Raw genomic sequence first — 57,671 nt, forward strand, 5'->3', positions numbered from 1 at the left:
AGTCGCTTATGTGTCAATCGGCGCCAACTTCTTCATCAGCCTGGCCATTAGCGCCATCGTCTTTTTCGCGGCTGTCCCTCTGCTTCATATGATGGGATTATCAGACGCACTGATGCCTGATGCGAAAGTCTTTTTACAAGTTGTCGGAGGTCTGTCCTTTATTCAGGCTTTAATCATGACATTCAGCGCGATCTTAAAAAGCTATGGCTATACAAAAGATACAATGTTTGTCACTATCGGCATGAACATTTTAAACATTGCCGGAAACTTTGTTGTGATTTTTGGTTTGTTCGGCTTTCCTGTTCTCGGCGTTGCCGGTGTGGCCATGTCCACATCTATCGCCCGCGTCATCGGATTAATCGCGATGATTGTGATTGTCAACAAACGCATTCAGCTGAAGATGTCGCTGAAAAAAGTCTTTCATATGCATAAAGAACATTTGCGCAAGCTGCTGAAAATCGGCATTCCTTCTGCGGGAGAGCAGCTTTCATACAACCTTTCGCAAATGATTGTCACGTATTTTATCGCGATCATGGGCGCGCAGGCGTTGACAACAAAAGTGTATACGCAAAATATTACGATGTTTATTTTGCTGTTCGGCACTGCGATCAGCCAGGGTACACAAATCTTAATCGGCCGTTATATCGGCGGCAAACAATTTGATGCCGCTTATGAGCGCTGCATGAAGAGCTTATATTGGGCACTCGGAATTGCTGCGGCTACCTCTGTTTTGATGACGATCTTTTCAAAAGACCTGATCGGACTCTTCACACAAAGCCCTGACATTATAGCAACTGCAAGCCTATTGATTGCCATGACCATTATCCTTGAACCAGGCCGCTCGTTTAATGTCATTATCATTAACTCTCTGCGGGCCGCGGGGGATGCGAAATTCCCGGTTTACATGGCGATGATTTCAATGTGGGGCATTGGCCTCCCGCTTGCTTATCTTTTTGGCATCCACCTCGGTTTCGGTCTTGCCGGTATTTGGATTTCTTTTATCGCGGATGAATGGGTCCGGGGAATCTTAATGTACAGAAGATGGCGCTCACGTATCTGGATTCAAAAAGGTATGGCGTAACACCCGGCTCAATCAAGGCCGGGTTTTTTAGATATCAGAGAGAATCTGCTTCACTTCGGTCTCTGTGAGAGCGAAGTGAAGTTGAAATACATCGTGCTGCTTCGCCCGGATTTTTTCTAAAACAGCCCGGTACAAATGAAGAGCAGCTTTCACCGTTTTTTGAGAATACTGCGGAAATAGCGGCAAGGCATCCTGACACTCTTCAAGGTAGGCTTCCGCTTCAAAAGCGATATACTCCCACGTCATTGTGAACGCCTTATTTACGGTGCCTTTTTGGAGATCAGCCTCTGTATAGCCGAATTGCTGCATTACTTCCCGAGGGATACGGCTTTTTTGCTGTTGGCCAGTGCCGATATCTCTCAGAATCCGAATCAGCTGAATCGCTAAACCGAGAGAACCGGCTGCATGTGTCAGCTGTTCCTGATGCCGGCGCGCCATAATCGGGAGCAGCATCAATCCGGCTGCGCCGCCTGTCTGGTATGCGTGCATGAGCAATTCATCAAGGTTTCCAAACGGTTTATCTTCCGCTTTCTGTGCGGCAATGAACTCACGGAATGGCTTGCTGTCCAGTGTAAAGGTTTGGTACGCATGGCCGAAAGCCTTCCACAAAAAATGATTCCCGTTATACGTACCGGAAAAAACATCTTCCGCCTCCGCTTCAATGGCAGATAACGCCTTCTCATCCGCATTGGCTGCCGTATGGCAAAACGCCATAACCGCCCAAGCTGCCTGCCTTTGCTTCAGCGGAAGAAACGAAAATGCTTTGTAACAGGCTGGTTCGCGGGCGCTGACGATCTGGCCGCATTGCTGATAGGCTTCTTTTATCTCTTTCATTTCTGTTCACTCCTATGTATCACTGCTTCTTCAAGTCTATTATGTTTTCTCGCAATTGTATATGAAGAAAAAGCCGATTCCTTTGAGCAGAATCGGCTTTTTCTTTATCCTTCATCAATATCAATGCGATACGCTTCAAACCATGTATGAATTTGAGCAAGATGGGCGATCAGCTGAGGTCCCTTCATGAGCTGTCCGAACCACGGCACCTTGAAGGAGGAGCCTTCCGTTTCTAAAAGCTGATCTAATTGTTTTCTGTCCAGCAAGGTATGGAGCACGGAGTCCTTTTGGCTTCTGATCGTTTTCAGCCATTCGCTGACGCCTTTTGTATATTCCGGATGATGTGTTTTCGGATACGGGCTTTTTTTGCGATACAGAATGTCATCAGGCAAAATACCTTCAAGCGCTTTGCGTAAAATGCCTTTTTCCCGATTATCATGCATTTTCATTTCCCACGGAATATTCCAAACATATTCCACAAGCCGGTGATCGGCGAACGGCACCCGCACTTCCAGGCTCGCCCCCATGCTCATGCGATCCTTCCGATCCAAAAGGTTCGTCATAAACCAAAGCATATTTAAATAGAACAGCTGTCTTCTTGCTTTATCCACACCCGTTTCACCATCTAATAATGGCGTTTCTGCCAAGGTTTCTTCATATTTGGCATTTACGTATTCTTTCAGATTCAATTTTTTCTGCCATGAGTCAGAAAGCAGCTTGATCCGCTCCTCCGTTGATCTCATCCATGGAAAGCCAGACTCAACATCTGCCGTATGGAACCACGGGTACCCGCCGAAAATCTCATCCGCGCACTCTCCCGATAGGCTGACGACAAAGTCCTTTTTGATTTCCCGGCAAAACCACAGCAGGGATGAGTCGACATCCGCCATTCCCGGCAAGTCTTTGACCAGTACAGCTTCCTCCAAATGATCAATGAGATCTTTTTGGCTGATGACGCATTTGTGGTGCGTTGTGCCGAAAGCCTCTGTCATTTTTTCAATCCATGGTCCGTCATCATTCGGCTGAAAAGCGCTTGCTTGAAAAAATTTATCGTTCTCTTCGTAATCAATCGAATAAGTATGAAGCGGTGCTTTTCCTTCCTTTTCAAAATGGCCCGCCGCAATCGCTGTAATTGCGCTTGAGTCCAGACCGCCTGATAGGAATGTGCAAACAGGCACATCCGACACAAGCTGCCGCGTCACCGCGTCCTGAAATAACGATCTGACATTGGCAACCGTGTCATCAAAACTGTCCGTATGTTTTTCGCTTTCAACATTCCAATAACGCCAAATATTAAGTCCGTCTTTGGAAAATGTCAGCGCATGAGCCGGGCGGATTTCTTTTATACCTTTAAATATGCCAGTGCCCGGGGTTCTGGACGGTCCAAGACCGAAAATTTCAGAAAGTCCCGTTCTGTCCACTCGCGCTTTTATATCAGGGTGCGCGAGGATTGCTTTGATTTCCGACCCGAAGAGAAATGAAGAGCCTTCCTTCGTGTAAAAAAACGGCTTTACACCGAGACGGTCTCTCGCGGCAAACAGCAGATTACGCTTTTCATCCCACACAGCGAAAGCGAATATGCCATTGAGATGGTCGACACAGTCTTCCTGCCACTCGATGTAGCTGTGCAGAAGCACCTCGGTATCTGACGTACGCTCGAATTGATGGCCCCGCGCCCGCAATTCTTTGCGCAAATCTTCCGTGTTATACAGCTCGCCATTGTAAATAATGGTGTACGTATCCCCTTTATAGGTACACGCCATCGGCTGGCGTCCTCCTTCAATATCAACAACTGCAAGTCTTTTATGTCCGAATAAAACATGGTGCTCCCCCCAAACGTTTGAATCATCAGGCCCTCGTTTGGAAAGAGTGTCTGTCATTCTGTCCATCGTTTGTTTTTCCTGGACGAGCTGCTTTTTAAAATCGACCCAACCCGTAATTCCACACATGTGACATCAGCTCCAATCCCGTTTCTTTCGTAACAATTTCGTTTCTTTCAGCACCTTAGTAAGTTTATGCATCTATAGGCAGATAGTTGATTTGTCCATAAAAGAGTTGTATGGGACAGGCTTGAATTGGAAAGAAAAGAGAGGAATGAAGAAAAAGGAGACAGCATGGATGAAACGGAAACAATTGTTATATACAGAGGAACGAAAATGGGAATACGGCACCATCCTCATCGAAGACGGCGTCTGTTTAATCGAAAACGGAGAAGGTGATATACTTTTGGCGGACACTCTCCAACACAGCCCAATCTGGGTCCATCATAAAGGAAAGTGGGAGCAAGCCGGCTTCCAGGATCAATTGGTTCTGGCATGCGGTGAAGAAAACATCTCCCTTTCCGGGGGAGAACGCATCCGCTATGAGAAATCAGTCAAGCGGCCGCTCATGGCGCTTTTGGATTCGCTTGACGACGAAACCTTTCTCGCATTTCTGCAGCACTTGCACAGCTTCGGCTTATCGGTATTCGATTGCGTCTTTTCTTATAATAAAGGAGTCTTTTCGAATACTTCGGCGGGGCAGGGTGTGTCCTTTTATCACTTTTCAAATGACACCGCACAATGCGCGATGCAGCATCACTACAGCAACGAAGGGACAGGAGACCGTTTTGAATGGACGGCTTCAAACGGAAAGCGATCCATTATGTATTCAGCAGTCCAACGGGGGCGCAAATAAAAAAGCGGTGCATCGAGCACCGCTTTTTGGTTACTTTTCAACAACAACTTTTGCTTCCTTGCTTTCTTTTTTATCTGTATCCGCAGCCGTGACGTACAGCACCGTTCCGGCTTTTTGTTTTTTGATTTTCACCGAAAACGTTCCTTTTGCGTCAGCTTTGGCAGAAGCAATGACTTTCTTTGATTTGTTTTTCACTCTGATCATCGCTTTGCTGTTTGCCTTCCCTTTTACTGCCGTATCCTTCGTTTTCACCGCGTTTACTTTCGGTGTGCCGGAAGGTTTTCCTTTGACGACGACAACTTTATACGATGTTTTCGCATCGCCTTTTGTTGCTTTCACATACAGTACTTGATCCTGTTTTTGAGGCGCGATATTAACCTTGAACGCATTGTCTTTTCCGGCTTTGGCGCTGCCGAGTTTCTTTTTGCCGTTCATCACCTCGATAAGTGTGCCTTCCTTCGCGTTTCCTCTGACAGCTGTTTGAGTGCTTTCCAGCTTGTTGACCTTAAGCTGTAAATCAGCTGCGCTGACAGCCTTCATGACGTTCAGCCGCCCGTAGCCTGAATGCCAGTCTACACCAGGTGTCTTCGGAATTTCAATCGGATCGCCATAATCGTCATACAACTCTTCTTCTCCGCCATCGACACTTTCAAAGGAAATATCATCTGCCGTCTTTTTCAACATATCCTCAACTTCTGTTCTTTTCAGCTTAGGATTTTGAGCAAACAGCAATCCTGCAGCAGCGGCAGCATACGGCGTCGCCATAGACGTTCCGCTCATGTACGTGACATTTCCGTTCGGCACTAAGCTCGGGATATCAGACCCTGGAGCAGAGATGTCCAGACCTTTTCCATAGTTAGAGAAATCAGCGGTCATATCCATGCGGTTCGTTGCGCCGACTGACATCACATATTTAGAAGATGCAGGATAAGATAAGGCATTTTCTCCATCATTCCCGCTGGCTGCGGCAATCAAGACATTTTTGTCAGCTGCGTACTTCAAAGCAAATTCAAGCACGCGGCTGTAGCCTCCGCCTAAACTTAAATTAATCACCTTTGCTCCTTTGTCAGCAGCATATTTGATGCCGAGAGCAATTTGTTCAGTATCTCCGGAACCTGCGGAATCAAGCACTTTTACAGGGATGATTTTTGCTTTGGCATTCAATCCAGTCATTGAATAGCCGTTATCGCTTTGGGCCGCAATAATGCCTGCGACATGCGTCCCATGCCCCTGATCATCCATTGCATTGTTATTCCGTCCGACAAAATTGTGTCCGAGATCTGTTCTTACTTTTCCTTTTAAATCGGCAAGCGTGCTGTCAACGCCTGTGTCTACTACTGCAATGAGTGTATCGTTAAGCTTGCGTTTGGACAGCAATGTGTTGGCAGGCTCATATTTCACATCCGCATTTTTGACACCGCCGTTTTCACCGTTGTTTTTAAGCGGCCATTGATAAGGGTACTGAATGTCGTTTGCCAGGCTTTTGTATTCCTGCACGGGTTCCGCAAACTCTACATTGGACATCTTGGATAGTGTCGCAGCAGCGCTTTTGACCCTTTTGGCGCTTGCCGTATATGCGCCGTTCTGTTTCTCGTCTTTCGGAAGTTCAAATGAATACAGATTGTCAAACAGTTTCTTTGCCTTTTTCACATTGGATATGTCTTTTTTCGATTGCGCGCTTGCAGAAAAGCCCTTCATTTCATTATGTACGGATGAGAGGCTTTTATTGTCCTTTACCTTGAAAATAACCTTTGTTGTCTGAACTTCACTTTTTGCTGCAATATTGTTTTCTGTTAAAATGGCTCCGGCTGTTTTGCCTTGCAGCTGCTTCATATTTAGTCGGTCCGCTTGTTTCTTTATCTCCTCTTTAAGGAATGACGGGACTGATTGTAAAGCTTTATCATATAGCCGGTTGATTGCTTTTTGATCCTTTTCAGTGACCTTATACGAAGATGATGCTCCGTTTTCTGACACATCGTCAAATAACGGCTTTAATGTCACAAGATCCTGATAGATTTCATTTCTTGCTGTTTTATTGAGTGCGAGTTTTGCAACGATAAACGGTGCTGCTTTGTAATAAAGACTTGTCAGTTCTTTGCCTTCTGCTGTTTGGCTCAGCTGCTCATCACGAATCGCTCTCAACTTATCCAGGATGCCTTTTCCTGATTTCTTCTGATCGACACTCATTTCAACCGGACAAGCTTCTTCCTCTTCTAAATCTGACGGCTGTTTTTTGGTGCCTTTATACCCAATCGTATACTTGGCTTCTGCAGCTGCTTCTGCCGTTCCGTCGTCCTCTGGCTCTTCTTCTCCGAGGTATTCAACTTTTACATAGTAAGGGCCGCTCCACGCGTATGGAAAAATGACTTCGCTTTTTCCATCGTCCGCTGTGAAAGAACGGTACATCTCAAACGTTTCATCTTTAAGCGCTTTTTCCTTACTTGGATATACAGATACATTCAATACTGAATCACTCTTTACGGTCAGTGCCATATGTGAGTGTTTCTGAATTTCCGTTGCTCCCGGGGTCACTTTGTACCATTTCACCTGTTCCGGCTCCTTCATGGCGCCTGTCTGCTCTTTGCCGTTTTCCAGAGCAGCCGCCTGATCGATCGCGCCGGCCGCTGCGGCTTTGGTTCCCGGAGAAAAAAGGCTGAAAATCAGTGCAAAAATAAGCACTGCCGCCACAACCGAGCTTAATTTTCTGCGTTTCATGTTATCCCTCCTGCAAAATAATGAATCTCCTTGAAGGTATCATAATTTCATAGGACGAGATACCGCTTACAGGGAATTTTAAGGTTATTTTAAATGATTTGGAATATGAGGGGATAAATATAAAAAAACCCAGCTCTATCAAAGAGCCGGGTTCATAGGTTTTTCTATTAAAACAATTGAAAACCAATTGGCAAATGCAGACCGAGCAGCACTGTCAGCAAAAGGACAATGACGAAGCCGATCCACAGGCCTCCTGTTGATTTTTCTTTTTTCTTGCGGATGAGGAGCATTTCCATCAGGCCGATGGTGATAATGCCCAGAATCATTTTGCCGGCGTATTCTCCGTTCCAGTTGGCGAAACGGACAAACAGCTCAGCTCCTGTCAAAATAATAAGGATATAGAATAACCGCAGAATCATATGAGTGATTTTTGCGCCCTTTGCACTTCCTGACGAATACAGCGAGTAGCTGACGAAAAGCAGAATCAGCGCTACCACCCATGTCGTAATATGTAGGTGTGTCATATATGTTCCCCCTATCAGATAAATTACCCCACTTATAGTACCATGAACTTGTCCTCTGTCACAAAGATGATTATCAGAAAAAACGGGCGGGTCCGGGTCCGCCCTCCAGTTTTATTCAGCCAATTTGGTTTGACAGCGTTCCGATCGGATCAATTGTAATATCAATTTTGTCACCTGACCGCAAGAATTTTGGAGGCGTAAACCCCTTGCCGACACCAGACGGCGTACCGGTGGCAATAATGTCGCCCGCTTCAAGCGTCATCCCCTTTGAGAGGGTTTCAATTAATTCCGGAATGGAAAAGATCATATCGCTTGCCGAACCGGATTGGCGCAGCTCGCCGTTGACTCTTGTTTCAACCTTGAGGCGCTCTGGCTCCTGAATAGATGATTTATGTACAAGCACGGGCCCCATCGGACATGTCGTATCCAAGCTTTTTCCGATAAAAAACTGCTTATGCCTTTTTTGCAGATCACGCGCCGTGATATCATTCACAATCGTATATCCGAAAACATGGTCATATGCATCTTCTTTTGAAATGCGAGTCCCGCTTTTTCCGATCACGACAGCAAGTTCTCCCTCATAATCAAGCTGAGAGGTAACCTCTTCATGGCTCTTTACGATATCACCATGCCCCGTAACCGTTACCGGCGATTTTGTAAATACCATCGGATGCTCCGGAATATCAGCCTCGCTCCCCATTTCAATCGCGTGATCCCGGTAGTTTTTGCCGATGCAGATGATATTTTTTGATGGCTTCGGAATGGGTGCATGAAGCTTCACCTCAGATAATGAATACATAAATGATCCCAGCTCATCATTCGGTTTCTTTGCCCACTCGGCCAGCTGCCTTGCATGCGCAACGAATTTATCCCCTTCTGCGATACATTCAATCAGCGATCCCGGAATCGTCTCAAGTTCAAACAGTTTTTTTTCAGCCTTCTGCAAATCCATAATTTTCTCATCGTCAATGATCAGGCCGACAAACATTCGGTTGTAAAGTTCCCCTGTCGCAAATTTCATGTTATTCCTCCATCATCTTTTAAATCAGAATGCTCCTTCATGTATTCTCTGTCGAATGCTGAAATCCCTTTTTCTCAATTCCGTTTTCATTTCGTTTCAGGACGGGCTTGCTCTACATATCATACAAATGTCGTTTTGAGAAGGAGGAAAGAATATGGAGCGCGTGCATTTATTTTTTCATCGGGAGCAGCTGAAAAGGAAAGGTACAGCCAAGGGGCTTTTCGTAACAGATCGATCTGTTTCTCCCATTCTTCTCACACAGCGTGACAGAGCGGAAAAGGCATCCTATGAAATCAGCTGGGAAAAGTCTCTGCTTGGTGAAAGGACACTTTTTTTGAATGCAGAACAGGATGATCCGTCCCTGATGCGGCGCAGACTCGCCTATTGTTTTTTTGACCAGATCGGCGTACCTGCTCCCGCTGCCTCGTACAGCTTTCTGACCATCAATGGCCAGCCTGAAGGCATTTATTTGAACATCAAGAACCATCAGCCAGCCGGTAAAAGGAGTTACGGAGTGAAGACGGCCGATCCAAGGGTTCCATTGTCCCTTTTTAACAATGATTTCTCGGCATTCTTACATGAATTTTTCATACTGATCCGCACAGCCGGAGATGACGAATTGGCTGAAAGGATTAAATTGTATCTGGATGTCAAGCTGTTTTTTTTGTGGCTGATCGGCAACGCCTGCACCAATCAAGGCTTTTACTACACATTTTGTTTAAACGAATCCGGTCGGCTTTACGTTTCCCCGATGGAGACAAGATCGCTTGCCGTACAAGAATGGTATGAAGAAGACCCGCTTCTGACAAAAGGAAAGACGCTTTCGTCAAGGCTTCTATCCATTCCCGCCTTCAGGTCGCAATATCACACCTTAATGAAAAACGTGCTGAAGCGGTCGTTTACTATTGAACGATTATCTCCTCTCATCAACGAATGGCACCTTGACATTTGTCAAAGTGCTGCTGATGATCCTTTTATCAAAAAAAGCCCCTTTCAAATCGAAAAGGAGCAGACCAACATACTTAGAGAAATTGAGGAACGGCAGGACTTTTTGCAAGCACACTTAGCAAGACTTTAGTCCTTTCTCCATTAAAAAAGGCCGCAGCAAAAATTGTCGCTTTTTTAGTCAAATTGACGAAAGGCAACCTTTTGAGCCAAAATAGGTTATACTAACGATATCCTGTATTTATATCAAAATAAAATCTAGAATTGGAGATAGCGTAATGAACAGTAAAATTGAAGAAATGAGGATCACACTAATTGAAACCGCACAAAAATACGGCATGAATTCAAAAGAAACGATTCAATGCAGCCAAGAGCTGGATATCCTGCTGAATACCCGGATTAAAGAAGAAATGATTTTTGGGAGATATCTTGAAAACTCCCGTATGTAAATCATTTTCTATAACAATTAGAATACACCACATGTAACTCCGATTTTTGCTCAGCACTTCTGGGATATACCTCAGGGCGAGAATGTGCCCGCCCAAAAATCGAATACCGCAGCACGACATACTCCAAAAAGCATTCTACACGCAAAAACACCAAAGAAATAAACAAAAATCACCATAGGCGGATAGCGGCATCCTTCGCCGCATTTCCGCTCAATTTATACCCAACATCCTCTTTTGCCATGTTTAAACATAACGGCCCGAAAAAATAAAACGCTTTCATCAAGAGCCGATATGTCCCCTTTAAATTTCTCTCACACATATGTGCGTTTGTCATAAGCTATCGTGAATAGCCCAATTGAAATCAGAATTGTCATTTCACTTTACCTGTCTTTTTTCAATTTTTCAACAAAGGATGTGCTCGTATGCCGGCCATTGTCGGAGCGTTTAAAATTAATGCGATTGGTACGAGCGGAGTCGTTCACATCGGGGACTGCATTACGATTTCTCCTCAGGCTCAGGTCAGAACGTTTGCCGGTGCTGGCAGCTTTAATACCGGCGACAGCCTCAAGGTGATGAATTATCAAAACACGACGAATGTGTATGACAATGATGCGGTTGATCAGCCGATCGTGGCCAATGCGTAAAAGGAGTGAGGCTCATGAACTTCTATATTAATCAAACCATTCAAATCAACTATCTCCGGCTGGAATCAATCAGCAACTCCTCCATTCTGCAAATCGGGAGCGCCGGATCAATCAAGTCTTTGTCAAATTTGTATAATACAGGAAGCTATGTAGAACCGGCACCAGAAGTTTCTGGCTCAGGGCAACCGCTCCAGCTGCAGGAGCCCGACACAGGTTCATTGGTCCCGCTCCAGCCTCCTGGCCGTTAATCATATGAAAGAGGTGAAAGAACATGTATGATCAATCTGTTTCCTCTTACCTGCAAAACTTGAATTCCTTCGTTCAGCAGCAGGCGATTCACATTCAGCAGCTCGAACGTCAGCTGAAAGAGATTCAAACTGAAATGAATACGATGAAACAGCGGCCGGCCACTACCATTGAGCGTGTGGAGTATAAATTTGATCAGCTGAAAATCGAAAGGCTCGACGGGACTTTGAATATCGGCTTAAATCCTACTGACCCGAACAGCGTCCAAAACTTTGAAGTCAGCCAGTCGACACCGCAAATCGGGATGATGCAGCAGGAAGAGAGCGCTCAGCTCATGCAGCAGATCCGCCAGAATGTCGACATGTACTTAACCGAGGAAATCCCAGATATTTTGGAACAGCTTGAAAACCAATATGACAGCAGACTTGACGATACAAACAGACATCATGTTATTGAAGACATCAGAAAACAAATGGACAGCCGAATCCATTATTATATGTCCCATATCAAAAAAGAAGAACATACACCGCCTGCACAATATGCAGAACATATCGCTGAGCATGTGAAGCGTGATGTCATCCGCGCTGTAGAACACTTTCTGGAGCATATTCCATCAGAAATGAAAGGAGATGAGCAAGCATGATCTTTACAGTCATCAACCGCAGCTTGGAAGTCGGGGACATCCGGATGAACGGTGTGTCCAGTTCCTCCGTTTTCCACATCGGAGACACTGAATCCATCTACCTGTCTTCTATTTTTGATACACCGCCTGAATCTCTTATTATCGGGCCGTTTGTTCCGATTGCGCCAGAATAATGCTTAAACGCATATCACGCATCAGACTAGTTAAGTTTAATTCCCTCGGGATCGCAAGTGTGTTTCAAGTTGGCGACACAAATGAAATCGATATGAGTGTAAAAGTATTTGCTGTTCAGCGTTCTCTGTCCACGTTTTACAATAATGAAGGCTCATTTAACAAAAAGGAGTACCAGATCTTTCAGCAGCAGGCAGTGAAGCCGATTCCCGAAACAGGTGTACAAAGCGCATTTTGCCACGAGGTGCCGGCTATTTATGTTCGCAGCATCAAAATTCAAGGGGTGTCCGCCTCTTCTGTTTTACATGCTGGTTCAGCTTCGCTTATCCGCGGTGATGCGAGAATCAAACATATCAGACAGATTCAGTCTCCGCGCTCACAATCGCCCGCCAAGAACATATAATAAACAGAGACTTCGATAAAGGGTGTCGTTTATGCCAGCAATTGTCGGGCCTATAGCTATCAATTCCATATCGGGCGGAGTCGTAAACTTTGGTGATTCCTTTTACCTTTCTCCGAAAAGCTCTTCAAAATCTGCGCTCGGTTCGGGAGCAGGAAACACGGGAGATTTCCTTCTATTAAATAATGCAGTCAACGCGACAAATTATATAGACCCCGATGTCAACGATCAGGATATGGTTGGAAACGGATAAAAGCAGCCGCTCTGCAAAGAGAGGGCTGCTTTTTAGTCATTTTTTCTTTTTTCGTTCATTTGATTTCTTTGTTTTGATCAGCTTCTCAGGCGGCTGTTTTCTGATCCATTTGACAAACCGGGCAAGCTCTGGATCGCTTCTGAGTTCAGCCATTCCATTTAAACGTACAGCGAGCTCTTGATTGGTATATAAGGCATGAATCTGTTTATGACAAGGAATACAGAGCATCGCTGTCGGCAAAAACGTTCCGCCTTCCTCTTTCGGTGTGAGATGATGCTCTGTCAGCTGGACATCGCTCCGGCCGCACAGCTCACATATTCCGGCAGTCTGCTTTGCCATATCCGCTCCTCCCTTACATCAACTCAAGTGATACCCGCGTACCGCGGCCGCTCGGTTCAGCCGGATGGACGATCAGCTTTTTCGGAAGCCGTGCACGCAGTTCCTGCACATGGCTGATGACACCGACAGCCAGATTGTCTGACTGAAGTTTTTCCAAGGCCGTTACAACCGTATCAAGCAGATCTTGATCCAGTGTGCCGAAGCCTTCATCTAAGAAAAAGAACTGCAGCGGGTATTCCCCCCGAAGCTGAATCTGCGCAGACAGCGCAAGAGCAAGTGAAAGCGAGGTGAGGAAGGTCTCTCCTCCAGACAAACTGGAAACCGGGCGTCGTACGCCTCCATTCGCGTCATCCCGCATCACGAAGCCGCCTTCTGAGTCTACTTCGATGGCATAGCGCTGTCTTGTCAGCATACTGAGTCTTGCTGAAGCGTCCCTCGCAACGCTTTCAAGCTGCTCCTCAGCTAAAAATTCGACGAAGGTATTGCCTTTAAACACAGCTTGCAGCTTGTCCAGCCTGTCGATATGCGTCTGCCATTTTTTCAGTTCAGCTTCAATTTCATTAAACCGTTTATGATGGTCGCGAATGACAGCCAGTGCTTTTGCTGCCGCGCCTTTTTCCTCAATAGCAGCGCCAAATGCGTCCTCAGCTTCTTGTAATGCTGCAACGGTTTCGTTCCATTCGCTCTCTGATAATGCTCTGCCGGCAAGTATCTCTGCTACTCGTTTTAAGTTTGCAGCATTTTGCTTCAGTTTATCCATAAACTGGTCTATGCCGGTTTTCATCTTTTCAAGTTCATCGGCTGGGATGAGACTTTGTTCAACCTCCTCAGTCCGGGTAATGGAGGTGTTTTTTGTATGCTCAAGCCAAGCAGCTTTTGCTTTTTCCAATCTGCCCTTCGCCTCTTGAAGAGTGAGCTCGCTTGCCGAAGCGCGGCTTTTCGCCTGGTTGAGCTTCATTTGGGCGCTTTGCAGTTCTTCATATAAAGATTGTTCTTTTTCCTTTAACAGCTTTAGATCCTGCTGGACAGAGCGGAGTTTGATTTGAATCGAATCTCCTTTTGCATAATCTCCGAGTTCGTGCTCATAATCAGCTATCACGCTCTTGATGCGTTCAGCCGCATAATGAAGCTCCAGCTTTTCCCGTTCAAGCCGGTGTCCCGATTCCCGCAGTTTTTCCTTTTGTGCTTCATGCTCAGCAAGAAACGCGATACTCTTCTCAATTCGTTTTTCACATTCTTCTGCAGCCCGGTCCTTTTCTTCAATGGCTTGCTGCCATTTTTCTGCTTCGTCCACAGATTGATTCTGAAATGCTTCTTTAAACATGTTCAGACTGCTGTCCATTGAGGATTGAAGCTCGCTGATGATGCTTTCAATACGGTCAGCTTCTCTTTTTTCAAAACCGATTTTTTCATTAAGCTGCTCGGCCTTTTTTAAAGATTCCTGATAGGCGCCGATCATTTGTGCCATTCGTGTCTTAACAGAAAGAATGTCCTGCTTGATTCGTTTCCATTCGAATTTGACAGTTTCAAATGCTTCATACACCGGCTGATTTTCGAAGGAAGCTGCCGCTTCAAGGTTCTGCGCTTGAATTGTCTGCAAAAACGGACACTGTTCAATAAAGCGCGCGGACTGTTCTTCAAGCGTAATTTTGGCTGAAAGAATCTCCTGGCTGAGAGCTGCAGCTTCCGTCAATAACACATCTGTCCGTTTAATGTCCTCTTCAAGATGGCTGTCGGCTTCATATGTTTCATGTACTGAGGCAGATGGATCATGATCGGTTGAACCGCATACCGGGCAAGGCTTACCGGCAGTCAGCTTTTGGGCTAACTCTTTTGTCAGCAGTGCCACCCTTGCTTTTTCACGCTGTAAGTGAAGCGTGTGTTGGCTCTTTCTAGTCTCTTCCGTCATACGTGTTAATGAGCGTTCCGTTTCGCACACCAAATGGTACACAGTTTGTACAGCCTCATATGCCTGAATGATGTTGTTTTCTTCCGCTTCCGTCTTTTGAACGAGTGTATTCTTCTCTTCATTCATCTTCTGCAGCACGAGGTTCAATTCTTCACTTCGTTTTTTCTCTTTTTTGATTTGCTCCTCGGTTTGTCTGATGCGCAATGCCATTTCTGCAGCCTGATGGCAGCTTTTTCGCTCATTGGATGTCACCTGCAGGGATTTGAGCTGCTGTTTCAATTCTGTCTGTCTGTTTTGCCCTCGTGTCAGGCGGTCTGTTACCGTCTCCAATTCATTCATGACAGATTGAAGAGCCTCTTCTTTCTGCCGAAGGTCAGCCTTTTTGCGCTCTTCCTCTTGCTTGGCCTCACTCAGTTTGATTTCGATTTCCTGCAAGCGTGAAAGCTGTTCCTGCTCTGTTAAAAGCTCAGGCTCTTTCTCGCTTTTATGCTGGCGCCACGCTTCATACTCTTCATGTTTTTGCTGAAAGAAAGCTGTCCGGTCTGCTAAATCCTTTTGGGCTAGCGTTTGTTCCTTTTCAGCTTGCTCCTCATGCTGGATCGCTTCTGCGTACCGGTCCGCATAGGGCTTAAGGGCTGCTGCTGTTTCTGCTTCCAGCAGGCGTTTTTGCATGCTGTCTATATGCGACTGTTCTTCTGCGAGACGTTTTTCCTCTTCTTCATAAGCGGATTTTTCCTTTTGGACATTCCATATCTCCTGATGCTCTGTAAACCGCTCCTTCGCCTGATCACGGTTCTTCCTCATCGCTTCCAGCCGGGCTTCAGCTTGTTCGAGAGCCTTTTCAGCCTGCTCCACTGCCTCTGAGCTCGCCTCACCGAGACCGGACTGTTCAGCAAGCATTTCATTTTTTCTCGCATTGGCTTCCTGCGCCTGCCGTCTCAGCTTTTTCACAAGCCTGTCTCCATATTGCTCCAAATTAAATAAACGCTGAAGCATATGCCTGCGCTCTGCCCCTTTTAAAGACAGAAATTCAGCAAATTTCCCTTGGGGCAGCACCACCGCTCTCGTAAAATCGTCGATCGTCAGCCCTAAGAGCTCCTCAACTCTTTTATTCACTTCGCTGGCTTTATCAGCCAGCACCGTATGCTCGTCCTTGATTTCGATGAAGCGGCAAAGTGCCGTTTTTACCTTCATTTCATCCGTTCTCTTAAACACACGCTCGACTTTGTATGAGATTTGGTGATTCGTCTGAAGCGCAAAGGTAAAGGAAACAGACAGCGTATCTTCCGCCTGGTTTAAGATACCGTGCGTATTATTCGCCGCCCGTTCCACCTTTCCGTATAAAGCAAGCGTCATTGCGTCGAGAATAGAGGATTTACCGCTTCCTGTCGGGCCGAAAATGCCGAAAACACCAGCACCGGAAAGGCCTTCAAAATCTATCGTCTGCTCCTCTCTAAAGCTGTGGAGCCCCTTAATGCTTAAGGCGATCGGCTTCATTTCGCATCCTCCTCTTCAACGCCTGATGCAAGCTCTAAAAACAGCTTCACCATTTCTTCATCCGGCACCGCACCGCCAGTTTGTTTTTCATAAAATTTCTTAAAGCGGTCCTCGATTGAGACATGTTTAACCTCGATCCGTTCCCGGTCTTTGTTCCGTTCTTCAAAAACCGGCCTGATATGGATAAAGCCCGGGTGCGCCTTCCGCAGCCTGTGAATCTCTTCAAGTGACAGCTGGTCCGCGACACGGATTTCCAGGTCAATCCAAGCATTCTGATCTCTGTCTTCATCCAGCCAGCTGTACACCTCACTCAATCCATTTGCCGCTTTCCACTTCACAAGTGGCTTGCCGCTTGATAATAACACCTCTTGCCAAGTGGCCTCTTCCCCAGGCTTTGCGTCCACAATCGTCACTGATTTAGCGTAGCCCGCTTCAGAAAAGCTGTAGGCGAGCGGAGATCCTGAATAACGCGCAAGCGTCCGCGCCCGCTTGATCGTTTGCGGGCGATGCAAATGGCCGAGCGCAACGTAAGCGGCATCTGCCGGCAGGCTTTCAGCAGCCACCGTGTATGCACCGCCGACTTCAATCGGCCGCTCTGAATCGGTTTGGTTTCCGCCTGCCACATAAATATGGCTGGCGGCAATCTTCACTGCATCGTTCCGGAACCGGCTTGTCATATGCTCAAACGCCTGCCTGATTTTCACATCATAGTGATCACGGAGCAGCTTTTCATCAAACGTATCGGATAGCACTTCATTTAACCGCGCTTCAGATGGGTACGCCAGCGCTCCAACCGCCAAAAGCTCTCCTGCTGAAGGCACTTCAATATGAATCGGCTCTGTTGTCGGATAACCGATTAAATGAATGCCGTTTTCATGTGTCAGCGGTGAAGCGGCGGACAAACGGTCAGGATTATCGTGGTTTCCGGCAATGACGACGATCGGGCGCTTTCCTCTGTCGCTAAGCGCAGACAGGCTTTCATAAAACAGCTGCTCGGCTAAAGCTGGCGGGTTTACGGTGTCAAATGCATCCCCCGCCATTACAATGGCATCGATCTGCTCATCCTTTACAATCGTATTTATTTCATCCAGCACATCGGCCTGTTCACTCAGCCTGCTTCTTCCTTCAAGCGTTTTTCCAAGATGCCAGTCAGCCGTATGTAAAATCCGCAAATGCTTTCACCTCTCTTTTATATAGAAAACGAGACCCGCTCCGCCTGAAATTCCGGAGCTTTTGGATCTCGCTATAATGTCAGAATGTGCCCTCCGTCAAAGAAATAAAGCGCACATCCCTTTACCTTTGTTTTTGCAATTTGCTCCACTGCCTTCGTGTACAGCTGAATTTGCGTTTCATATCGTTTCTTCAAGATCGGGGCCGCTCCTTCAAATCCATGCTGGAATTTGCCCTCAATCCGGTCCGACTTATAATCCAATAGATATAATCCGTCCTCAGTTTCATAGAGACAGTCAATGATACCCTGCACTAAAAGCGGCTCATCTGCCTCCTGTGCATCAGGATAGATCTCCTTGGCCGGAAGCGCTAAGCTGAATGGTATTTCCCGGTCCTTCCACTTAGCACCGATCAGCTGTCCGCCGATTTCCGTATGGAAAAATTGCACGATTTCTTCTATATCAATAGCGTCTTTTTGTTCTTCAGTGAGAAGCTCTTTTTCATAAAGCCTGTGAACCGTCTGCTCAGCTTCTTCTATCGACGGCACATGTGACAGCGGGATATGCTGCATCACCGTATGCATGGCAGTCCCTTTCTCTGCCGCTGTCAGGCCTTTTTTCATCATAAAAGCGGGACGTCTGTACAGAATGCTTCCATCAGCCGGTTTTACAGGGGCCCTGCCGCTGTATTCATCCTCGTACTCTCTTTTTCTTTTGATCTCAGAAACTGATTGCTTTGTCCGAATTTGCGTCACTTCTTGATGCGGGTAGGTCCAGCTCAGCTGCTCGCGGGCTTTTTCATCAAACGCAAACGAGCCGGGAACTGGTTCACCTCGGCGGATCGCTTCTAGGCGCTCGCTTTTTTCTTCCATTCTTTCTTCCAGATCATCATCAAGCAAATCATAGGAATGGATCATTTGAACGGCAAAACGAGCCGGGTGGCCTGAGATGTCAGCGTGTGCTGGCACACCAGCCAAATCCCCCAAGTCTCTGTGCCTGGCAAGAGCCGGGCCGATGAAATCTAGATACGTTTTCGCCTGATAGCGGTCAAATTCCGGCAGAAGCCAATCAGTTTGGGACGCTGATGCCTGCCATTTTGCAAGCTGTTTCTGATGATCCTTACATGAGCCAATCAGAAACAGCTTTTCCTTCGCTCTCGTTAATGCAACATAGAGAACACGCAATTCCTCTGACAGCAGCTCCCTGCGCATTTTTTTCTTCATCGCAATGAGCGGAAGTGTCGGATAGCTGATGCGTAATTGCGGATGAATATACTTCGTGCCAAATCCGAGCTCCTTATCCAGCAGGTACGATTTATTTAAATCCATCATGTTGAAATTCCGGCCGAGACCTGCTGCAAACACGACTGGAAATTCGAGCCCTTTGCTGCTGTGGATCGTCATTAAGCGGACAACATCCTCCTGCTCGCTGAGCGCTCTCGCCGTACCAAGATCATCGCCCCGCTCCTGCATGCGTTCGATAAACCGCAGGAAACGGAACAAGCCGCGAAATGCCGTTGATTCATATTGACGCGCCCTGTCATAAAGAACACGCAAATTGGCCTGGCGCTGTTTTCCGCCCGGCATGCCGCCGACATAATCCATATATTTGGTGTCGCGGTACACTTCCCAAATCAGCTCAGATACTGAGTGGTTTTTCGAAAACGCGCGCCATTTTTGCAGATGTCCGTAAAACGTATTTAGCTTTTGATAAAGCTCATCGTTCCGGTCACCAGCAGCCAGGTAGTCTTTCATCGCCTCATAGTACGGCGCTTTTTTATTTTCAAGCCGGATCAAAGACAGCTCGTTTTCATCTGCTCCGACAATCGGTGAGCGCAGCACAGAGGCAAGCGGTATATCCTGATACGGATTATCAATCACCTTCAGCACAGAAAGCGCCACGGCGACTTCGACCGCTTCAAAATAGCCTGACGTTAAATTGGCGTAAACCGGTATGCCATGTGCTCTCAGCTCCTCCATGATTTGCGGAGCCCACGGCATCGAACGGAGCAAAATCACGATATCTCGGTACTGAATATTGCGATGTGTTTTCTTTTTTCCGTCATACACCTTAAATGGCGATGAAATCAGCTTGCGAATTTCCTTAGCGATGGCTTTTGCCTCAAACTGCACCGTTTCAAGCTCTTCTGCTTCCTCGCTTGCATCCGTATCTTCTGCGTTGTCGATCAGCAGCAGCTCTGTTTCCGTCTCGTCATTGTCCGGATACGCTGCACCAAGCTTCAGCTCAGCCTGCTCGTCATAATCGACCTCACCGATTTTGCCGCCCATCAGCTGTTTAAATAAAAAGTTTGTGCTGTCTAAAATATCAGCCCGGCTTCGGAAATTTTTATTTAAATCGATTTTCCGCCCCGTGCCTTCTCCGCTCTCTGTAAACCGTTTGTATTTAGAGAGGAAAAGAAGCGGCTCGGCAAGCCTGAATCGATAAATCGACTGTTTGACATCTCCTACCATAAACAGGTTACCAGTCTCCTCCGGCCCGCTTGTGACGAGCTGCAGAATCGATTCCTGCACGAGGTTGGTATCCTGATATTCGTCAACGAGCACCTCATGAAACTGTTCCTGATAAAACCTCGCAGCCTCGCTCGGCTCACGTTCACCTTTGTCATTCTCAGCTGTCAAAATCGCTAAACAGTAATGCTCCAAATCAGAAAAATCAATGATTGATTTTTCCTGCTTCGCGGCTTCGAACCGTTTTCCATAGCTGATGACAAGCTGTACGAGCGTTTCAATGACAGGCTTCATCTCGGCTAGGCTTTTCAAGTGCTGTTCAGGACTTCGCGTGAAGTAGTCGGTTTTGAGCTTTTCAAGCAGTTTTTTTGCGCCGTTTCTCAAATCTGTCGCCTCATCAAGGAGCGCTGGATCGAACTCATCCCCTTTTACTGCTTTGGCACGCTTAAAAGAGACGGCGGGCACCCGCTTATATAGTTCACTGAAATCGTCCTGATGCTGAATCAGTTCATCAATCTGCGCAAGATCATCAAGAAAATTGTCAGCACGCGGCGCCGGGCCGCCCGGCGCTTTCGTCAGCTCAAGCGCGCGCAAGAGCTTTTCCTTCGCCCCGTTAAGCACCATTGCAATATCTTCTTTGACATATTGATAAAACGGCAGCTCCTCGATGGCGCTCTTTTCTGATACATCATACAAATGAACAAAGCTTTCCAGCCACGCCTCGGGGTTGGGATGGGATCGGGAATACTCGTACACCTGTTTAACGAGAAATTGCAGATCCAGATCGTGCCGGTCTGTCGTATAGCGGTCAACAAGCTCAAAAAATGCCTTTTCACCCTTTGCATATTCGTCTTCAAACAGCTCGTCAAGCACTTCATCACCGAGCAGCTCGCCTTCCGTCTGATCAGCTATCCTAAAGCCCGGATCAAGATCGATCAAGTAGTAATATTTCTTCAGCACTTGCAGGCAAAAGGAATGAAGCGTCGAAATGCTGGCCCGGTTTAAAAGAGACAGCTGGCGTCTGATATGCAGCGAGCCGGGGCGCTGTACAAGCTCTTTTTCCAAGGCTTCTGCGATTCGGTGCTTCATCTCTGCCGCTGAGGCGTTTGTAAATGTCACAACGAGAAGACGGTCTACATCTATTGGGTTTTCCTCCGCGGTGATTTTCCGAATCATTCGTTCAACGAGCACAGCGGTTTTACCAGAGCCCGCAGCCGCTGCCACAAGAATATCCTGGCCGGTTGAAACAATGGCATTCCATTGGTCATCTGTCCATGTGCTGTCTGCCGGTTTAGGAATGTTCATTGCCATCCGCCTCCTTTTTTATCCACTCAAGTATTGTCTTGTCCTTTTCAGCCTTTAATGGGCGATACTCGTTTTCTTCCAGTGATTCATCAAATTGGCATACTGATTTAAACGCACAGTATGTGCACGGCGTCTTGTTCTTCATTTTGTACGGCTCAATGGATACGCGCCCGTCGGTGATTTGTTCGCCCGCTTCCTGGAAGGTGCGGCGCACATGCTTTGTCAAAAGATCAAATTCCTTTTCACCGACTGCTGCCGAGTCTGATCTAAGAGATCCGTCTTTTTTCAAGCCGGCGTTTATGATATTTGAACGTCCCTCTTGAAGGGTTGTATCCATGAGGCGAACCACTTCCTGATCACCGAGGAGCAAGCCCTTCATTTTAAATTTCTTAAAGATCTCCTGTTCAATCTCGTCAAGCCCAAGCGGGAGATTAGATTGAATCATCGGGTCATGAATATGGAAATACAGCACTCCGGCAGGCGTCGCCCTCATCCCGAGCCAGTCAGCTGAATGTGTAATCGATAAATCAAGGTACGTCAGCATTTGCAGTGCCAATCCGTAATATACTTCCGCTAAGTCAAGGCCTTTGTCGCTTGATTTATAATCGACAATCCTGAGGAGCAGGCCTTTTGAGCTTTCAGCCTTATCAACACGGTCAATTCGCCCGACGAGTTCCATCGTACAGCCGTTTTTCAGTTGAAAGGTCAGCGGCGGAAGCGGCCCTTTTCCTCCAAAGCCCAGTTCAAGCCCGATCGGTACGAATCCGCTCGCTTTCGCATGCTCGCTTAAAATGCCGGACACACGTGTCACAATTTTTTGCAGTTTTTCCTTCACATAATAATGCCGGTTTGAGCTGAGCAGAATTTCCTTTTGCAGTTTCGGTGCCAGCCGTTCTACCGCATCATAGGAAAACAGCTCGCATTGCTCTTTCGTTAAATCGCGCCAATCCAGCTTTTGCTCACGCAGCCTGTCTGAAATCAGCTTTAAGCTGGAATGAAACAGCTGGCCGATATCCGGTGCTTCAAGCTTGAAGAATTGCCGTTCCTTCAAATGCAGCCCGTGTGACGCAAAATGGGAAAACGGACACGCGTTAAAGGTTTCCATTCTCGATACACTGCCCTGAATGCGTTCACCATAGAGCTGTCTCGACACGCTGCGTTCAAGCTGCTTCACTTCATTCCGGAAAAACAGGCTTGAGAACAGCTTTTTCGACTGCAGCCTGTCCGGCGCACTCATCAGCACATTGTACGTGCTCCACCAGACGTCGCTGATGTCGTATTCCCGTGTCCATAACCTGAGCTGGCTCGCGGTAAAGGACTGTGCCACGCTTTTATTCACGACATACATCAGCTGTTCCTCATCGCTGACCTGTTCAGGTTCATTTGTTAACAGGCGCTCCTTATGATGCGGAAACAGTTCTCCCAGCCGCTTAACGATCATCGACGGCAAAAGCGTTTTTCCTTCCGCATCAGCAATCGGATACGATACGTAAAGCCGGTCAGACGGACTTGAAAACGCCATGTAGATGAGGAAATGCTCATCAAGCAAACGCTCCCGTCCGCCTGAGGATAGCTCAACCCCAATCGTTTTCAGCCATTCCCGGTCATCATCCGACAGGACCCCGTTTTCATCAGGGCGTGCCGGCAGAACGCCGTCGTTTGCCCCGAGCACAAAGGTGCAGGAGGTGCCATACATTCTGGACAAATCCATATTGCCGACAAACACCTGGTCAAGCGCAGGCGGAATTAGAGAAAACGTAAGCGACTCCGCGCCGGCTTCTATCATTTGCTGAAACAAATCAAGAGAAATCTCATCATCTCCCATCATTTCAACAAACTCCTCAAGCAGCTGAATGACTGCGTCCCACGCCTGCTGATGCTGCTGCGCTTCAATGATTCTGCCGTCATCCTCAGCACGCTGCCTTTCCTGATCCAGCTTCAGCGGCACATCCGTCTCTTCTAAATAACGATAGAGCGCCTCCGCCTTCTCTTGAACCGTCTTCGCTTTTTTCATGCGTTTTTGAAGCTGAAAAAGCGGCGGAACAATCCAATCGCGGGTGTCATTCAACATGTTTTCCATTTCGATTTCCTGATCAGTCTGCGCAAAATCATCATCCAATGACACAAAACGCCTGTATTGGAACCGATCGCCCTTTGTCCAGCGGTCGCCTTTAATACCATAGGCGATACAGTAATTTTCGAGCTGATCGACCTGTTCTCTCACTTTGGCCTTCGGTTCATTGAGCGGGAATAGCAGTTCGGTTTTCACGCAGCGAAACACCGCTTCATAACGCCAATTCCCTTTCAGAACATCAAGGCTTGACCGGATAAATTCAATTAACGGATGGTTCAGCATAGATGCTTTTCCGTCAATGAAATAAGGAATCTCGTAATCTGCGAAAACTTCCTTCACCATATCCTTGTAGTCTTCCGGCTGGCGCGCAAGAATTGCTACATCCTTATAGCGATATCCCTTCTCTCTGACTAGGGCGTGAATTTCCCGGGCAATGCCTTCCAGCTCAGCTCGTCTGTTTGCGGCCTGCATCACAGTAAGGGCTTCTTGTTTTTCTGCGTATGGAACGGCCGGACGCGCTTCATACTGTGCCTCTAGATGCGCCAATTCCGGCGTCTTTGTATGCCGCTCAGTCCCGCTCAGCTCTTTATACGTAATGTCCAAATTCAGTTCCTTCGCCTTCTGATGCAGGCGGTAATAGGTTTTCCCCGTCATTCTGAACAATTCCAGTTCATGCGGCTCCCGCTCATATGACGGCTTGTCCGCTGTGAGCGAAAACGTGATATGCTCCGCATGAACCATAAGCTGCTCCAACACCCTGAATTCCTGCGGGGTAAACTGATAAAAGCCATCCACATAGATATGGGCGCCTTTTATATCTTCCGCAAGCGGGATATGCTCTGCCAGCAATGTCAAATAATCCTCAGAGTGAAGATATTGATCTGCGAGGCTTTTTTCCATTTGCTGATACAGAATTGATAAGTCATGGAGCTTTTCAGATAAAACACGTTCTCCGCGATACTCGGAAGCCGTTCCGCTTTCCGCCATCCGGCGGATATCCTCCGGTTCCAGACAATAGCGCTTAAACTCTGTCAGCATCCGCTCAACCTGTGCGGTAAACCCGCTTTTGTCACTCGCTTTTTGATAGACTTTGAACTCCTGTTTATGCTCCTCAATGAGCTTCCGCAGGAGCATTTGTACGCCGGTGCTCGTCAGAAACGGCCTGCTCATTCCTCCCGTATGCTGGAGGACGCGCCAGGCCAATCGTGAAAAACTGAACACTTGAGCGCGTATCATCCCGCCCATATCTGGCGTTTTAGCAAGCTCGTATTCCATTAAAAACGTCATTTGATCCGGGACTAGAAAAATGATCGGCTTCCCGAATGGAGCCCGGCGCAATTCATCCTGAATGCTGTTGATGATCAGCTTCGTTTTTCCACTCCCGGACCTGCCTACTAAAAACTCTGCTCCCAAATTAGAAGACCCCTCTCTTTTTATCTCTATATATTTTATCGAATGTTGACGAAAATGACCAATCTGATCTATTGGTAAAAACGGCCTTTTCACATATAAAAAGCTGATTATCTCCGCACATCTCTCCCTGCCCAACATATACTTTTACAGAAGCCCAATTCCTAAGAATGGAGTTGAATCCCCTTGCATTACAGCTACTATCCCTATCCGGTGCCATACAGGGAAGATCCTGTTTTGATTCGAAATTTGCAGAAGGCCATCAACGGAGAATTCAGTGCCATTCAATGCTACCGCAAGCTCGCCGAACTCGCCCACAGCGATGAGGTCAGAAAACAGATTGAAGAAATCAGGCGTGACGAGATTCGCCACCTCCGTGAATTTTCCACACTGTATGGTTCAATTACCGGCAAACACATCATGCCGAAACAAACGGAAGAATGCCCGGACAATTTCACAAGAGGATTGGACGCCGCTTTTAAAGATGAACAAGAAACCGTCGACTTTTACTTGCGTGCGGCCGAGGAAACGTCAAACTTAAAAGCGAAAGGCGTCTTTACGCGCGCAGCACGTGATGAACAAAATCACGCTGTCTGGTTCCTATACTATCTGATGGAACGTTAGATATACCCGTTCAGGGTATATGTACATATCCCCTTAGCTAAAAACACACTCCCCTGTTTTTTTCAAATGCAGCCGGGAAACATAAAACCATATACTGCCATACAGGGGGAATCAACCATGGAGCAATATTCTGAAGCTTGTATTGAGGCTTGCATCGATTGTATGAAGGCTTGCAATCATTGTTTTACTAAATGCTTGGAAGAAAGCATGCAGCATCATCTCAGCGGATGCATCCGGCTTGACAGGGAATGCGCGGATATTTGCGCGCTGGCGGTCAAAGCCATGCAAACGGACAGCCCGTTTATGAAAGAAATTTGTGCACTTTGCGCCGATATTTGTGAAGCATGCGGCACTGAATGCGGAAAGCACGATCATGATCATTGCCAAGCATGTGCGAAAGCCTGCTTCACCTGTGCTGAACAATGCCGCAGCATGGCAGCGTAAAAAAGAGGGTTCAAAAAAGAACCCTCAGCTTGTAGAGAAAACGATGTTTTTTCTACAAGCTTTTTTGTTTTATACTGTTTCTTTAGATATTCACCAGGTTTCAGATTCAGAAAAAGCGCTCCCACATGCCTAGCCTTGCTTGGCTAGGTATGTGGCAATCTTCTTCATGTTCTGGCATGCGGCTGTGAGGAGAACTTGTTCACTCACATTTCGTTTTCCCCTCAACCTGCAATAGCGAAGCCCATGCAGTTGTTTTGAATCTGCAAAGCTTCGCTCTATTTTTTCTTTTCTTTTTTTGTAGAGGTTTTTTCCTGAAACAGACAAGCGATTTTGTCTGACCTTTTCTTTATGATCTTCCCATACATGTCGAGTAATCACTTTCTGCCGATTCTTTGATTTTGTACAGTTTTCAAGCAGTGGGCATGAGGAACATATTTCAGGATTTGATTTATATGACCGGTAGCCTTTTCGGTCAGTTGTTGAGTATGTAAGTGTTTGGTGATTTGGACAAATGTATCTGTCTTGTTCACTGTCATAATGAAATTTCCATTTTGGAAACAAGCCTCGGATAGGGTGATAACGTCTATGTGCGATGACACCAAAGATTTGGCGGTCAGATAATCCTTTACAGATCGGAGTCGTTAAATATCCGGAATCAAGGGCGACGGCTTCTACTTGAAAACCAAATCGTGCGATTTGGTGGTCTAATCGGTCAAGATAAGGCACAGAATCATGGACATTTCCAGGTGTGACGTAGGCATCGGTGATAATGTTGTATTTCATATCTGTTGTGCGGTGATCTAAATAGAAAAAACCTTCTGGTTTGTTTTCACGATACAGATAGCCACTTTCCGGATCGGTTGTACTGTGGCGGATCTCTTTTTCAGCTTTCACCTCCTCTTTGGCTGTTAATGGTTTTTTTCCGTGTTCCTCCCGATCCTCTTGAATGGCTTCATTTAAATCCTTGATATAGTTTTGGGTATCCTGCGCAATTGTTTTTCTTGTGTATTTATGCTTGTTGGCATTGGCTTTAAGGTGTGTGGAGTCGGTGAATAGGACTCGTCCGCCCACCATGTCATGATTGATGGCCTGAAGAACGATCTCATCAAAAATGTCTTGGAAGATGGTTGTATCTTTAAAGCGTGTGCGTCTGTTCCAGCTGATGGTGGAGTGGTGTGGAACCGGGTCGTTTATGTTCAATCCGAGAAACCATCTGTACGCCATATTGTAGTAAATTTCTTTTTCAAGCTGTCTTTCTGAACGGATACCATAGAGGTATCCGATAAACATCATTTTAAATAAAATAAGCGGATCAAGTGAGGGGCGGCCTTTGTTTTCACTGTAGTAAGGTTTCACCTTTTCAATGATGAAAGAGAAGTCTATGTGTTTATCAATTTTCCGAAGCAGGTGATCCTCTTCAACGAGTTGGTCAAGCAGAACAAATTCGGCTGTGTTTTGAGAAGAGTTTCTTGTGTGGAACATGAGAAAGACACCGTCCTTTTAAGTCTTTCTTTTATTTTATTACAGAAGAATGGATATTTTAAAGAAAAATAAAGGCTGTCGAGATTTTCTCGACAGCCTGAGGGTTCAAAAAAGAACCCTCTTTTTATTTGGACAGCCATACGGAGTACAAATCAATCCATCCCTCTTCATCAAGAACCAGGCCTTTTACATTTTTACTTGATGTCACCTGGAGCACATTTTGATACAGCGGGATCGCATTCAGCTCCTGTATCATCTGCCGGTCAATGTCACGCAGGATGTCGATTCTCGAACAGCGGTCAGGCATGGAAAACATCTGCTCTGTCATTCCTGAGTATATCTGTGTCAGCTTTTCAGATAGATGCTGATACAAGAAACTGTTCTCCGACAGCAGCAAATGCAGAAAACCAAACTCGCTGTCTTGATAAAACGTCGCACTGTCATGAATGATATCCGCCATCTGCACGATTTCCGGCCGTCGCAGATCAGCAGCATCACAGAATTGAAGTGTAAGCCTGATACCGTGCTGGGCGCAAATATTTTGAATCCATTCGGCGTCCTCACGATGATCCGTTTCCGAAAAGGTATAAAGCACGATTGTTTCGCCCTCGTATCCGCTTTTTTTCAACAATTCAGATGGCGAAACGCCCTCCCACTCAAAAGAACTCGGTTGCAAAAAGGACGTAACCGGGATTATTCGGTGCCCTCCCGCTTCACGAACGAGCCGTTCAGAGGAAATTAGCAGCCGGAGCGCTTTTCTAAAGCTTCGGTGCTGAAGAGGCCCCTTCTTTTTCAGATTGAGCGACAAATACTGAACATGCCGCTCATCAAAAACAGTTTGCTGCTCAGGACTTGTTTGTTTTTCTTGAATGGTAAAACCGTTCATCTCTCCGGCTTGCTCAGAAAACACAAACTCAACGCGATCCAAATAGGGGCGTCCCTTGAAGTAGCGCTCATTGGCTTCAAGCACAAGCATCCCGCTGTGTTGCTGATTCACCTGAAAAGGCCCTGTTCCATTTTTCCCGCCGCCCTGTTCTGCCGGCAGTATGGACAGCCGTTCATCACAAAGAGCATACGGCAAAAGCGCATTCGGCTTATCGAGTATGAGTTCCACACAATAAGGGCCCTTTTCTAAGACTTGTTTCACTCCGTGCAGAAGCCATTTATACGGGTTGTCACCCAGTTCCAAAAAGCGCTTAAATGTAAACGCAACGTCCTGCGATGTCAGCGGCTGTCCATTATGAAATGACACACCTTTTCGAAGAAAAAATCTCCATTGTTTTTTTTCGACCTCTTCCCATCCATGAACCAAATGAGGCTTTGGCTCCTGCATATCCGAATCAAACGTGAAGAGTGTATCAAATATCTGTTTGACGAAATGGCCCTCAGACCGCAAAAATATTTGGCATGGATCCAAACTGCTGACAGATTCGGGCGTGATGAACAGCCGCAGAACATCCTTCGTCCCATTCTCGCCCGTCTCCGTCACAAATCCGAATACCTCTGAAAGCCACATGTTATATTCGTTTTGAAGCCCCGGAAATGTGGACTGATACTGCTGAAGCAGCTCCTTTGCCTTTTTAAGCTTTCCTGACATGGTATATTCCTTGGCAGTTTGAAGAAGCAATTCCTCAGGCCTCCGAAGAAACGCGATTTTAGATTTACGGCCGCGCCCCGCCCCGCTTTCCCGGATAATCCAATTGTTGTTCTCCAGCTTATGTAAAATGAGCTTTGCATTTCTTTCTGTACAAAATAAACAGTTAGCAATCTCAGTGAGCGTCATTTCGTTCATTTGCCCATACTCGGCGCAGCCTGTTTTTACAAGCGCCACGTAGTGCTCTATCAGCTTCAATCCCCGCACCTCCCGACAAAAGGGGAACTTTTATCTCTTCTTTTCTTCACTTTTTGGGCCGCCGCCCCTTCTATACACTACTACTATATCAAACAGCGAAAGGCGGCGATCACATGTTGACCAGTTTTCACTCTATAAAATCGAGATATACCGCTCCCGTTCGGCTCCGCTTTTTCGGCGAATTGCTGACAAGCCTGACAGGTGCAATGATGGGACCTTTTATGGTGCTGTATCTGCATGAACAATTAAACGGCAGTATCATGATGCCAATGCTGATCATCAGCCTTCAGCCATTTGCTGATATTTTCCTGACGCTCGCTGCAGGACGGGTGACGGACCGGATTGGGCGGCGCACAGCGATTTTGACCGCATTGCTTCTTCAATCAGCGGCAATGACAGGGTTTGTATTTGCTGAGCATGCGTATGTTTTCGCTATTCTCTATGTCATGAATGGCATCGGAAGATCGTTGTACATTCCCGCTTCCCGCGCCCAAATCGCTGAAAGCACGCCGGAAAGCAGACGTTCGGAAGTGTTTGCGGTCATCAATGCGATCTATTCGGCGGGTCTGACGGCAGGGCCGCTAGTGGGGATGCTTCTTTACAATCATAACCCCGTGTGGATATTCGCATTAGATGCTGCGGCATTGTTTATCTACTTTCTGATCGCTGCACTGAAACTGCCTGAGACAAAGCCGCTACACCCAGCTGTTACCCCGAAAATATCTGCGAGCTTTATGATATACAGGCCTGTCCTGCTTCTTTTGCTGCTTTCTCTCCCCATAAGCATGTTATATGCACAAACAGAAACAACATACAGGCTCTTCAGCAAAAACATGTTTTCTGATTATCTGTCAATACTGACGATCTACTCGGCGGCAAAAGCTTTATTCAGCTTTGTTCTCCAAGTTCCTCTTGTCAAAGGGACCGAAAAGCTTTCAATGAAAACAATCCTTTTCATTACTTATATTTGCTACTCCCTTGCGGCTGCCGGTTTTGCATGCTCAACCTCCCTGACAATGCTTTTAGTGACGGCAGCGGTAATGACGGTTGGCGAAAGCATCGGGCTAACCCACATCCAGACCTTCATATCGAAATTGGCGCCGCCTCATTTGCTGGGCCGGTTTTATGCTGTCTATGGTCTGCATTGGGATATATCCCGCTCAATCGGACCGCTGGCAGGCGGGCTGATCCTGACATCATTTGGCGGAGAAGTGATTTTTTACGCTCTCGCCGTGTGTCTGCTGGCAGCGGGTTTATCTCTGACTTACACAATAAAAAAGCTCGAACACAAGGTCATAAGAAAAGTGAATCGCTTATAGAAAATAATTCATAATTTCTTTATCAACAAAAATATACTATAGTAATAAATACATTCACTACGTGAACAATTGGAGTGTTACGTGAAAAAGGAAGAAGGGTTTTACATTGAAGAAAGACGAAAATCTCCTCAAAGATCTATGGTTTATCGCAATCAGTGCAGCCGGGGGGTTTATTCTTTCATTAACCGGAATATCAATTGGATGGATGATCGGAACACTGATTGTCGCCTGCTGCCTCGCCATGATACGGCCGGCATGGCTGATGATGGCACCAGACCAAAAAGGAATTAACCGACGATGGCTCGCCCTCGGGCAGATGATCCTCGGCATCGAATTGGGCCAAAAGCTGAATTTATCCGTTCTCTCTGTTCTCAAAGACCATTGGTTTTCAGTCGGCGTTATGCTGATATTGTCTATCCTGCTGGCCATGCTGTCAGGATATGTGCTTTGGCGTTTCAGCAAAACGGATATGATGACTAGCTTTGTCGGCACCGCTCCCGGCGGACTTTCCGCCATGCCGAGCATCGCACAGGAAGTAGGCGCCAATACCGCTATAGTCAGCCTCGTTCAAATGATGCGTGTGCTGCTCGTGGTGCTTTCCATTCCGTTTTTAGTCATTCTGATCTATACAAAACAAGATCGTACCGCAAGTGCCGCAACAGAGACAATTTCTTCTGCAACGACAGATTTTAGGCTCGCTCCCGTTTTGTGGACCGTCATTCTTATTCTCGCTGCCTGGGGAGCTTGCAAAGCTGCGAAATTTTTAAAATTTCCAGCTCCATGGCTGCTCGGCAGCATGCTCGGTGTAGCAATTGTACATGTTGGCGGAGCTGCGGTGACAGGGCACGACATGATGGCATGGTGGCCGTCACAAGCTAACCATGTATCACAAGTATTTCTCGGGGCAACGATCGGCTCTAAGATGTACAAAAGCATGTTTGCCGGCGTCACCCGTATTATCATCGTCGGGTTTGTCTCGTCCGTCGGTTTAATCGCAGCAATGTTTTTGAGCGCCGTGATCGTTTCCGAGCTGACAGGAATTTCGCTCATCACTTCTGTACTGGCATTTGCGCCCGGCGGGATTGCAGAGATGGCGACGACGTCAGTTACCATACATGCTGATTCCACCTTTGTCGTTGCGGTTCAGGTCATTCGCGTCATTCTGGTTATTGCCCTGCTGCCGCCGTTTTATCGCCTGCTTCACCATCTTCATGGTGAAAAAAAAGACAAAAAGAGCTCAATCAGCGGCAGTAGTGCCTAGTTGAAAAAAGGGTTCAAGAACTTTTAATTCGCAAACCATCGAGATGAGGAAATATAAGCGGATATTTCGTTGTTAATGGATCAGGTTTGAAGTGAATGCTGCCAGAGGGTGAAATGAAAGAAATAATTGACGACTTACGATTGAAAAAGAGGTTAAAATGAATAACCTCTTTTTCTTATATAAAGATATAAAATGATAAAGGGAAATCTATCGTTACGTTGATTCTCTTATAATAAGCTTTGTTGGCAGTTTAATAATTCTTCTGTTTAAAGTGGCATTACCCGAAATGGACTCGATGATTTTCAACACAGCCTGTTGACCTAATTCTATTACGGGGATATCAATTGTTGTTATGGTCGGAGTAACGACTTGGCAGATCAATTGGTTGTCAAAACCAATTACAGCTAAGTCTTCTGGAACTTTAAAGCCATTTTTCATCGCCTGTTTAATAATCCCTGCGGCGACTTGATCATTTCCTGTAAATATTGCTGAGGGTCTGTCCTTTAGATCCTTTATCTTATGAAAAACACGAAAGCCATCCTCGATATTAAACATTTCGCCGAATATCCATTCGCTTCTATGATGTAAATCGTAATCTTGTAAAGCTTTCAAATAACCCTCTTTCCTCTGACATTGAGCTTCGCTATATGGAGTATCAAAACAAAACCCAATTTTTTTATGCCCTCTTTCAATTAAATGTACTACCCCCATGTATGTAGCTTCAAATTCATCATACCCAATTATCGTGATGTCCGCTGAGTGATGATATTCATTACATAATAAGATAGGACCATACTTTAAGAAAGGGGATATCTGATCCCATTCATTTTCTAAAGTTCCAAGAATAATACCATCCACTTCTTTATGTTTCAATAACTCTAATAATTCTAGCTCTGTCTGTTTGTCATAAAAGGTCTGAAATACAATTACCTTGTAATTCTTAAACAGTGCTTCATGAGAGACCCCTTTTATTAATTGAGCAAAAAATGGATGGTCGATACTCGGAACCGATAAAGCTATCGTTTGTGTCTTATTTCTCCTAAAATTCCGAGCTAAATAATTGGGAGTGTAGTCAAGTTCGTTAATTGCCTTTAAGATCATATCTCTTTTTTCTTTCGACACATACGGATGATTATTCAATACTCTTGACACTGTGGTTTTAGACACATTGCATAATTTTGCTATTTCATCAATTGTAGGCATATTTTCCCTTCCTTAAAAAAGTTGTTGACATGTTACCGATTTCAGAAATTAGGATAAATTTGTAATAAATTTTTAGATTATAAAATCATTGGAGGTACTGTTCATGCAAAAACAGGTTAAGATTTCAGGTAAAAGCAAAGAAAACATGTCACTATTAAAACACTTAAAAGGTGACGTACAAGGAAAAGAACTTGTTATTGAAGACAGTATTGTAAACGAGCGGTGGAAACAAGTATTAAAAGAAAAGATAGATATTGAACATGACCTTTTCAACTATCAAAAAAATCGTGAAATCAGTAAAGTCCCTTTTTTGCCTGTAGACAGATTAATAACCAATGATGAAGTGGAAGATATCTTAAATACATTAACTGAAGTTTTGCCAACTGGAAAATTTACGAGTGGCCCCTATTTAGAGCAATTCGAAAACGTTTTATCTACATATTTACATAAAAGGTATGTAATTGCAACCAGCAGTGGAACCGATGCTATTATGATAGGTTTATTGGCTTTAGGGTTAAACCCAGGGGATGAAGTTATCATGCCGGCTAATAGCTTTTCAGCTACTGAAAATGCTGTGTTAGCTTTGGGAGGCGTTCCTATCTATGTAGATATTAACCCACAAACATTCTGCATCGATCCTGACAAAATTGAAGAAGCAATAACTCCTTATACAAAGTTTATTCTACCTGTGCATTTATACGGAAAACATTCAGACATGCAGCATATCCGTCAAATCGCAAATCGTTATGAATTAAAAGTAATTGAAGATGCCTGCCAAGGAATTGGACTGACAGACTTAGGAAAGTATGCAGACATCACTACATTAAGTTTTAATCCCTATAAGAATTTGGGTGTATGTGGCAAGGCTGGGGCAATAGCAACTGATAATGAAGAACTCGCTAAAAAATGCATTCAATTTAGTTATCACGGTTTTGAAGTAAATGTAAAAAATAAGAAAGTCATCAATTTTGGATTTAATTCAAAAATGGACAATTTACAGGCAGCAATTGGTTTAGAGAGAATGAAGTACCTTTCATTAAACAACTTCAAAAGACTGTTCTTGGCGGATAGATACATTACCCAATTAGCAGAGTTGCAGAATAAAGGCTTTATTGAATTACCAGAATTAAGTGAAGATCATGTATGGCATCTGTTTCCTATTAAGGTGAGAACAGAAGATAGAGCAGATATCATGACTAAATTAAATGAAGATTTTGGTGTTCAAACAGATGTATATTATCCAATACTGTCTCATATGCAAAAAACTCCTTTAGTACAGGACAAGTATGCAGGACTCCCATTGGTTCATACGGAAAAGGCTCATAGTCAGGTACTGCATTTGCCTTTATATCCGTCATTTACTTTAGAAGAACAAGACAGAGTAATGGAGGGACTGTTTCATGTTATTAAGCAAGAAATCGGAGTATAAAACGTTATCCACGGTTGAACATCCTCAGTATATTGTTTTTTGTGATTTTGATGAAACGTATTTTCCGCATACAATCGACGAACAAAAGCAACAAGACATTTATGAACTCGAAGACTACCTAGAACAAAAAAGTAAAGATGGGGAACTAATAATCGGATGGGTTACTGGGAGCAGTATAGAATCTATTATCGATAAAATGGGACGAGGAAAATTTAGATATTTTCCGCATTTTATAGCTAGTGATCTTGGAACTGAAATTACGTACTTTTCAGAGCATAACTTCGGTCAGCAAGATAACAAGTGGAACAGTCGCATAAATGAAGGGTTTAGTAAAGAAAAGGTTGAAAAACTTGTGAAACAGCTGCATGAAAATCATAACATTCTTTTGAATCCTCAAACTCAATTAGGAAAGTCACGGTATAAGCATAACTTCTACTATCAGGAACAAGATGAAATAAACGACAAGAAAAACCTATTAGCAATTGAAAAAATCTGCGAGGAATATGGCGTTTCAGTAAATATAAATCGGTGTAATCCCTTAGCAGGCGATCCAGAAGACAGCTATGATGTAGATTTTATCCCCATAGGGACAGGAAAGAATGAAATTGTAACGTTTATGTTAGAGAAATACAACCTAAATACCGAAAGAGCTATCGCATTTGGGGATAGTGGAAATGATGTTCGTATGTTACAGACAGTAGGGAATGGATATCTGCTAAAAAATGCAACACAGGAAGCCAAAAACTTGCACAACCATATAACTGATAGTGAGTACTCAAAAGGAATTACTAATACCTTAAAAAAATTAATTGGATCATGAGGAGGAAATTAAAATGAAGAAGATTGGCATCATAGGTGCAGGTGGTATTGCAAGAGCGCAAGCAACTGCTTTATCTACAATAAAAAATGCAGAGTTAGTAGGGGTATATGACATAAATCAACAAAATGCGGAAAGCTTTGTGAAAACTTTCGGCGGGAAGTCATTTGAAAACGCAGATGAACTAATTGATGCCTCAGAAGGTTTAATTGTAGCATCACCAAACTTTTGCCATAAAGAACATGCTTTGCAAGCATTAGGAAAACATAAGCATGTATTGTGTGAAAAGCCTATGGCTATTTCCCTTGAAGAAGCAAGCATAATGAAAGATACTGCTGAAAGGTTGAGCGTAAGAGCCAGTATGGGATTTAATTATAGATATTTATCTTACGTAAATATCTTAAAAAGCTTAATTATCAATAATGAACTAGGTAACATACTGTCCATAAAAGTACACTTCAAGAAAAATAGTGCACTTAGACGTAAGAAGTTTACTTGGAGAGATGACGCTAACAGTAAGAAGACGAGTGGATCATTGGGGGATCTGGGTATTCACCTTATTGACATGGTATGGTATTTGTTTGAGAGTGATTTCATCACAGAATCAGTAAGGGCAAAAATGAACACAAATGTAAAAACAAAAGAGGATAAACAGGTACTCGTAGATGACTATGCAGAAATTTATGGCCAGCTGAAGAACAAGGTATTTGTAAATATCATCACATCAAAATGTTCTGTACCTGAAGACTGTGGTTTTAGCATTGAGGTAGTTGGACACAAAAAAGAGTTTAAATACCACACAGGTAATCCTCACGTTTACAAGCTCATAGATGGCTTGAACGTGGTAGACTGCCCAGTACCGCAAAGCCTATTAAACGATCCGCCAAACGAGTTTTATGGATGGGCTGATTCTTTTAGAAGCGAGTTAATCAATTGGATTGCATCAACTCAGAATGATTGGGTTGAGATCCCTTCTTTTAGTGATGGTTTTAGATCTCAGGAAGTATTAGAAATGTTCTTTGAGAAAGACAGCAACTCTCAACCAATGTCTGTTTCAGCAGTCAACTAGTATTTCGAAGAGAGAAGTTACTAAAAAAGCAGGAATTTATTTTCCTGCTTTTTCATATAGGGGTGTAATGAATGTTAAGAGGGACATATTTATTTGGATATGCTTTCTTTTTTACAGTAGGCATTATCCATATATCAACAGGGAGTTTGACACCATTTCTATTAGAGTCTTTTAACAAGACAACAGATGATATTTCGGTCATAATCTTCTTTCAGTTTACCGGATTTCTAAGCGGAGTATTAATCGCACCGTTAATGATTAAGAAATACAGTCATTTTAGGACACTTACTTTAGCTTTGACAATAATGCTTGCAGCGTTAAGCATCTTTTTTCTAACTAAGGATTGGTATTATATTATTGTAATGGCTTTTCTCTTAGGATATGGGGCAGGCACATTAGAAACGACAGTTGGTTCATTTGTTATTGCTAATTTCGAAAGTAATGCAGAAAAAATGAGTAAGCTGGAAGTTCTCTTTGGATTAGGCGCTTTATCTTTCCCATTATTAATTAATTCCTTCATAGATATCAATAACTGGTTTTTACCGTATTACTGTATATTCACCTTTTTATTCGTCCTATTCGTAGGGTGGTTAATTTTCTTGTCCAAGAACCGAAAGTACGCTAAGAATGCCAACCAACAAGTGACCTTTCCAGATGGAGGAGCATTTCAATACTTTATAGGAGATAGAAAAAAATCAAAGCAATTAGGCTTTTTTGTATTTTTTGCTTTCCTATATGCTGGAATTGAAACAAATTTTGCCAACTTTTTACCTTCAATCATGATAAACCAAGACAATGAACAAATTAGTCTTATAAGTGTCTCCTTTTTCTGGGTAGGGATCATCATAGGAAGAATATTGATTGGTTTAGTAAGTAGAAGGCTCGATTTTTCCAAATACCTCCTTTTTAGCTGTAGTTGTTTAATTGTTTTGTTGATTGCCTTCTCTTATATAAGTAACCCAATACTTCAATTGGGTGGTACATTTTTGATTGGCCTAAGTATAGCGGGTATATTTCCCATTGCTTTAACACTAGCATCAATCATTATTCAGAAGTACGTTGACGAAGTTACAAGTTTATTTATTGCCTCGGCAAGTTTCGGAGGAGCGATCATCTCTTTCTTAATTGGATGGAGTTTAAATCAGGATACGATCTTATTAACCATGGGAATATTTACAACTATGGCGGTCATTCTAGTAGGTATTTCTGTAAAGATTAGGAGAACTAAAACAGAAGACCCTATTTCACTTGAAAACAAAGCATCAAAAACACGTGTAAATGAAAGATACTAATAGACATATCGTAAGTAAGAAGAGGACTTAATGTCCTCTTTTTACTTTTCAAATAAAAATAAAACAAATGAATGAATTGAGGTAAATACATGTACAAATTTATATATATAGAAGATACATTGAGTGAAAAAGATCAGTGGTTCCAATTATTAGAAAGTAAAATCACAAGTTACTTGGGTATTCTAGAGATCTCTGACCAATTTCAGAATAGGTTGATTCATAACGAATTGTTGGATGGTACGGCATCTCTGCAGAAGATATTGGCAAGTTAACAACAGACTTAGCTGAGAAATGACAGGGTCTATTAAGTGGGGGTACGAAAATTCTTATGCGTGAAAATGAAACAAGTATTACATTTGTTGATTCTATGGGAGTATTAGCCGAAATAGAAAGTGAGACATTCCTCCCAAGAGGAAATAAAAGGACTAAATAGGTGGCTTGCTACAGAAGGTCTTTCCTTGTTTATATGGAGAAAACAGTGTTTTAGCAAGGGAGATAGTAGATGATAGAAGTGGGCAGAGCTATCAGAAAACATATCTGTAAAAAAATAATTCTAAAATTCCCTCGAAATATTTTGAGAGCATCAAAAGCCAAAGAGCAAATTTTGAGATGAACCGAAGATGCATGTAAACTAAAGGGAAATCCTAAAATTAATAGGGGCGATATGATGAAAAAGATTATTAAAGGAAGTTTGCTGCGCGACAATCCCGAGAAGGCAATGCACTTATATTATGGAATATGTTTAGGAATCTGGCTGATTTATAATTTGGTGACATCCGGCTCCCCTGGACTGCCGCTTATGATTTTAGTCGGAGGAAATCTGATTTACGTTACAATCTTGAAAAAGAAAGAAGAAACGTGAAAAACACGCACCTCAGTGCGTGTTTTTTATTTAAAAATGCTAGGAAGCCCCCCTTCAATTTCTTCTGACGACGGATACCATTTTGTCACCAGATCCCGAAACAGCCGTTCCGCAAAAAGAATCTCTTCCTCGGTATAGCGGTCAAAAAATGACAGAAAACGCTGTTCAGCCTTCTGATGATAATATTTGTGCAAACTGTGCAGCTTTTTTCCAGCAGGCGTCAATCGGAAGTAGACCTCCTTTTTATTATCGCTGAGCTGTGTTCTGTGAAGGAAGCCTGCGCCGAGCAATTTTGTGCTGATGCGTGATACAGTCGCTTTTGTCGTATTCATTTTTTCTGCTATCGACGTGACATTAATTGGTTCATTGTCCCCGACACAAGATAGAACATGAATTTCTGTCATCGTCAATTGAGATTTACTCCCGTGCTCTACATCCAGCTTCCTCAATTCGTCAGATAAAAAGGCTTTAATAAGCCCCTCCCATTTCTCCTGCTGATGAATGAGCTCCGCATACAATTCAAAAAGATTGCGTTTTGTATGATCTGTGTTCATCGGGTTTTCCATCCTTTTTCATTCGATTGTTTCTTCTATCATACCGTTTTGTTACAGATGAAACAATCGAATTGAATTATACTCGGCTGGTGACGGAAAACCAGCGGCTGATTCCTTTTTGAATCACCTGGGTACAATCGGGCGCTGAGGCATCCACCGCCCAGGCTACATGTCCATCGGGACGAATCAATATGGTATGCACATCCCGCAACTTTTCATTCGGTTCTGCAAGCGAGGCGGTTACCGTACATAAGCCTTTCACTTCGATATGATCATCAGCTTCCTGCCTCAATGACAGCAAAACGAATGTCCCGTTTTGGAGAAAGCTGTACAGCCGTTCCGAATTGCCGTCGGAAAGAATCAGCTTCATGTCAGGGAGCCTTGCCCCGTTCAAACGATTCGGCGGCATGGTACGATCAGCTTCATATCTGACATCGAGCGCAGAAATTTGCCCCGCTACATATCGATTCACATCAGGGAAGGCCAGCAGCTCCGACATCATGCTTCGCAAATGGAGGCCTGCTTGAGTGAAATCGATCAGCTTTGTCTGTGCCTCCGTGTTTCTGAGGAGCCCTTCAGCTGCCGGGTGCCGCTCGTCATGGTAGCTGTCCAAAAGCCACGAAGGCGCAGAGCCTTTGATGGCCGCCGCCAGTTTCCACCCGAGGTTCATTGCATCCTGAAGGCCGACATTCAGTCCTTGCCCGCCCGCTGGAAAATGAATATGCGCGGCATCACCCGCAAGAAAGATTCTGCCGTCCCGATACCGTTTCGCTTGGCGCGCGGCGTTCCCGAACCGCGACATCCACGAAGGGTCGGTTAAACCGAAGTCAGTTCCGCAAATTCGCAGGAGGTCAGCTTTCAGCTCTTCCTCAGTCACAGGCACATCTTTCGGCGTTTGCGTGCGATAAGGACTGATCACAACGACACGGTATCGGTCTGGAGATAACGGAACAATCATAACACCGCCCTCTTTTGTGCAAAGGGACAGCACGCCTGACGGCGGCGGAGAAAGGAGCGCCACATCCCCAAGCGCAGCGGTGACAGTGCTGTCTGTTCCCGGAAACTCAATTTTCGCCTGTTTCCGGACGGTACTTCCGGCGCCATCTGCACCAATGGCAAACTTGCTTGTGATTGTCCGTACACTGCCGTCCCGATCCTTAAAAATTGTTTGGACCTCTTCCCCGTTTTGCGTAACCGCCAGCGCCTCTGCACCCCGAAACACCTCTGTTCCCAGGCTTCGTGCATGATCTTCAAGCAGCTTTTCTGTTTTTGACTGCGGGAGCAAAAGCGTGTAAGGACAGCTCGTATCCAAGCCTGAAAAATCCAGACGGGTATCCAGCATTGAAAAATGTCCGGAAGGTATCTTGCTTCCCTTGGATACGAACCGCTCTAAAATCCCTCTCATCTCAAGAAGCTCCAGCGTTCGGGGATGCAGCGTCAACGCCTTGGAATGCGGAACAGGTTTTTCAAGCCGTTCAATCACACATGTTCCTACTCCGGCCATCGCAAGCTCAGAAGCCAGCATAAATCCGACCGGCCCTCCTCCTATAATCACTGCTTCATATTTCATCATCATTCACCACTCCTTTTGTTTCATACAAAACGAACAAAATCTAATAAAAACAACCCATAATCATAAAACAACCGTTTTTTTGTTACGCGCGTAACAATATTGATTATAGCTCCTTACAAATTTTTCTTCAACACATTTTTCCAAACGGCATACAAAAAGACGCCTCTTCAATTAGCGTCTTTTTATTCGGCATCAGAAATCACACCGACAATATTTTTTTCTCTTATCGGACCAAAATGCCGGCTGTCGAAGCTGTATATGCGATTATCTCCAACGACAAAATATTTTCCTTTCGGCACCTTGCTTGTTCCCGTCACATCTTTCAAAGAAAAATCACCCGTTACATGGCTGCCGGCAGAAACAGATTTCAAATGCTTCAAAAATGGCTCAGCAACCTGCTTTCCGTTCACATACAGCTGATCATCTTTATATTTGATCGTTTCACCGGGCAAGCCGATTACCCGTTTAATCAGCACTTTATGATCAGGGCCTTTAAAAAGGACGATGTCAAAACGATGGATGGTTTTAAATCGATGCGAAAATTTATTGACCAACAATTCGTTTCCTTCCTGGAAGGTCGGGTTCATACTGACGCCTTCTACCTTGTAATCAATAAAGACAGCATTTTTAACCTGAATGGCGAGAACAACGGACACTACACCGGCAAGAAACCAAAACCGTTTTTTCATGTTACTGTCTCCCTCCATCATGCTCACGCTGACTGGCTCTTACATACAGATACCGCTCCACCTTTTTGCCGACATACCATAAGACAGTGATCACCAATACGGCGATGACCGTTCGAATCGGCTGTGTAATCAGCGCGTGCAGATCATATCCGATGAAGCTGATCATAAAAATCATGACAAGCTTCCCCGAGGCTGCCGCCAAAATAAACGGCCGCGTTCCGATCCTTGACAAACCAGCAACAACATTCACTGCGGCTGACGGTGTAAATGGAAAACAAAGCAGAAGAAACATGGGACCGAAGCCGTGCCTTTCCACCCATAACATCAGCTTTCTTACAGACGGATGACTGCGGATAAATCCAAGCAATTTTCTCTGTCCGTATTGACGGACAATCAAAAATACGAGAATGGAACCAGCAGTTGATCCCGCCCAAGACAGGATGAATCCTTCCCACAAGCCAAACGAGTTCGTATTCGCCACCACAAACACGATCAGCGGCAAAAACGGGAGAAATGCTTCAATTAAAGGCAGCAGCACAGCTATGAGCGGACCGAAAGCCCTATAGCTTTGAAATAATTCAGTTAAATGTTCTTGTGTCAAATAGGATAAAAAATGCTCCAACATTTATACTCCTTACCGGGTTTGTCTATCCTTATTCTACACATTATCAGCAGAAAACTAAAAAGTTTTGGTGATTTTTTCTGTCTTGAAACATTTCACCAGCCGATATAGAATACAAATAGAACAAACGTTCCCTTAGAAAGAAGGAGTCAATATGCCAAATCTGCAGGAGGAAATATACGATTTAATTGAACGGGCTCTCTTTTTGCCCATGGCCATTACGATTTTTAACCGTGATCTCGCCGGAATTGAAGAAAGCACATTAAAATTGAAGCATCCTTATAAACAGCTTATCAGCGAATCATTAAAAATAGCACAAAAGGATTTGATGGAGGTCAGAAAAGAACTGAGGAAAAGAAAAATTGCAATCCGCGAGACGGAACGCGATGAAGCCTTTACGCTCTATACATTTGTCATCGACGGTTATGAAGAAAACCATCGCTATTTTAATCCGCGAATCCGTGAGCAGGTCAGCGAATTATTAACATACTATCTATTTGCCCCGGACAGACTCCGAGCCTTTTGAATCATACTGCCCGTTCCCTCTTCGGGCGATTCAGAGCATTAATTTCAGACAATTCACACTATACAAACAAAATAAATTTATTTATAATTCGAACCACAGCCTTTCACCCTAAAAAGTGACATGTGCTGCCATATCTGCGACATCATTTTCAGTACGCTTGGGCTTGTACACCCCAATCCTAAATAGAAGGAGGATTCTATGAAACTGATTCACGTTCTTGCCGCTTTGCCCTTTATCGGTATCTTACTCGGCATCCCTTTTGCAAATAAGGTGACCCCCTACGTGTTCGGCATGCCGTTTATTCTTGCCTATATTGTGATGTGGGCTCTTTTGACCTCTGCGCTGATGGCGATTGTGTATGTCCTCGACAAGGAAAATAAAAAGGAGGAAGCAGAATGAATGCAGCTCTCATCATCATTTTCGGTGTCCTGCTCTTGAGTATTTTTCTCGGTATACGCGCCCAAAAAGGAAAAGACATGAACCTGGAGCAGTGGACGGTTGGAGGGCGCGGCTTCGGAACTGTGTTCGTCTTCCTTTTGATGGCAGGCGAAATTTATACTACTTTTACGTTTCTCGGCGGCAGCGGCTGGGCCTACGGAAAGGGCGGTCCAGCCTTTTATATCATCGCCTACGGATGTCTGGCCTACATCCTTTCTTACTGGCTTCTTCCAGCAGTTTGGACGTACGCGAAACAGCATAAACTAATGTCGCAGTCTGATTTTTTCACAAAAAAATACAACAGTCCGCTGCTTGGCATTCTCGTTTCACTGGTCGGCATCGCCGCACTCATTCCCTATCTTGTACTGCAGCTGAAAGGCCTCGGGCTGATTGTATCGGAAACCTCGTACGGCAAAATCACCCCGACCGCCGCCATCTGGATCGGCGCTATTTCCATCACGGTTTATGTTATGGTTTCCGGCATTCACGGGTCTGCCTGGATATCGGTTGTGAAAGACATCATGATTCTGGTTGTCGTTCTGTTTTTAGGTGTGTATTTGCCAATTCATTACTACGGCGGATTTCAAGACATGTTTCAGCAGATTGAAACGGCAAAGCCTGGCTTTCTTACGCTCCCCGAATCGGGACAAAGTGCGGCATGGTTCAGTTCAACCGTACTCTTGACAGCGCTTGGTTTTTACATGTGGCCTCACACGTTTTCCGCTTCGTATTCAGCCGAAAACCCAAAAGTCTTTCGTAAAAACGCCATCATCATGCCTTTGTACCAGCTGGTCCTGCTCTTCGTCCTTTTCGTCGGCTTTGCGGCTATCCTGCAAGTTCCAGATCTGAAAGGCGCAGACGGGGATTTGTCGCTTTTGAAACTGTCTCTGCAAGCATTTGACCCTTGGTTTGTCGGAATTATCGGTGCTGCCGGACTGCTGACAGCACTTGTGCCAGGGTCTATGATCTTAATGTCCGCCTCCACACTGTTTGCAAAAAATGTGTACAAGGTAATCGCGCCCCGCACGACAGAACAGCAAGTATCGGCTCTTGCTAAGTTTTTAGTGCCGGTGATTGCGCTGATTTCGGTTTATTTTACCTTCAAAGGCGGGAATACCATCGTTACGCTGCTTTTGATGGGCTACAGCCTTGTCACACAGCTATTCCCCGCCCTTTTGTTCAGCCTGCTCAAGCATAATATGGTGACAAAACAGGGGGCCTTCGCTGGCATTATTGCAGGTGTTGGAGCAGTTACTTATATTACAATGACTGAAACGACGATCGGCACTTTATTTCCGGCTCTGCCGCAAGCCGCAAAAGACTTGAATGTAGGCATCGTCGCCCTGCTTTTGAATATCACGGTCATGATGGCAGTCAGCCTTATGACAAGGAAGGCGAAAAGCGCTGCGGCCGATCAGGCGGCTTAAGCAATAGAAAAAGCAATCTGGACACCAGATTGCTTTTTCTTATTTACCGTTCACAGGCGATAAGATCTTTATCGCGGTCTTTGTTTTTATTGGCATCATAAAGGTCCTTAGAGACGTAAGGCTTGTACTTTGTTTTTCCGCCTTTGTTTTTCGCCTTCGAAGTGCGGGCCACTCCGCCTTTGTATACTTTGTTTAACTCCTTGCAGTTCTTATAGACCTTCACCTTTGTTTTGGCTTCCGCCACATGGTCAGCTCCGTATGAAAAACCGAAAACGAGACCGAGTGACAGCAAAACCGCCACCGCTTTTTTCATGACGATTCACTCCCTCAACACCCAATATTTAGTTGATTTATAGCTCGAATTTATCATAATTCATATAGTCTTATTTGACAAGATAAATATGGAAGAAGGCTTTGTTTTTTCTTGTTTTCTTTTTCCTTCACTATTCAAACTGCCAAAACATGTTTTTCTGCTTATGCTCAGGGGTACACATACGAATGTACACCAAACAGAAAAGGAGCGTTGCTGATGTCTGATTCAAATCTTACGAATCCTATAAAAGCATTTTTTCATGATGAATTTCCCGAACAATATCAAGAACCGCCAGGCCTGCAAAAGAACATGAAGCCTGTCCCTGATTGCGGAGAAAAAAGCTACAAAAGATCAGGTAAACTAACGGGTCGAAAAGCGCTTGTCACGGGCGGCGATTCCGGTATCGGCCGCGCTGCCGCAATTGCTTACGCCAGAGAAGGTGCCGATGTGGCCATTAACTACTTGCCCGAGGAACAGCCAGATGCTGAAGAGGTAAAAGAACTGATCGAAGCAGAAGGTCGAAAAGCAGTGCTGATCCCCGGAGACTTGAGCGACGAATCCTTTTGCCAAGATCTGGTCAAACAGGCGCAGCAGGAGCTCGGAGGACTTGATGTGCTAGCGCTCGTTGCAGGCAAACAGAAAGCAGTCGAAAACATCGAAGATCTGCCTACTGAACAAATCTATAAAACATTTGAAGTGAACGTCTTTTCCCTTTACTGGGTTGTAAAAGCGGCGCTTCCGTATTTGCCGGAGGGAGCTTCAATTATCACAACTACCTCAGTTGAAGGCTATAATCCAAGCCCGATGCTGTTAGATTACGCAGCAACGAAAAACGCCATTATCGGCTTTACCGTCGGACTGGGAAAACAGCTTGCTTCCAAAGGCATCAGAGTAAATTCAGTTGCGCCCGGACCAATTTGGACACCGCTGCAAATTTCCGGCGGACAGCCGACGGAAAACATCCCGAAATTCGGACAAGGCACGCCGCCAGCCCCATTAACTCGCGCTGGGCAGCCAGCGGAATTGGCTGATGTTTATGTATTTCTAGCTTCAGAGAATTCAAGCTATGTGACCTCTCAGGTATACGGAATCACCGGAGGAATTCCGACGGCATAGGTTTATGAAAGGAGCTGCCCTGTGGGTCAGCTCCTTTCTATTTTCTAATACCGCTCCCCGAGCTCACGCAAAATAAAATCATAAATCATCTTCGTCCGCTCTTCCTTCGGGTACAGCATAAATTCCTGCCTTTTCGGCACGCGGTGGTCGATTCTGTCTTGGAACTTGGTTCTAAGCCACGCTGTTCGATATACCTGGTTCTCGAACGAATTATAAGAGATCGGCAGCTCCATCGTTTTCCCATTTGAAAACGTCACTTCCGTATCGTCGAATTCAGTCGCTTTGAATTCTTTTACATGCACATGGGAAATCCAGCCGCATTGGGGTCTTGTCGAAGAAAGTGTAGGGAATAAAAAGATTTGATTCGAAGGGTCCACCATGATTGGCGGCTTGTGTGAAATTTTTGTCACTTCATAAGTTCCTGCTTTTCTTCCCGCATAGCTTGATCCAAAAAATCGGCAGCTTCTGTCGACAATTTGCAGCGGCTTCATGTTGACATAAAACACGCAATCTTTTTCAATAATTTTGGAACAGATTTTGCCGTCTATTTCTTCTGGCAGCACGGCAATTGTTGCGCCGTTCACTTCATACGATTCTAAAGGTGCGTCTGTTTTCTGACTCATATTATGGCCTCCATCCTTTTTCTGCAAAATTTATACTAATAATCTATCATCTGTTTTTATAAAACGACAGGTTTTTTTAACATTTAAGATAAAATCATCTTTTAATGATATTTAATGGTGCTAAATGACTAGTAATAAACCGATTTTACTTTCATAAGACTTGCCGGTTTACGGCATTTTGCAGGATATGTCGATAGATTGCCAAGTATTAGTTGTCTAAAAATTATAAAAATTTATTGATTTTTTCGACCGTTATCCATATACTATAAAAAAGGCATTGGGGGGATTCTTTATGAAAGAGAAAAAATCGTACACTGAGCTCATGAAGTCCCGCAACACGCAAAAAACAAAAGAATTCGATGTCACAATGACGGATATCTACATTCAAATGGTGCTCGATGAATCCTTGTATAACCGTCGGCTTGCCATGCTGACGGACCAAATTAACAAAGCCTTGGACGAAAAAGATAAAGATGCGTTTCTTACGCTCTCTAAAGAATATGCAGCGCTCAAGCAGAGCGAATAAGCCAATCCTTCAAGGATTGGCTTTTTATTATCCGTTCACAATTGTTCCGCCATTGACGTGAATCGTCTGCCCTGTGACGTATGTGGAATCGTCGCTGGCAAGGTATAGATAGCTTGGCGCCACTTCGACCGGCTGTCCCGGGCGTTCCATCGGCACGTCTGAACCAAACACTTCCACGTCTTTTGCGGCAAAGCTGGCCGGGATAAGCGGTGTCCAAATGGGACCCGGTGCCACTGCATTGACCCGTATGCCCTGCTGAACAAGCGACTGGGAAAGGGACCTTGTAAACGTAACGATCGCGCCTTTTGTCGCTGAATAATCGATCAGCGTTTTATTGCCTTTATAGGCGGTAATTGAAGCGGTATTAATAATAGAGCTCCCTTTTTTTAAATGAGGCAGCACTGCCTTTGTTAAGTAAAACATAGAAAAAATGTTTGTTTGGAAGGTTCTGATCAGCTGGTGGCTGGTGATTTTTTCAATGCTGGGCTGGACATGCTGCTCAGCTGCATTGTTAACCAATATATCAATGGATGGAAACACTTGGCTTGCCTGCCCGACCACATCATTGCAAAACGCTTCATCCCCGACATCTCCTGCAATCAGCAGGCATTTTACCCCTTCCTTTTCTACATACTGCTTTGTTTCCTCGGCGTCCTGATGTTCATTCAAATAAACAATGACCACATTAGCCCCTTCTTTTGCGAATAACACCGAGACAGCGCGTCCAATCCCGCTGTCTCCTCCAGTAATAATAGCGGTTTTGCCCTCTAATTTTTTCGCTTTCTTCGGCTTATCAAAAACCGGACGCGGGTCCATAAGATATTCAAAACCAGGCTGCTGGTTCTGTTGCTGAGGCGGTAATGTTTTCTTTTTTTGATTCGCCAATGAAATCACTCCTTTTCAACCTTATTATGTTATGAACAATACCTGCTTCCTATGTATGAAAAGATAGAATATGGAGAATAAATCTGATTGGAGGTATAACGGCTTGGCTAATCAACATTTTGCAAAGGAAGCACCTGAAACATACTGGAAAACATCAACTGACCTGCCTTCTTTTCCTGCGCTTCAAGAGGACACTGAATGTGACATCACCATTATCGGAGGCGGGATTACAGGAATCACAACGGCATATGAACTTACGAAGAGAGGCTTCCGTGTCGTTTTGATTAAAGCAAATCAGGTTCTTAAGGAACCACTGCGCATACAACTGCTAAAGTTACCGCACAGCATGACATAATATACGACGAATTTATCCGCAATTTTGGATTAAACCATGCGAGGCTTTATTATGAAGCAAACCAAAACGCAATCGATTACATAAAAGGCATTGTGGATGAACATCAAATTGAATGCGAATGGATCGAGCAAGACGCATATCTTTATACGGCAAATGAAAACGCTGTTCAAAAAATCCGCACCGAGCATGAGGCATACACAAAGCTCGGAATTGAAAGAGACCTTGTCAAGGATCTTCCAATTCCCTTAGGTTCTAAGCTGGCGCTTGTCATGAAGAATCAAGCTCAATTTCATCCGCTGCAATACTTAAAAGCGCTTCTGGAGCAAATTGTTCAAAAAGGCGGCCGAATTTATGAGGAGACCGTTGCGCTTGATATCAAAAAAGGCGAAAGGCCCGAAGTGGTAACTAAAAGCCGGCACGCCATTAAGAGCCGCTTTATCATATGCTGTTCCCACTTCCCTTTTTATGACGGAGGCGGATTATATGCTGCGAGAATGTACTCCGACAGATCTTATGTCCTTGCCATCAAGCCGAAGATCGAGTATCCCGAGGGCATGTATTTGAGTATCGATCAGCCGTCAGTGGCGCTCCGCTATACGGTTGTAAACGGTGAAAAGCTGATTCTCTTCAGCGGAGTAAGCCATAAAACAGGGCAGGGAAAAGACATGTCTACACATTATGAAACACTGAGACAACTAGCCGAAAGCACCATCGGCATCGAAAGCATTCCATATTATTGGTCCACCTAAGATCTAGTGACGATCGACAAAATCCCATTTATCGGGCCGATGTCTGAAAATGAGGACAATATTCTAGTAGCGACCGGGTTCAAAAAATGGGGCATGACGTCCTCAGCAATCGCCGCCACTTTATTGTCAGACCTTGTGGAGAAAAAAGACAATCCATACGAAAGCATTTTCACGCCGTCCCGTTTCCATCTGAATCCCGGGTTGCAGAAAGTAATTTCCTACAATGCAGATGTCGCCAAGCATTTGATTAAAGGAAAGCTTGAAAAGCCAGATGTCCAATTTGAAGACATTGCGTCAGGAGAAGGGAAAGCCGTCACCATAAACGGCAGGCGAGCGGGAGCATTTCGGGATGAGACAGGCTGCCTCCATTTCGTTGATACGACTTGTACCCATTTAGGCTGCGAGGTCGAGTGGAACGACAGTGAGCATACGTGGGATTGTCCGTGCCATGGATCACGCTTTAAGCCTTCTGGCGAAGTTGTAGAGGGTCCGGCCATTAAACCATTAAAGCAAATAGATCTCGATTAAACCGTTCATTTTAATGAACGGTTTTTCAAATATTTTTCATCTGCAGCTTCATTCATGTTTCCCTTGGCCGATAAAAAAGAAAAAGGCTTAAAAAGCCAAAAAGTAAAAATTATATTTTTCCCAAGGGGGATCATTGTATTGTTATTTAAAAAAGACAGAAAACAAGAAACAGCTTACTTTTCAGATTCAAACGGACAGCAAAAAAACCGCATTCAGCTCACAAACAAACATGCAGATGTCAAAAAACAGCTCAAAATGGTCAGGCTGGGAGATGCTGAGCTTTACGTGTTAGAGCAGCTTCAGCCACTGATTCAAGAAAATATCGTATACATCGTCGATGCGTTTTATAAAAATCTTGACCATGAAAGCTCATTGATGGATATCATTAATGATCACAGCTCAGTTGACCGCTTAAAACAAACGTTAAAACGGCATATTCAGGAAATGTTTGCAGGTGTTATCGATGATGAATTCATTGAAAAGCGAAACCGAATCGCCTCCATCCATTTAAGAATCGGCCTTCTGCCAAAATGGTATATGGGCGCATTTCAAGAACTCATTTTGTCAATGATTGACATTTATGAAGCGTCCATTACAAATCAGCAAGAACTGCTAAAAGCCATTAAAGCAACAACAAAAATCTTGAACTTAGAACAGCAGCTTGTCCTTGAAGCGTTTCAAAGCGAGTACAACCAGACCCGTGATGAACAAGAAGAAAAGAAAAACCTTCTTCATCAGAAAATTCAAGAAACCTCTGGATCGATTGCCAATCTGTTTTCAGAAACAAGCAGATCAGTTCAAGAGCTTGTGGACAAATCTGAAGGCATTTCTCAAGCATCCAAAGCCGGCACTGTAACATCCAGCACTGTTGAAGAAAAGTCGATCGGCGGAAAAAAAGAGCTAGAAGTCCAGCAAAAACAGATGAACAAAATTGACACAAGCCTTGTCCAAATCGAAAAAGAAATGGTCAAGCTGGATGAAATCGCGCAGCAAATTGAAAAAATCTTCGGCATCGTCACAGGCATAGCTGAACAAACAAACCTTCTCTCGCTCAATGCATCTATTGAATCCGCCCGCGCCGGAGAACACGGCAAAGGCTTTGCTGTCGTGGCAAATGAAGTGCGGAAGCTTTCTGAGGATACGAAAAAAACCGTCTCTACTGTTTCTGAGCTTGTGAACAATACGAATACACAAATCAACATTGTATCCAAGCATATCAAAGACGTGAATGAGCTAGTCAGCGAAAGTAAAGAAAAAATGACGCAAATTAACCGCTTATTCGATGAAATCGTCCACAGCATGAAAATCAGCAAAGAGCAATCAGGCAAAATCGACGTCGATCTGCAAGCCTTTCTTGGAGGGCTTCAGGAAGTCAGCCGCGCCGTTTCCCATGTGGCCGCTTCCGTTGATTCGCTTGTCATCCTGACAGAAGAATAACCATCAAAAACCGGTCTGCCATACGGCCGGTTTTTTTGCGTTCATTATGTAAACTTAAATTAAAAATAAGTTGACATAATAATTACCTGCATTTATTGTATAACCATATTTGATTACTGTTTGGAGGATTTCACATGCTGAAATTAATCGACATGATGCATATTGCGATTTTCACCGCGCTGATGGCAGTGCTCGGCTTTATGCCCCCTCTCTTCTTATCCTTTACACCTGTTCCGATTACATTGCAAACACTTGGTGTCATGTTGGCAGGCAGCATTCTCAGGCCAAAGTCTGCTTTCTTAAGCCAGCTTGTCTTTTTGCTGCTCGTCGCCTTCGGAGCGCCGCTGTTGCCCGGCGGACGAGGCGGTTTTGGTGTGTTTTTCGGACCGAGCGCAGGCTTTTTGATTGCTTATCCCCTCGCTTCATGGCTGATCAGTTTAGCCGCTAACAGGCTGCGGAAGGTGACAGTATTGCGTCTCTTTTTCACTCATATCGTATTCGGCATCATCTTTATTTATCTGCTTGGTATTCCGGTACAAGCTTTTATCATGCATATTGATTTGTCACAGGCCGCCTTCATGAGCCTTGCATATGTGCCTGGTGATTTGATAAAAGCGGCTGTATCTGCATTTCTGGCGATAAAAATCACTCAAGCCTTGTCTCTTTCTGATACGATGTTTACAAAAGGAGGATGACACTACATGACAATTACTCATACCTATTCATCTACTGCCGAAACATCGCCCGGCCGTGTAGCGATCCAGACTGAATCGGAGCAAATCACGTACCATGATTGGGATCGGCTTGTCTCTCAAACCGCAAATTGGCTGCGGTCACAGCCGAGCATGCCGAATCGTGTGGCGATCCTGCTCCCAAATAGTCTGGCGTTTTTACAGCTGTTTGCCGGAGCCACAGCGGCTGGATGCACAGCCATTCCCATCGACACACGCTGGAGCCCGGCTGAATGTAAGGAGCGGCTGTCCATAAGCAATGCGGATCTTGTGGTTACTTTAGCCTTTTTCAAAAACAAACTGACAGATAGCCAGACACCTGTTGTTTTGCTGGATAACTGTATGGCAGATATTTCTGAAGCAACCGCTGATCCCTTGCCTACCATTGATCCGGAGCACCCTTTTTATATGGGATTTACGTCGGGCTCGACAGGAAAACCGAAGGCCTTTACGCGATCTCACCGCTCATGGATAGAGAGCTTTACCTGTACAGAAACAGATTTTTCGATTTCATCAAATGACACGGTATTGATTCCCGGGACGTTAATGTCCTCTCACTTCTTATACGGGGCAGTCAGCACTTTGTTTCTTGGAGGAACCGTTTGTTTGCTGAAAAAGTTTTCTCCTGCCAAAGCGAAGGAATGGCTGTGCCGTGAATCCATCAGTGTTCTCTATACCGTACCGACGATGACAGACGCCCTCGCAAGGATTGAGGGTTTTCCCGACAGTCCCGTCAAAATCATTTCATCCGGCGCAGACTGGCCGGCAGAATCCAAGGAGAAGCTTGCCGCTGCATGGCCTCATCTCAAGCTGTACGATTTTTACGGCACATCAGAGCTTAGTTTTGTGACGTTTTCTTCACCGGAAGACAGCAAACGGAAGCCGCATTCAGCGGGCCGCCCTTTTCATAATGTCCGGATCGAAATCCTCAACGCTGGAGGAGAACGCTGCCAGCCAGGAGAAATCGGAAAAATATTTGTCAAAAGCCCGATGAGGTTTTCCGGCTATGTGAACGGCAGCACACCAGATGAATGGATGACAGTAGATGATATGGGCTACGTTGATGAAGAGGGCTTTCTATACATATCAGGAAGAGAAAACGGGATGATTGTGTACGGAGGATTAAATATTTTCCCAGAAGAAATTGAACGTGTGCTTCTCGCCTGCCCAGAGGTTGAAAGCGCGGCTGTCGTTGGCATTCCCGACGAGTATTGGGGAGAAATCGCTGTAGCTGTCATTCTTGGAAACGCTAATGCCAGAACACTGAAAGCCTGGTGTAAACAGAAATTAGCCTCCTATAAAATTCCGAAAAAATGGGTGTTTGCAGACAGCTTGCCGGAAACGAGCAGCGGAAAAATTGCCCGTTCCAGAGTGAAAAAATGGCTGGAAGAGAGTGTACAGTATAAATGAATGCGGTTATTATTGATGCAAAACGAACGATCTTTGGAAATCAAAACGGACTGCTGAAGCCCTTCCTGCCGGAGGATTTGGCGGCTCCCATCATCCGCTGTCTCAGCCGAAAGCTAGAGGATCAAGTTGACGAGGTCATTCTCGGAAACGCTACTGGCAGAGGCGGCAACCTGGCCAGACTGTCAGCCCTTCAAGCCGGACTGCCTTTATCAGTTCCCGGAATGACAATTGACAGACAGTGCGGCTCCGGCCTTGAAGCTGTGCGCTATGCCTGCAGCCTTATTCAAGCAGGAGCCGGCACGATGTATATCGCGGGCGGCTCAGAAAGCAGCAGCCAATCCCCTTTTTCAGAACGGGCTCGCTTTTCTCCAGATGCGATCGGCGATCCAGACATGGGCATTGCGGCAGAATATACGGCTGCACGCTATTCCATCAGCAGAAGCATGCAGGATGAGTACGCGCTTCTCAGCCATCAACGCAGCAGGAACGCGCATGAGGAAGGATTTTACCGTGAAGAAGTTGTTGCTCTCGGGGAATTGGAGACGGACGAAGCATTTTTGAAAACGCGGCCAATAGAAGCGATTATTCCCCGTGCAAAGCCGGTTTTCGACACCAGCTCCGGAACAGTCACAGCAGCCAACAGCAGTGGCATAGCAGACGGAGCAGCGGCTCTTTTGGTAATGGAAGAAGAAAAAGCGGCAGCCCTGGGACTTAAGCCTGTGCTTCGGTTTATCGGCAGCGCTGTCAGCGGGATTCACCCCAACTATCCGCCCGCGGCACCGGTTGATGCGATCCGTAATCTCTTACATACACACGATGTAACACCTGAGGATATCGGTTTATTTGAAATCAATGAAGCCTTTGCCGTCAAAATTTGTGTCTGCTCGCAAGAACTCGGCATTCCCTTTTCAAAAATCAATGTGCGCGGCGGCGCATTAGCTCTTGGCCATCCGTACGGTGCATCAGGTGCAGCTCTGGTAACCAGATTGTTTTATGAAGCGAAAAGACGGACAGACTGTCAATATGTTGTTGCAGCCATCGGAAGCGGCGGCGGAATTGGACTGGCTTTATTATTTGAAGTTCTTGCATAGGCTTTTTCATAGGACACACGCTTTCGATTTAGTATAATAGCGATATGAATAAAGTCAGGAAGGGGATTTTATGACAGCCGTTTGTTTAGTAAGACATGGAGAAACCGATTGGAACCTGCAGCAAAAATGCCAAGGCAAAACCGATATCCCGCTAAACGCAACAGGTGAACGCCAAGCAAGAGAAACCGGAGAATATGTAAAGGACTTTTCTTGGGATATTATTGTGACGAGCCCGCTGAAAAGAGCGAAAAGAACCGCGGAAATTATTAATGAATATCTGCATCTTCCGATAGTCGAGATGGATGATTTTAAGGAACGCGATTACGGCGACGCGGAGGGCATGCCGCTGGAGGAACGGACAAAGCGCTATCCAGATAACATCTATCCGAATATGGAAACCTTAGAAGAACTCACTGACAGGCTGATGGGCGGTTTGGCAAAAGTGAACCAGGCGTATCCAAACAAGAAGGTGCTGATCGTGGCGCACGGTGCGGCAATTCACGCCCTGCTGACAGAAATATCCGGCGGTGACCCGGAGCTTCAAAGCACCCGTCTCGTCAACGCCTGCCTCAGCAACATTGAATTTGCAGAAGAAAAATGGCGGATAAAAGACTATAATATCAACAGCCACTTATCCGGCTTTATCAAATAAGAAAAAGACAGGCGTTTGCCTGTCTTTTCTTTTATTTCTTAGCAGCCGGCATCTCTTTTTGAAGCTCGTCCAAAATGGCATTCGCCCCGTCTACACTGCGGCGCAAAGACCATACCGCACGGTCCACGTGGTATACATGCCCGTTTTTCACTGCCTTCAGCTTTTTCCAAAGGACATTCTTTTCGATCGGGCGTTTAACGTCGGCGTCGAGGTCATCTGTTTTTCCTGTCATCAGGATGATCACATCCGGATCTGTTTTCAGCAGCTGCTCCAGTGTCATTTTCATATTCACAGAGTCGCCGCCATTGCTTGAATCGCTATTGCCTGATGTACTGATTGCATATCGATAGCCGACCTGTGTTAAAAGTCTCGATGTAAAGAAGTTTTCATCCCTGGCCATAATCGTATCATTTGTATTTCCGATCAAAAGCACGGACTGGCTGTTCGCGCTGATTTTCTGCTTTGTCTCGCTAAGCTTTTCTTCATGCGCCATCAGCTTTTTCTCCATTTCCTTCTCCTTGCCGACTGCTTTTGCAATCGTAAGCGAAGCGTCAATTGTATCCTGATAATCAGCATTTAAATTATTAAGCGCAATCGTCGGCGCTATTTTTTTCAGCTGATCGTACACCTTCTTATGCCGGGTCGTGTCAGCAATAATTAAATCGGGTTTTAATGAAGCAATCTTTTGCATGCTTGGCTGTGAGCGAGTGCCGACAGATGTGTAGCCGTCAATTTTCTTCAGCACATCCTTGTTGATCAGCTGCTTCGCTTTGTTGTCATCGGCAACCCCGACAGGCGTAATGCCGAGATCAAGCAGTGTATCAATAAAACCAAGCTCAAGAACAACAACCCGCTTCGGATGCTCAGGCACATTTGTCTTCCCTAAATCATGTGTTACCGCCACTTTATGTTCTTTACTGTTTTGATTGCCGCTTGAAGACGAGCAAGCAGCCGTTAAGACAGAAAGAAGTAAAACTGTAAGAATAATCAGTGTTTTTTTCATAGGTTCCAGTCTCTCCTGTTGGTAGTTTCTATGGTTAAGATGTCCAAGAGTAGTATAACACGGAATGAGAATCATTATCACTAATTGTTTTTCAAATGAGAAGAGAAAGTTCAGTTTACAGGAAAATTTAGTTTCGCGACACAGCAGTTCAGCAGCTGATCATCCTGTCCACAAAAAAGCTTGCAGAAAAATAACTTGCAAGCTGATCCTGTTAAAGCTTCACAATCACTCTTCCTTGAATGCGATTTTGCAAAATATCTTTTAACGCACCCGGCGTTTCTTCCAATGATACTTCCCTGTCCACGATGGTCAGCAGCTGATCAGGCTTGAGATCAGAAGACATGCGCTCCCAAACAGCGGCTCTGACGTCCATCGGACAGTATACTGAATCGATTCCGAGCAGGCTTACTCCGCGAAGAATAAAAGGATACACCGTTGCCGGAACTTCTCCTCCGCCGGTTAAGCCGCTCACTGCGACAGATCCGCCGTATTGAATTTTGCTTAAAAGCGAGGCAAGCTGTTTTCCGCCGACTGGATCAACCGCTCCCTGCCATTGCTGCTTGGACAGCGCCTTAAGCGTTCCGTCATAGACATCTTCCCTGCTGATTACTTCGCTTGCACCGAGCTGTTTCAAATAATCAGCCGCCTCCCGGTTTCCGGTGCTTGCCACCACATCATAGCCCCGCTTGTTCAGCATCGATACCGCAATTCCGCCGACACCGCCGGTTGCTCCTGTGACTAGCACGCTGCCTTTTTCCGGAGACAGACCATTCTGTTCAAGCCGATGCACTGATAACGCCGCAGTAAATCCCGCCGTTCCGTACACCATCGCTTCTTTTAACGAAAGATTCTGTGGCAAAGGCACCAGCCAGTCACCAGGCACCGAAGCGTATTCACTTAATCCGCCATCACGGGAGACACCGAGCTCATAGCTTGTCGCGATCACCTCATCCCCCTCCGCAAAACGCGGATCATTGGAAGAGACGACCGTACCCGCAGCATCAATGCCTAAAATAAGTGGATACTCTCTGACGATATTGCCTCCTGCTTTTCCGGCCAGACCATCTTTGTAATTGATGCCGGAATAAGCAACTTTAATCAGGACACCATCCTTAGGCAAATCCTCTGTTGATATGGTTTTCACATGGACTGAAACATCATCGGCATTTTTTTCTGCCTGCAATGCTTGAAATAACGTTGACATTCGGCACACTCCTTTTCATTTATATCGTAACCGAAGAACGTTCAAAAAACCAAATCATCAAGCTGCCATTTTCACTTCGCCGGCACATTGAGAGAATAATGGACAAATCCGGTATCCTCTTCATAGCCGTTTTGCTCATACAAGCTTCTTGCCTTCCTGTTGTGGTGCTCAGTCTGAAGCGTTAAACATTTTGCCCCGTTTTCCCCTGCATAATCCTTTGCGGCAGAAAGTAGCCGGCCGCCCGCTCCCTTTGTACGAGCATAAGGAGCGACAAATAAGTCATTTAATATGTAGATCCTTTTCATTGACACAGAAGAAAACGTTGGATAGAGCTGGGTAAAACCTATGAATTCTCCATTTTCTTCTGCTGTCAAAATAACAGACTCATGATTTTCCAAACGAGCTTTCAAAAAAGCCTCCGCCCCTTGCAAATCGGATGCCTGTCTATAAAATTCCCGATATTGGTTAAACAGCGGCGCGAGGGCTGCTGCATCTGATGTCTTTGCTTGGCGAATGTTCATCTCATTTCTTCCTCCCTCTCAATAAATTTTTTCATTCTATCCCTAATCGAATTTTCTGTAAAGTTTATTTTCCAGAATACTTTTATCATCATGCATTGAAAAAAGATCACGATAATATCAATTGTTCTCACGGAAGCATATGCAGGTCATTCGAACGAATTTTTTCGACAGGAATTTGCCGGGACTCAGGAGCATTTAACCTAAAAAAGCATGACATTTCAGCATAATGAACATTTACTCATGTCTATTTTCGTTCTTTTCTGTATGAAAA

51 protein-coding genes and 3 pseudogenes (1 of these 54 cut by a window edge) are annotated in these 57,671 nt (G+C 45.0%); 31 read left to right on the top strand and 23 right to left on the bottom strand.

Going from position 1 to position 57,671, the window contains the following annotated elements; genetic code table 11:
- On the top strand, nucleotides 1-1,081 hold the 3' portion of the coding sequence (locus PUN35_RS08845) for an MATE family efflux transporter (RefSeq protein ID WP_014479402.1). 287 nt of this gene lie to the left of the window's left edge; only the last 1,081 of its 1,368 coding nucleotides appear in the window; the start codon falls outside the window, past its left edge; its stop codon occupies nucleotides 1,079-1,081.
- Nucleotides 1,082-1,108: 27 nt separating this feature from the next.
- Here PUN35_RS08845 and PUN35_RS08850 read toward each other — a convergent pair.
- Nucleotides 1,109-1,938 (bottom strand): annotated as a pseudogene (locus PUN35_RS08850) (phytoene/squalene synthase family protein).
- Between the two features lie 81 nt (nucleotides 1,939-2,019).
- On the bottom strand, nucleotides 2,020-3,864 hold the full coding sequence (asnB, locus tag PUN35_RS08855; RefSeq protein WP_014479400.1) for an asparagine synthase (glutamine-hydrolyzing): 1,845 nt from the start codon (nucleotides 3,862-3,864) through the stop codon (nucleotides 2,020-2,022).
- 145 nt (nucleotides 3,865-4,009) lie between these two features.
- Between asnB and PUN35_RS08860 the strand changes: the two genes are divergently transcribed.
- Nucleotides 4,010-4,591 (top strand): DUF2777 domain-containing protein, encoded by a 582-nt coding sequence (locus PUN35_RS08860; RefSeq protein WP_072592592.1) that lies wholly within the window; start codon nucleotides 4,010-4,012, stop codon nucleotides 4,589-4,591.
- Between the two features lie 30 nt (nucleotides 4,592-4,621).
- Here PUN35_RS08860 and wprA read toward each other — a convergent pair whose 3' ends face one another.
- The 3 genes from wprA to PUN35_RS08875 all read right to left on the bottom strand — a co-directional run bounded on the left by wprA (nucleotide 4,622) and on the right by PUN35_RS08875 (nucleotide 8,851).
- Complete coding sequence (gene wprA, locus PUN35_RS08865) at nucleotides 4,622-7,306, bottom strand: cell wall-associated protease WprA (RefSeq protein WP_014479398.1); 2,685 nt, start codon at nucleotides 7,304-7,306, stop codon at nucleotides 4,622-4,624.
- Between the two features lie 167 nt (nucleotides 7,307-7,473).
- Nucleotides 7,474-7,830 (bottom strand): YisL family protein, encoded by a 357-nt coding sequence (locus PUN35_RS08870; RefSeq protein ID WP_014479397.1) that lies wholly within the window; start codon nucleotides 7,828-7,830, stop codon nucleotides 7,474-7,476.
- Between the two features lie 115 nt (nucleotides 7,831-7,945).
- Nucleotides 7,946-8,851: a fumarylacetoacetate hydrolase family protein gene (locus tag PUN35_RS08875; RefSeq protein WP_003245441.1), complete on the bottom strand. Its 906-nt coding sequence runs from the start codon at nucleotides 8,849-8,851 to the stop codon at nucleotides 7,946-7,948.
- A 154-nt stretch (nucleotides 8,852-9,005) separates the two neighbouring features.
- Here PUN35_RS08875 and PUN35_RS08880 point away from each other — a divergent pair, with 154 nt between their 5' ends.
- From PUN35_RS08880 to PUN35_RS08915, 8 genes are all read left to right on the top strand, one after another.
- Entirely contained in the window at nucleotides 9,006-9,929 is a 924-nt protein-coding gene (locus tag PUN35_RS08880; RefSeq protein ID WP_014479396.1) for a CotH kinase family protein, read from the top strand.
- A 145-nt stretch (nucleotides 9,930-10,074) separates the two neighbouring features.
- Complete coding sequence (yisI, locus tag PUN35_RS08885) at nucleotides 10,075-10,245, top strand: aspartyl-phosphate phosphatase YisI (RefSeq protein ID WP_003233086.1); 171 nt, start codon at nucleotides 10,075-10,077, stop codon at nucleotides 10,243-10,245.
- Nucleotides 10,246-10,667: 422 nt separating this feature from the next.
- Nucleotides 10,668-10,889: a spore germination protein gene (locus tag PUN35_RS08890; protein ID WP_014479394.1), complete on the top strand. Its 222-nt coding sequence runs from the start codon at nucleotides 10,668-10,670 to the stop codon at nucleotides 10,887-10,889.
- A gap of 14 nt (nucleotides 10,890-10,903) precedes the next feature.
- A complete protein-coding gene (gerPB, locus tag PUN35_RS08895) occupies nucleotides 10,904-11,137 on the top strand; it encodes a spore germination protein GerPB (RefSeq protein WP_003233090.1) in 234 nt (77 codons plus the stop codon).
- A 23-nt stretch (nucleotides 11,138-11,160) separates the two neighbouring features.
- Nucleotides 11,161-11,778, top strand: coding sequence for a spore germination protein GerPC (locus PUN35_RS08900; RefSeq protein WP_014479393.1), 618 nt, complete (start codon nucleotides 11,161-11,163; stop codon nucleotides 11,776-11,778).
- Nucleotides 11,775-11,951, top strand: a complete 177-nt coding sequence (gene gerPD, locus PUN35_RS08905; protein WP_014479392.1) for a spore germination protein GerPD — start codon at nucleotides 11,775-11,777, stop codon at nucleotides 11,949-11,951. Before PUN35_RS08900 ends, gerPD begins: the two co-directional genes overlap by 4 nt.
- Nucleotides 11,951-12,352, top strand: coding sequence for a spore germination protein GerPE (locus PUN35_RS08910; RefSeq protein ID WP_032725362.1), 402 nt, complete (start codon nucleotides 11,951-11,953; stop codon nucleotides 12,350-12,352). The genes gerPD and PUN35_RS08910 overlap by 1 nt, the downstream gene beginning before the upstream one ends.
- A gap of 31 nt (nucleotides 12,353-12,383) precedes the next feature.
- Nucleotides 12,384-12,602, top strand: coding sequence for a spore germination protein (locus tag PUN35_RS08915; protein ID WP_003233096.1), 219 nt, complete (start codon nucleotides 12,384-12,386; stop codon nucleotides 12,600-12,602).
- Nucleotides 12,603-12,638: 36 nt separating this feature from the next.
- Here PUN35_RS08915 and hlpB read toward each other — a convergent pair whose 3' ends face one another.
- From hlpB to addB, 5 genes are all read right to left on the bottom strand, one after another.
- Nucleotides 12,639-12,941: an HNH nuclease-like protein HlpB gene (gene hlpB, locus PUN35_RS08920; protein ID WP_003233097.1), complete on the bottom strand. Its 303-nt coding sequence runs from the start codon at nucleotides 12,939-12,941 to the stop codon at nucleotides 12,639-12,641.
- 13 nt (nucleotides 12,942-12,954) lie between these two features.
- Nucleotides 12,955-16,347, bottom strand: a complete 3,393-nt coding sequence (gene sbcC, locus PUN35_RS08925) for an exonuclease subunit SbcC (RefSeq protein WP_014479391.1) — start codon at nucleotides 16,345-16,347, stop codon at nucleotides 12,955-12,957.
- Nucleotides 16,344-17,519 (bottom strand): exonuclease subunit SbcD, encoded by a 1,176-nt coding sequence (gene sbcD, locus PUN35_RS08930; protein WP_014479390.1) that lies wholly within the window; start codon nucleotides 17,517-17,519, stop codon nucleotides 16,344-16,346. The genes sbcC and sbcD overlap by 4 nt, the downstream gene beginning before the upstream one ends.
- Nucleotides 17,520-17,590: 71 nt before the next feature.
- Nucleotides 17,591-21,289 carry a helicase-exonuclease AddAB subunit AddA gene (addA, locus tag PUN35_RS08935; RefSeq protein ID WP_014479389.1) on the bottom strand — a complete coding sequence of 1,233 codons (3,699 nt, stop codon included), beginning with the start codon at nucleotides 21,287-21,289 and terminating at the stop codon, nucleotides 17,591-17,593.
- A complete protein-coding gene (gene addB / locus PUN35_RS08940) occupies nucleotides 21,276-24,776 on the bottom strand; it encodes a helicase-exonuclease AddAB subunit AddB (RefSeq protein ID WP_014479388.1) in 3,501 nt (1,166 codons plus the stop codon). The genes addA and addB overlap by 14 nt, the downstream gene beginning before the upstream one ends.
- A gap of 183 nt (nucleotides 24,777-24,959) precedes the next feature.
- On the opposite strand from addB, the gene PUN35_RS08945 reads away from it, so the two are divergent.
- Together PUN35_RS08945 and PUN35_RS08950 are read left to right on the top strand one after the other, a co-directional pair.
- Nucleotides 24,960-25,397 carry a ferritin family protein gene (locus PUN35_RS08945; protein ID WP_003245806.1) on the top strand — a complete coding sequence of 146 codons (438 nt, stop codon included), beginning with the start codon at nucleotides 24,960-24,962 and terminating at the stop codon, nucleotides 25,395-25,397.
- Between the two features lie 117 nt (nucleotides 25,398-25,514).
- Nucleotides 25,515-25,841, top strand: a complete 327-nt coding sequence (locus PUN35_RS08950) for a four-helix bundle copper-binding protein (protein ID WP_033881409.1) — start codon at nucleotides 25,515-25,517, stop codon at nucleotides 25,839-25,841.
- Between the two features lie 129 nt (nucleotides 25,842-25,970).
- On the opposite strand, the gene PUN35_RS08960 is transcribed toward PUN35_RS08950, so the two are convergent.
- Nucleotides 25,971-27,323: an IS1182 family transposase gene (locus PUN35_RS08960; RefSeq protein WP_014478984.1), complete on the bottom strand. Its 1,353-nt coding sequence runs from the start codon at nucleotides 27,321-27,323 to the stop codon at nucleotides 25,971-25,973.
- 124 nt (nucleotides 27,324-27,447) lie between these two features.
- A complete protein-coding gene (locus PUN35_RS08965) occupies nucleotides 27,448-29,175 on the bottom strand; it encodes an SgrR family transcriptional regulator (RefSeq protein WP_014479385.1) in 1,728 nt (575 codons plus the stop codon).
- A 113-nt stretch (nucleotides 29,176-29,288) separates the two neighbouring features.
- Here PUN35_RS08965 and PUN35_RS08970 point away from each other — a divergent pair, with 113 nt between their 5' ends.
- A complete protein-coding gene (locus PUN35_RS08970) occupies nucleotides 29,289-30,494 on the top strand; it encodes an MDR family MFS transporter (protein WP_014479384.1) in 1,206 nt (401 codons plus the stop codon).
- A gap of 106 nt (nucleotides 30,495-30,600) precedes the next feature.
- The gene (locus tag PUN35_RS08975) at nucleotides 30,601-31,755 is read left to right on the top strand and encodes an AbrB family transcriptional regulator (RefSeq protein ID WP_014479383.1); all 1,155 of its coding nucleotides are present in this window, start codon (nucleotides 30,601-30,603) and stop codon (nucleotides 31,753-31,755) included.
- A 213-nt stretch (nucleotides 31,756-31,968) separates the two neighbouring features.
- Here the strand turns inward: PUN35_RS08975 and ntdR are convergent, their stop codons facing one another.
- Nucleotides 31,969-32,958 carry an NTD biosynthesis operon transcriptional regulator NtdR gene (ntdR, locus tag PUN35_RS08980; protein WP_014479382.1) on the bottom strand — a complete coding sequence of 330 codons (990 nt, stop codon included), beginning with the start codon at nucleotides 32,956-32,958 and terminating at the stop codon, nucleotides 31,969-31,971.
- A 103-nt stretch (nucleotides 32,959-33,061) separates the two neighbouring features.
- Between ntdR and ntdA the strand changes: the two genes are divergently transcribed.
- From ntdA to PUN35_RS09005, 5 genes are all read left to right on the top strand, one after another.
- The gene (ntdA, locus tag PUN35_RS08985) at nucleotides 33,062-34,387 is read left to right on the top strand and encodes a 3-dehydro-glucose-6-phosphate--glutamate transaminase (protein WP_014479381.1); all 1,326 of its coding nucleotides are present in this window, start codon (nucleotides 33,062-33,064) and stop codon (nucleotides 34,385-34,387) included.
- Complete coding sequence (gene ntdB / locus PUN35_RS08990; protein ID WP_014479380.1) at nucleotides 34,359-35,207, top strand: kanosamine-6-phosphate phosphatase; 849 nt, start codon at nucleotides 34,359-34,361, stop codon at nucleotides 35,205-35,207. Before ntdA ends, ntdB begins: the two co-directional genes overlap by 29 nt.
- Nucleotides 35,208-35,220: 13 nt before the next feature.
- Nucleotides 35,221-36,273: a glucose-6-phosphate 3-dehydrogenase NdtC gene (gene ntdC / locus PUN35_RS08995; RefSeq protein ID WP_014479379.1), complete on the top strand. Its 1,053-nt coding sequence runs from the start codon at nucleotides 35,221-35,223 to the stop codon at nucleotides 36,271-36,273.
- A 71-nt stretch (nucleotides 36,274-36,344) separates the two neighbouring features.
- Nucleotides 36,345-37,565 (top strand): glucose/mannose transporter GlcP, encoded by a 1,221-nt coding sequence (glcP, locus tag PUN35_RS09000; RefSeq protein ID WP_014479378.1) that lies wholly within the window; start codon nucleotides 36,345-36,347, stop codon nucleotides 37,563-37,565.
- 664 nt (nucleotides 37,566-38,229) lie between these two features.
- Complete coding sequence (locus PUN35_RS09005) at nucleotides 38,230-38,427, top strand: hypothetical protein (protein ID WP_014479377.1); 198 nt, start codon at nucleotides 38,230-38,232, stop codon at nucleotides 38,425-38,427.
- Nucleotides 38,428-38,453: 26 nt separating this feature from the next.
- Here the strand turns inward: PUN35_RS09005 and PUN35_RS09010 are convergent, their stop codons facing one another.
- The 4 genes from PUN35_RS09010 to PUN35_RS09025 form a co-directional block, all read right to left on the bottom strand.
- A complete protein-coding gene (locus PUN35_RS09010; protein ID WP_003245853.1) occupies nucleotides 38,454-38,981 on the bottom strand; it encodes a MarR family transcriptional regulator in 528 nt (175 codons plus the stop codon).
- Between the two features lie 76 nt (nucleotides 38,982-39,057).
- Nucleotides 39,058-40,557: a monooxygenase gene (locus tag PUN35_RS09015; protein ID WP_014479376.1), complete on the bottom strand. Its 1,500-nt coding sequence runs from the start codon at nucleotides 40,555-40,557 to the stop codon at nucleotides 39,058-39,060.
- Nucleotides 40,558-40,736: 179 nt separating this feature from the next.
- Nucleotides 40,737-41,243, bottom strand: a complete 507-nt coding sequence (gene lepB / locus PUN35_RS09020; RefSeq protein ID WP_003233128.1) for a signal peptidase I — start codon at nucleotides 41,241-41,243, stop codon at nucleotides 40,737-40,739.
- A gap of 1 nt (nucleotide 41,244) precedes the next feature.
- Nucleotides 41,245-41,868 carry a TVP38/TMEM64 family protein gene (locus PUN35_RS09025; RefSeq protein WP_014479375.1) on the bottom strand — a complete coding sequence of 208 codons (624 nt, stop codon included), beginning with the start codon at nucleotides 41,866-41,868 and terminating at the stop codon, nucleotides 41,245-41,247.
- Between the two features lie 151 nt (nucleotides 41,869-42,019).
- Between PUN35_RS09025 and PUN35_RS09030 the strand changes: the two genes are divergently transcribed.
- The 3 genes from PUN35_RS09030 to PUN35_RS09040 all read left to right on the top strand — a co-directional run bounded on the left by PUN35_RS09030 (nucleotide 42,020) and on the right by PUN35_RS09040 (nucleotide 44,256).
- Nucleotides 42,020-42,391, top strand: coding sequence for a YhjD family protein (locus PUN35_RS09030; RefSeq protein ID WP_014476361.1), 372 nt, complete (start codon nucleotides 42,020-42,022; stop codon nucleotides 42,389-42,391).
- A 198-nt stretch (nucleotides 42,392-42,589) separates the two neighbouring features.
- Entirely contained in the window at nucleotides 42,590-42,790 is a 201-nt protein-coding gene (locus PUN35_RS09035) for a DUF3311 domain-containing protein (RefSeq protein ID WP_003224377.1), read from the top strand.
- Entirely contained in the window at nucleotides 42,787-44,256 is a 1,470-nt protein-coding gene (locus PUN35_RS09040; RefSeq protein WP_014479374.1) for a sodium:solute symporter family protein, read from the top strand. The genes PUN35_RS09035 and PUN35_RS09040 overlap by 4 nt, the downstream gene beginning before the upstream one ends.
- 43 nt (nucleotides 44,257-44,299) lie before the next feature.
- Here the strand turns inward: PUN35_RS09040 and PUN35_RS09045 are convergent, their stop codons facing one another.
- Nucleotides 44,300-44,569 carry an excalibur calcium-binding domain-containing protein gene (locus PUN35_RS09045; protein ID WP_014479373.1) on the bottom strand — a complete coding sequence of 90 codons (270 nt, stop codon included), beginning with the start codon at nucleotides 44,567-44,569 and terminating at the stop codon, nucleotides 44,300-44,302.
- Nucleotides 44,570-44,785: 216 nt separating this feature from the next.
- Between PUN35_RS09045 and PUN35_RS09050 the strand changes: the two genes are divergently transcribed.
- On the top strand, nucleotides 44,786-45,685 hold the full coding sequence (locus PUN35_RS09050; protein ID WP_014479372.1) for an SDR family oxidoreductase: 900 nt from the start codon (nucleotides 44,786-44,788) through the stop codon (nucleotides 45,683-45,685).
- Between the two features lie 44 nt (nucleotides 45,686-45,729).
- Here PUN35_RS09050 and comK read toward each other — a convergent pair whose 3' ends face one another.
- On the bottom strand, nucleotides 45,730-46,308 hold the full coding sequence (gene comK, locus PUN35_RS09055; protein WP_003245329.1) for a competence transcription factor ComK: 579 nt from the start codon (nucleotides 46,306-46,308) through the stop codon (nucleotides 45,730-45,732).
- 292 nt (nucleotides 46,309-46,600) lie between these two features.
- Here comK and PUN35_RS09060 point away from each other — a divergent pair, with 292 nt between their 5' ends.
- The gene (locus PUN35_RS09060; protein ID WP_003233142.1) at nucleotides 46,601-46,834 is read left to right on the top strand and encodes an IDEAL domain-containing protein; all 234 of its coding nucleotides are present in this window, start codon (nucleotides 46,601-46,603) and stop codon (nucleotides 46,832-46,834) included.
- Nucleotides 46,835-46,861: 27 nt separating this feature from the next.
- Here PUN35_RS09060 and PUN35_RS09065 read toward each other — a convergent pair whose 3' ends face one another.
- Nucleotides 46,862-47,719 carry an SDR family oxidoreductase gene (locus PUN35_RS09065; protein ID WP_014479371.1) on the bottom strand — a complete coding sequence of 286 codons (858 nt, stop codon included), beginning with the start codon at nucleotides 47,717-47,719 and terminating at the stop codon, nucleotides 46,862-46,864.
- Nucleotides 47,720-47,822: 103 nt separating this feature from the next.
- Between PUN35_RS09065 and PUN35_RS09070 the strand changes: the two are divergent.
- The 7 genes and pseudogenes from PUN35_RS09070 to phoE all read left to right on the top strand — a co-directional run bounded on the left by PUN35_RS09070 (nucleotide 47,823) and on the right by phoE (nucleotide 54,672).
- Nucleotides 47,823-49,351 (top strand): annotated as a pseudogene (locus tag PUN35_RS09070) (FAD-dependent oxidoreductase).
- 255 nt (nucleotides 49,352-49,606) lie between these two features.
- A pseudogene (gene hemAT, locus PUN35_RS22475) lies at nucleotides 49,607-49,984 on the top strand (heme-based aerotactic transducer HemAT); the annotation flags it as partial.
- A 6-nt stretch (nucleotides 49,985-49,990) separates the two neighbouring features.
- The gene (locus PUN35_RS22480) at nucleotides 49,991-50,788 is read left to right on the top strand and encodes a methyl-accepting chemotaxis protein (RefSeq protein ID WP_396125290.1); all 798 of its coding nucleotides are present in this window, start codon (nucleotides 49,991-49,993) and stop codon (nucleotides 50,786-50,788) included.
- A 134-nt stretch (nucleotides 50,789-50,922) separates the two neighbouring features.
- On the top strand, nucleotides 50,923-51,483 hold the full coding sequence (locus PUN35_RS09080) for a biotin transporter BioY (RefSeq protein WP_003233151.1): 561 nt from the start codon (nucleotides 50,923-50,925) through the stop codon (nucleotides 51,481-51,483).
- Between the two features lie 6 nt (nucleotides 51,484-51,489).
- Entirely contained in the window at nucleotides 51,490-52,929 is a 1,440-nt protein-coding gene (locus PUN35_RS09085; protein ID WP_014479366.1) for an acyl-CoA synthetase, read from the top strand.
- On the top strand, nucleotides 52,926-54,020 hold the full coding sequence (locus tag PUN35_RS09090; RefSeq protein WP_014479365.1) for an acetyl-CoA C-acyltransferase: 1,095 nt from the start codon (nucleotides 52,926-52,928) through the stop codon (nucleotides 54,018-54,020). Before PUN35_RS09085 ends, PUN35_RS09090 begins: the two co-directional genes overlap by 4 nt.
- A gap of 70 nt (nucleotides 54,021-54,090) precedes the next feature.
- Complete coding sequence (gene phoE / locus PUN35_RS09095; protein WP_003233157.1) at nucleotides 54,091-54,672, top strand: phosphatase PhoE; 582 nt, start codon at nucleotides 54,091-54,093, stop codon at nucleotides 54,670-54,672.
- 31 nt (nucleotides 54,673-54,703) lie between these two features.
- Here phoE and PUN35_RS09100 read toward each other — a convergent pair whose 3' ends face one another.
- The 3 genes from PUN35_RS09100 to PUN35_RS09110 all read right to left on the bottom strand — a co-directional run bounded on the left by PUN35_RS09100 (nucleotide 54,704) and on the right by PUN35_RS09110 (nucleotide 57,400).
- Entirely contained in the window at nucleotides 54,704-55,675 is a 972-nt protein-coding gene (locus tag PUN35_RS09100) for an ABC transporter substrate-binding protein (RefSeq protein WP_031600342.1), read from the bottom strand.
- 211 nt (nucleotides 55,676-55,886) lie between these two features.
- On the bottom strand, nucleotides 55,887-56,879 hold the full coding sequence (locus PUN35_RS09105; RefSeq protein WP_003233163.1) for an NADPH:quinone oxidoreductase family protein: 993 nt from the start codon (nucleotides 56,877-56,879) through the stop codon (nucleotides 55,887-55,889).
- Between the two features lie 71 nt (nucleotides 56,880-56,950).
- The gene (locus tag PUN35_RS09110; protein ID WP_014479362.1) at nucleotides 56,951-57,400 is read right to left on the bottom strand and encodes a GNAT family N-acetyltransferase; all 450 of its coding nucleotides are present in this window, start codon (nucleotides 57,398-57,400) and stop codon (nucleotides 56,951-56,953) included.
- Nucleotides 57,401-57,671 lie beyond the last annotated feature (271 nt).

It is taken from the genome of Bacillus sp. N3378-2at, from assembly GCF_033412715.1.
GTDB lineage: Bacteria > Bacillota > Bacilli > Bacillales > Bacillaceae > Bacillus > Bacillus subtilis.

Excerpts from the sequence above, each read along its gene's own strand:
- PUN35_RS09015 (WP_014479376.1), bottom strand. The coding sequence starts at position 40,557 with ATGATGATGAAATATGAAGCAGTGATTATAGGAGGAGGGCCGGTCGGA.
- PUN35_RS08950 (WP_033881409.1), top strand. The coding sequence starts at position 25,515 with ATGGAGCAATATTCTGAAGCTTGTATTGAGGCTTGCATCGATTGTATG.
- phoE (WP_003233157.1), top strand. The coding sequence starts at position 54,091 with ATGACAGCCGTTTGTTTAGTAAGACATGGAGAAACCGATTGGAACCTG.
- asnB (WP_014479400.1), bottom strand. The coding sequence starts at position 3,864 with ATGTGTGGAATTACGGGTTGGGTCGATTTTAAAAAGCAGCTCGTCCAG.
- lepB (WP_003233128.1), bottom strand. The coding sequence starts at position 41,243 with ATGAAAAAACGGTTTTGGTTTCTTGCCGGTGTAGTGTCCGTTGTTCTC.
- PUN35_RS09030 (WP_014476361.1), top strand. The coding sequence starts at position 42,020 with ATGCCAAATCTGCAGGAGGAAATATACGATTTAATTGAACGGGCTCTC.
- PUN35_RS08875 (WP_003245441.1), bottom strand. The coding sequence starts at position 8,851 with ATGAAATTTGCGACAGGGGAACTTTACAACCGAATGTTTGTCGGCCTG.
- PUN35_RS09090 (WP_014479365.1), top strand. The coding sequence starts at position 52,926 with ATGAATGCGGTTATTATTGATGCAAAACGAACGATCTTTGGAAATCAA.
- hlpB (WP_003233097.1), bottom strand. The coding sequence starts at position 12,941 with ATGGCAAAGCAGACTGCCGGAATATGTGAGCTGTGCGGCCGGAGCGAT.
- PUN35_RS09110 (WP_014479362.1), bottom strand. The coding sequence starts at position 57,400 with ATGAACATTCGCCAAGCAAAGACATCAGATGCAGCAGCCCTCGCGCCG.
- ntdB (WP_014479380.1), top strand. The coding sequence starts at position 34,359 with ATGTTATTAAGCAAGAAATCGGAGTATAAAACGTTATCCACGGTTGAA.
- gerPD (WP_014479392.1), top strand. The coding sequence starts at position 11,775 with ATGATCTTTACAGTCATCAACCGCAGCTTGGAAGTCGGGGACATCCGG.
- ntdA (WP_014479381.1), top strand. The coding sequence starts at position 33,062 with ATGCAAAAACAGGTTAAGATTTCAGGTAAAAGCAAAGAAAACATGTCA.
- PUN35_RS09050 (WP_014479372.1), top strand. The coding sequence starts at position 44,786 with ATGTCTGATTCAAATCTTACGAATCCTATAAAAGCATTTTTTCATGAT.
- PUN35_RS09105 (WP_003233163.1), bottom strand. The coding sequence starts at position 56,879 with ATGTCAACGTTATTTCAAGCATTGCAGGCAGAAAAAAATGCCGATGAT.
- PUN35_RS09005 (WP_014479377.1), top strand. The coding sequence starts at position 38,230 with ATGATGAAAAAGATTATTAAAGGAAGTTTGCTGCGCGACAATCCCGAG.
- PUN35_RS09025 (WP_014479375.1), bottom strand. The coding sequence starts at position 41,868 with ATGTTGGAGCATTTTTTATCCTATTTGACACAAGAACATTTAACTGAA.
- PUN35_RS08880 (WP_014479396.1), top strand. The coding sequence starts at position 9,006 with ATGGAGCGCGTGCATTTATTTTTTCATCGGGAGCAGCTGAAAAGGAAA.
- yisI (WP_003233086.1), top strand. The coding sequence starts at position 10,075 with ATGAACAGTAAAATTGAAGAAATGAGGATCACACTAATTGAAACCGCA.
- ntdC (WP_014479379.1), top strand. The coding sequence starts at position 35,221 with ATGAAGAAGATTGGCATCATAGGTGCAGGTGGTATTGCAAGAGCGCAA.
- PUN35_RS09060 (WP_003233142.1), top strand. The coding sequence starts at position 46,601 with ATGAAAGAGAAAAAATCGTACACTGAGCTCATGAAGTCCCGCAACACG.
- PUN35_RS09080 (WP_003233151.1), top strand. The coding sequence starts at position 50,923 with ATGCTGAAATTAATCGACATGATGCATATTGCGATTTTCACCGCGCTG.
- PUN35_RS09100 (WP_031600342.1), bottom strand. The coding sequence starts at position 55,675 with ATGAAAAAAACACTGATTATTCTTACAGTTTTACTTCTTTCTGTCTTA.
- addA (WP_014479389.1), bottom strand. The coding sequence starts at position 21,289 with ATGAACATTCCTAAACCGGCAGACAGCACATGGACAGATGACCAATGG.
- PUN35_RS08900 (WP_014479393.1), top strand. The coding sequence starts at position 11,161 with ATGTATGATCAATCTGTTTCCTCTTACCTGCAAAACTTGAATTCCTTC.
- PUN35_RS08970 (WP_014479384.1), top strand. The coding sequence starts at position 29,289 with ATGTTGACCAGTTTTCACTCTATAAAATCGAGATATACCGCTCCCGTT.
- PUN35_RS08915 (WP_003233096.1), top strand. The coding sequence starts at position 12,384 with ATGCCAGCAATTGTCGGGCCTATAGCTATCAATTCCATATCGGGCGGA.
- gerPB (WP_003233090.1), top strand. The coding sequence starts at position 10,904 with ATGAACTTCTATATTAATCAAACCATTCAAATCAACTATCTCCGGCTG.
- PUN35_RS08890 (WP_014479394.1), top strand. The coding sequence starts at position 10,668 with ATGCCGGCCATTGTCGGAGCGTTTAAAATTAATGCGATTGGTACGAGC.
- PUN35_RS09010 (WP_003245853.1), bottom strand. The coding sequence starts at position 38,981 with ATGAACACAGATCATACAAAACGCAATCTTTTTGAATTGTATGCGGAG.
- PUN35_RS08910 (WP_032725362.1), top strand. The coding sequence starts at position 11,951 with ATGCTTAAACGCATATCACGCATCAGACTAGTTAAGTTTAATTCCCTC.
- sbcC (WP_014479391.1), bottom strand. The coding sequence starts at position 16,347 with ATGAAGCCGATCGCCTTAAGCATTAAGGGGCTCCACAGCTTTAGAGAG.
- PUN35_RS09045 (WP_014479373.1), bottom strand. The coding sequence starts at position 44,569 with ATGAAAAAAGCGGTGGCGGTTTTGCTGTCACTCGGTCTCGTTTTCGGT.
- PUN35_RS08860 (WP_072592592.1), top strand. The coding sequence starts at position 4,010 with ATGAAGAAAAAGGAGACAGCATGGATGAAACGGAAACAATTGTTATAT.
- PUN35_RS08870 (WP_014479397.1), bottom strand. The coding sequence starts at position 7,830 with ATGACACACCTACATATTACGACATGGGTGGTAGCGCTGATTCTGCTT.
- comK (WP_003245329.1), bottom strand. The coding sequence starts at position 46,308 with ATGAGTCAGAAAACAGACGCACCTTTAGAATCGTATGAAGTGAACGGC.
- PUN35_RS09085 (WP_014479366.1), top strand. The coding sequence starts at position 51,490 with ATGACAATTACTCATACCTATTCATCTACTGCCGAAACATCGCCCGGC.
- wprA (WP_014479398.1), bottom strand. The coding sequence starts at position 7,306 with ATGAAACGCAGAAAATTAAGCTCGGTTGTGGCGGCAGTGCTTATTTTT.
- ntdR (WP_014479382.1), bottom strand. The coding sequence starts at position 32,958 with ATGCCTACAATTGATGAAATAGCAAAATTATGCAATGTGTCTAAAACC.
- PUN35_RS08960 (WP_014478984.1), bottom strand. The coding sequence starts at position 27,323 with ATGTTCCACACAAGAAACTCTTCTCAAAACACAGCCGAATTTGTTCTG.
- PUN35_RS09040 (WP_014479374.1), top strand. The coding sequence starts at position 42,787 with ATGAATGCAGCTCTCATCATCATTTTCGGTGTCCTGCTCTTGAGTATT.
- glcP (WP_014479378.1), top strand. The coding sequence starts at position 36,345 with ATGTTAAGAGGGACATATTTATTTGGATATGCTTTCTTTTTTACAGTA.
- PUN35_RS09035 (WP_003224377.1), top strand. The coding sequence starts at position 42,590 with ATGAAACTGATTCACGTTCTTGCCGCTTTGCCCTTTATCGGTATCTTA.